The sequence below is a fragment of the Halorussus aquaticus genome (assembly GCF_024218795.1).
In the GTDB taxonomy this organism is placed as follows: domain Archaea; phylum Halobacteriota; class Halobacteria; order Halobacteriales; family Haladaptataceae; genus Halorussus; species Halorussus aquaticus.
This window is the reverse complement of the sequence record NZ_CP100400.1, coordinates 1665481-1721429: the sequence shown is the minus strand read 5'-3', so window position 1 is coordinate 1721429 and position 55949 is coordinate 1665481. Positions and strand designations below refer to the sequence as shown.

The 55949-nt window shown below is 65.5% G+C and carries 53 protein-coding genes (2 of these 53 only partly in view); 31 read left to right on the top strand and 22 right to left on the bottom strand.

The genetic code is table 11. The annotated features are described in order from the left end of the window. A protein-coding gene (locus NGM06_RS08830; RefSeq protein ID WP_254269917.1) for a hypothetical protein crosses the window boundary here: on the bottom strand, positions 1-154 show its 5' portion. Its footprint begins 836 nt before the window's first position; only the first 154 of its 990 coding nucleotides appear in the window; it begins with the start codon at positions 152-154; its stop codon lies off the left edge, out of view. A 317-nt stretch (positions 155-471) separates the two neighbouring features. Then, positions 472-2862, bottom strand: coding sequence for a phosphoenolpyruvate synthase (ppsA, locus tag NGM06_RS08825; protein ID WP_254269916.1), 2391 nt, complete (start codon positions 2860-2862; stop codon positions 472-474). A 327-nt stretch (positions 2863-3189) separates the two neighbouring features. Between ppsA and NGM06_RS08820 the strand changes: the two genes are divergently transcribed. Beyond that, positions 3190-3618: a hypothetical protein gene (locus NGM06_RS08820; RefSeq protein WP_254269915.1), complete on the top strand. Its 429-nt coding sequence runs from the start codon at positions 3190-3192 to the stop codon at positions 3616-3618. A gap of 60 nt (positions 3619-3678) precedes the next feature. Further along, entirely contained in the window at positions 3679-3855 is a 177-nt protein-coding gene (locus tag NGM06_RS08815; protein WP_254269914.1) for a hypothetical protein, read from the top strand. 181 nt (positions 3856-4036) lie between these two features. Here the strand turns inward: NGM06_RS08815 and NGM06_RS08810 are convergent, their stop codons facing one another. Beyond that, positions 4037-4948, bottom strand: coding sequence for a PhzF family phenazine biosynthesis protein (locus NGM06_RS08810; RefSeq protein WP_254269913.1), 912 nt, complete (start codon positions 4946-4948; stop codon positions 4037-4039). Between the two features lie 134 nt (positions 4949-5082). Here NGM06_RS08810 and NGM06_RS08805 point away from each other — a divergent pair, with 134 nt between their 5' ends. From NGM06_RS08805 to mtnP, 3 genes are all read left to right on the top strand, one after another. After that, the gene (locus NGM06_RS08805; RefSeq protein WP_254269912.1) at positions 5083-5796 is read left to right on the top strand and encodes a phosphoribosyltransferase; all 714 of its coding nucleotides are present in this window, start codon (positions 5083-5085) and stop codon (positions 5794-5796) included. 99 nt (positions 5797-5895) lie between these two features. Beyond that, positions 5896-6234 (top strand): DMT family transporter, encoded by a 339-nt coding sequence (locus NGM06_RS08800; protein ID WP_254269911.1) that lies wholly within the window; start codon positions 5896-5898, stop codon positions 6232-6234. Between the two features lie 113 nt (positions 6235-6347). Further along, complete coding sequence (gene mtnP, locus NGM06_RS08795) at positions 6348-7202, top strand: S-methyl-5'-thioadenosine phosphorylase (protein WP_254269910.1); 855 nt, start codon at positions 6348-6350, stop codon at positions 7200-7202. A gap of 82 nt (positions 7203-7284) precedes the next feature. Here mtnP and NGM06_RS08790 read toward each other — a convergent pair whose 3' ends face one another. From NGM06_RS08790 to NGM06_RS08780, 3 genes are read right to left on the bottom strand one after another with little or no spacing between them, the layout of a single operon-like run. Beyond that, positions 7285-8379 carry a segregation and condensation protein A gene (locus tag NGM06_RS08790; protein WP_254269909.1) on the bottom strand — a complete coding sequence of 365 codons (1095 nt, stop codon included), beginning with the start codon at positions 8377-8379 and terminating at the stop codon, positions 7285-7287. Then, entirely contained in the window at positions 8372-11956 is a 3585-nt protein-coding gene (smc, locus tag NGM06_RS08785) for a chromosome segregation protein SMC (RefSeq protein ID WP_254269908.1), read from the bottom strand. The genes NGM06_RS08790 and smc overlap by 8 nt, the downstream gene beginning before the upstream one ends. Before the next feature lie 24 nt (positions 11957-11980). After that, positions 11981-12274, bottom strand: coding sequence for a DUF7518 family protein (locus NGM06_RS08780; RefSeq protein ID WP_254269907.1), 294 nt, complete (start codon positions 12272-12274; stop codon positions 11981-11983). A gap of 143 nt (positions 12275-12417) precedes the next feature. On the opposite strand from NGM06_RS08780, the gene gatB reads away from it, so the two are divergent. Further along, complete coding sequence (gene gatB, locus NGM06_RS08775) at positions 12418-13905, top strand: Asp-tRNA(Asn)/Glu-tRNA(Gln) amidotransferase subunit GatB (protein ID WP_254269906.1); 1488 nt, start codon at positions 12418-12420, stop codon at positions 13903-13905. 143 nt (positions 13906-14048) lie between these two features. On the opposite strand, the gene NGM06_RS08770 is transcribed toward gatB, so the two are convergent. After that, the gene (locus tag NGM06_RS08770) at positions 14049-14618 is read right to left on the bottom strand and encodes a response regulator (RefSeq protein WP_254269905.1); all 570 of its coding nucleotides are present in this window, start codon (positions 14616-14618) and stop codon (positions 14049-14051) included. 588 nt (positions 14619-15206) lie between these two features. On the opposite strand from NGM06_RS08770, the gene NGM06_RS08765 reads away from it, so the two are divergent. Next, entirely contained in the window at positions 15207-15914 is a 708-nt protein-coding gene (locus tag NGM06_RS08765; protein ID WP_254269904.1) for a lytic transglycosylase domain-containing protein, read from the top strand. 148 nt (positions 15915-16062) lie between these two features. On the opposite strand, the gene NGM06_RS08760 is transcribed toward NGM06_RS08765, so the two are convergent. Beyond that, positions 16063-17460 (bottom strand): MATE family efflux transporter, encoded by a 1398-nt coding sequence (locus NGM06_RS08760; RefSeq protein WP_254269903.1) that lies wholly within the window; start codon positions 17458-17460, stop codon positions 16063-16065. A 367-nt stretch (positions 17461-17827) separates the two neighbouring features. On the opposite strand from NGM06_RS08760, the gene NGM06_RS08755 reads away from it, so the two are divergent. After that, the gene (locus NGM06_RS08755; protein ID WP_254269902.1) at positions 17828-20356 is read left to right on the top strand and encodes a DNA topoisomerase I; all 2529 of its coding nucleotides are present in this window, start codon (positions 17828-17830) and stop codon (positions 20354-20356) included. Positions 20357-20606: 250 nt separating this feature from the next. On the opposite strand, the gene NGM06_RS08750 is transcribed toward NGM06_RS08755, so the two are convergent. Beyond that, the gene (locus NGM06_RS08750; RefSeq protein ID WP_254269901.1) at positions 20607-24728 is read right to left on the bottom strand and encodes an Eco57I restriction-modification methylase domain-containing protein; all 4122 of its coding nucleotides are present in this window, start codon (positions 24726-24728) and stop codon (positions 20607-20609) included. A gap of 135 nt (positions 24729-24863) precedes the next feature. On the opposite strand from NGM06_RS08750, the gene NGM06_RS08745 reads away from it, so the two are divergent. From NGM06_RS08745 to aspS, 3 genes are all read left to right on the top strand, one after another. Continuing rightward, positions 24864-25586, top strand: coding sequence for a phosphoglycerol geranylgeranyltransferase (locus NGM06_RS08745; RefSeq protein WP_254269900.1), 723 nt, complete (start codon positions 24864-24866; stop codon positions 25584-25586). A 62-nt stretch (positions 25587-25648) separates the two neighbouring features. Then, positions 25649-25819 carry a hypothetical protein gene (locus NGM06_RS08740; protein ID WP_254269899.1) on the top strand — a complete coding sequence of 57 codons (171 nt, stop codon included), beginning with the start codon at positions 25649-25651 and terminating at the stop codon, positions 25817-25819. A 116-nt stretch (positions 25820-25935) separates the two neighbouring features. Beyond that, positions 25936-27237, top strand: coding sequence for an aspartate--tRNA(Asn) ligase (aspS, locus tag NGM06_RS08735; RefSeq protein ID WP_254269898.1), 1302 nt, complete (start codon positions 25936-25938; stop codon positions 27235-27237). Positions 27238-27312: 75 nt separating this feature from the next. Here aspS and NGM06_RS08730 read toward each other — a convergent pair whose 3' ends face one another. The 3 genes from NGM06_RS08730 to NGM06_RS08720 are packed head-to-tail and all read right to left on the bottom strand — an operon-like array spanning position 27313 to position 29057. Beyond that, entirely contained in the window at positions 27313-27852 is a 540-nt protein-coding gene (locus tag NGM06_RS08730) for a PIN domain-containing protein (RefSeq protein ID WP_254269897.1), read from the bottom strand. Then, positions 27849-28151 (bottom strand): UPF0175 family protein, encoded by a 303-nt coding sequence (locus NGM06_RS08725; RefSeq protein WP_254269896.1) that lies wholly within the window; start codon positions 28149-28151, stop codon positions 27849-27851. Before NGM06_RS08725 ends, NGM06_RS08730 begins: the two co-directional genes overlap by 4 nt. A 54-nt stretch (positions 28152-28205) precedes the next feature. After that, positions 28206-29057 carry a formate/nitrite transporter family protein gene (locus NGM06_RS08720; protein ID WP_254269895.1) on the bottom strand — a complete coding sequence of 284 codons (852 nt, stop codon included), beginning with the start codon at positions 29055-29057 and terminating at the stop codon, positions 28206-28208. 129 nt (positions 29058-29186) lie between these two features. Between NGM06_RS08720 and NGM06_RS08715 the strand changes: the two genes are divergently transcribed. The 3 genes from NGM06_RS08715 to NGM06_RS08705 all read left to right on the top strand — a co-directional run bounded on the left by NGM06_RS08715 (position 29187) and on the right by NGM06_RS08705 (position 33414). Then, positions 29187-30023 (top strand): pantoate kinase, encoded by an 837-nt coding sequence (locus NGM06_RS08715; RefSeq protein WP_254269894.1) that lies wholly within the window; start codon positions 29187-29189, stop codon positions 30021-30023. Positions 30024-30053: 30 nt separating this feature from the next. Continuing rightward, positions 30054-30797 (top strand): 4-phosphopantoate--beta-alanine ligase, encoded by a 744-nt coding sequence (locus NGM06_RS08710; RefSeq protein ID WP_254269893.1) that lies wholly within the window; start codon positions 30054-30056, stop codon positions 30795-30797. Positions 30798-30891: 94 nt separating this feature from the next. Beyond that, a complete protein-coding gene (locus NGM06_RS08705) occupies positions 30892-33414 on the top strand; it encodes an AAA family ATPase (protein WP_254269892.1) in 2523 nt (840 codons plus the stop codon). Positions 33415-33507: 93 nt separating this feature from the next. Here NGM06_RS08705 and NGM06_RS08700 read toward each other — a convergent pair whose 3' ends face one another. Beyond that, positions 33508-33702, bottom strand: coding sequence for a cold-shock protein (locus tag NGM06_RS08700; protein WP_135826496.1), 195 nt, complete (start codon positions 33700-33702; stop codon positions 33508-33510). 402 nt (positions 33703-34104) lie between these two features. Between NGM06_RS08700 and NGM06_RS08695 the strand changes: the two genes are divergently transcribed. Then, complete coding sequence (locus NGM06_RS08695; RefSeq protein WP_254269891.1) at positions 34105-35034, top strand: sulfide-dependent adenosine diphosphate thiazole synthase; 930 nt, start codon at positions 34105-34107, stop codon at positions 35032-35034. A gap of 154 nt (positions 35035-35188) precedes the next feature. On the opposite strand, the gene NGM06_RS08690 is transcribed toward NGM06_RS08695, so the two are convergent. Continuing rightward, entirely contained in the window at positions 35189-36754 is a 1566-nt protein-coding gene (locus tag NGM06_RS08690; RefSeq protein WP_254269890.1) for a SagB/ThcOx family dehydrogenase, read from the bottom strand. An 89-nt stretch (positions 36755-36843) separates the two neighbouring features. On the opposite strand from NGM06_RS08690, the gene NGM06_RS08685 reads away from it, so the two are divergent. After that, a complete protein-coding gene (locus NGM06_RS08685) occupies positions 36844-37635 on the top strand; it encodes a DUF7001 family protein (protein WP_254269889.1) in 792 nt (263 codons plus the stop codon). A gap of 266 nt (positions 37636-37901) precedes the next feature. Here NGM06_RS08685 and NGM06_RS08680 read toward each other — a convergent pair whose 3' ends face one another. Then, entirely contained in the window at positions 37902-38579 is a 678-nt protein-coding gene (locus tag NGM06_RS08680; protein ID WP_254269888.1) for a class I SAM-dependent methyltransferase, read from the bottom strand. Between the two features lie 104 nt (positions 38580-38683). Between NGM06_RS08680 and NGM06_RS08675 the strand changes: the two genes are divergently transcribed. Together NGM06_RS08675 and NGM06_RS08670 are read left to right on the top strand one after the other, a co-directional pair. Continuing rightward, positions 38684-38926: a DUF8593 domain-containing protein gene (locus tag NGM06_RS08675; RefSeq protein ID WP_254269887.1), complete on the top strand. Its 243-nt coding sequence runs from the start codon at positions 38684-38686 to the stop codon at positions 38924-38926. Between the two features lie 127 nt (positions 38927-39053). Further along, positions 39054-39299 carry a DUF8593 domain-containing protein gene (locus tag NGM06_RS08670; protein ID WP_254269886.1) on the top strand — a complete coding sequence of 82 codons (246 nt, stop codon included), beginning with the start codon at positions 39054-39056 and terminating at the stop codon, positions 39297-39299. A gap of 34 nt (positions 39300-39333) precedes the next feature. Here NGM06_RS08670 and NGM06_RS08665 read toward each other — a convergent pair whose 3' ends face one another. The 3 genes from NGM06_RS08665 to NGM06_RS08655 are packed head-to-tail and all read right to left on the bottom strand — an operon-like array spanning position 39334 to position 41602. Further along, on the bottom strand, positions 39334-40233 hold the full coding sequence (locus NGM06_RS08665) for a thiamine-phosphate synthase family protein (protein WP_254269885.1): 900 nt from the start codon (positions 40231-40233) through the stop codon (positions 39334-39336). Then, positions 40230-40835 (bottom strand): dCTP deaminase, encoded by a 606-nt coding sequence (gene dcd / locus NGM06_RS08660; protein ID WP_254269884.1) that lies wholly within the window; start codon positions 40833-40835, stop codon positions 40230-40232. The genes NGM06_RS08665 and dcd overlap by 4 nt, the downstream gene beginning before the upstream one ends. Before the next feature lie 41 nt (positions 40836-40876). Continuing rightward, positions 40877-41602, bottom strand: coding sequence for a Yip1 family protein (locus tag NGM06_RS08655; protein WP_254269883.1), 726 nt, complete (start codon positions 41600-41602; stop codon positions 40877-40879). A 101-nt stretch (positions 41603-41703) separates the two neighbouring features. Between NGM06_RS08655 and pth2 the strand changes: the two genes are divergently transcribed. The 11 genes from pth2 to NGM06_RS08600 all read left to right on the top strand — a co-directional run bounded on the left by pth2 (position 41704) and on the right by NGM06_RS08600 (position 48560). Continuing rightward, the gene (pth2, locus tag NGM06_RS08650) at positions 41704-42042 is read left to right on the top strand and encodes a peptidyl-tRNA hydrolase Pth2 (RefSeq protein ID WP_163522367.1); all 339 of its coding nucleotides are present in this window, start codon (positions 41704-41706) and stop codon (positions 42040-42042) included. Between the two features lie 588 nt (positions 42043-42630). Next, positions 42631-43968 carry a tRNA pseudouridine(13) synthase TruD gene (gene truD, locus NGM06_RS08645; RefSeq protein WP_254269882.1) on the top strand — a complete coding sequence of 446 codons (1338 nt, stop codon included), beginning with the start codon at positions 42631-42633 and terminating at the stop codon, positions 43966-43968. A gap of 87 nt (positions 43969-44055) precedes the next feature. Then, a complete protein-coding gene (locus NGM06_RS08640; protein ID WP_254269881.1) occupies positions 44056-44442 on the top strand; it encodes a zinc ribbon domain-containing protein in 387 nt (128 codons plus the stop codon). A 141-nt stretch (positions 44443-44583) separates the two neighbouring features. Beyond that, positions 44584-45318, top strand: a complete 735-nt coding sequence (locus NGM06_RS08635; protein WP_254269880.1) for a DUF2103 domain-containing protein — start codon at positions 44584-44586, stop codon at positions 45316-45318. A 200-nt stretch (positions 45319-45518) separates the two neighbouring features. Further along, a complete protein-coding gene (locus tag NGM06_RS08630; RefSeq protein ID WP_254269879.1) occupies positions 45519-45689 on the top strand; it encodes a DUF8015 family protein in 171 nt (56 codons plus the stop codon). A 75-nt stretch (positions 45690-45764) separates the two neighbouring features. Continuing rightward, complete coding sequence (locus NGM06_RS08625) at positions 45765-46046, top strand: 50S ribosomal protein L37ae (RefSeq protein WP_163522374.1); 282 nt, start codon at positions 45765-45767, stop codon at positions 46044-46046. Then, on the top strand, positions 46043-46177 hold the full coding sequence (locus tag NGM06_RS08620; protein WP_135827932.1) for a DNA-directed RNA polymerase subunit P: 135 nt from the start codon (positions 46043-46045) through the stop codon (positions 46175-46177). The genes NGM06_RS08625 and NGM06_RS08620 overlap by 4 nt, the downstream gene beginning before the upstream one ends. Positions 46178-46195: 18 nt before the next feature. Next, a complete protein-coding gene (locus NGM06_RS08615; protein WP_368410466.1) occupies positions 46196-46507 on the top strand; it encodes a KEOPS complex subunit Pcc1 in 312 nt (103 codons plus the stop codon). A gap of 152 nt (positions 46508-46659) precedes the next feature. Beyond that, complete coding sequence (locus NGM06_RS08610; RefSeq protein WP_254269878.1) at positions 46660-47055, top strand: prefoldin subunit beta; 396 nt, start codon at positions 46660-46662, stop codon at positions 47053-47055. Beyond that, on the top strand, positions 47056-47298 hold the full coding sequence (locus NGM06_RS08605) for a DUF3194 domain-containing protein (protein ID WP_163522377.1): 243 nt from the start codon (positions 47056-47058) through the stop codon (positions 47296-47298). 332 nt (positions 47299-47630) lie between these two features. Next, positions 47631-48560 (top strand): diacylglycerol/lipid kinase family protein, encoded by a 930-nt coding sequence (locus NGM06_RS08600; protein ID WP_254269877.1) that lies wholly within the window; start codon positions 47631-47633, stop codon positions 48558-48560. 66 nt (positions 48561-48626) lie between these two features. Here the strand turns inward: NGM06_RS08600 and NGM06_RS08595 are convergent, their stop codons facing one another. From NGM06_RS08595 to NGM06_RS08580, 4 genes are all read right to left on the bottom strand, one after another. Then, positions 48627-49121, bottom strand: coding sequence for a hypothetical protein (locus NGM06_RS08595; RefSeq protein ID WP_254269876.1), 495 nt, complete (start codon positions 49119-49121; stop codon positions 48627-48629). A 169-nt stretch (positions 49122-49290) separates the two neighbouring features. Continuing rightward, positions 49291-51216 (bottom strand): DUF2070 family protein, encoded by a 1926-nt coding sequence (locus NGM06_RS08590; RefSeq protein ID WP_254269875.1) that lies wholly within the window; start codon positions 51214-51216, stop codon positions 49291-49293. A gap of 105 nt (positions 51217-51321) precedes the next feature. After that, positions 51322-51648 carry a putative quinol monooxygenase gene (locus NGM06_RS08585; RefSeq protein ID WP_254269874.1) on the bottom strand — a complete coding sequence of 109 codons (327 nt, stop codon included), beginning with the start codon at positions 51646-51648 and terminating at the stop codon, positions 51322-51324. A gap of 75 nt (positions 51649-51723) precedes the next feature. Further along, entirely contained in the window at positions 51724-52272 is a 549-nt protein-coding gene (locus NGM06_RS08580; RefSeq protein ID WP_254269873.1) for a GMP synthase subunit A, read from the bottom strand. A 206-nt stretch (positions 52273-52478) separates the two neighbouring features. On the opposite strand from NGM06_RS08580, the gene NGM06_RS08575 reads away from it, so the two are divergent. Together NGM06_RS08575 and NGM06_RS08570 are read left to right on the top strand one after the other, a co-directional pair. Further along, on the top strand, positions 52479-53729 hold the full coding sequence (locus tag NGM06_RS08575; RefSeq protein WP_254269872.1) for an ABC transporter substrate-binding protein: 1251 nt from the start codon (positions 52479-52481) through the stop codon (positions 53727-53729). Then, positions 53722-55949 carry the 5' portion of a methyl-accepting chemotaxis protein gene (locus NGM06_RS08570; RefSeq protein ID WP_254269871.1) on the top strand. The gene runs 211 nt beyond the window's last position, so the window shows 2228 of its 2439 coding nt (coding positions 1-2228); the start codon lies at positions 53722-53724; its stop codon lies beyond the right edge, outside the window. The genes NGM06_RS08575 and NGM06_RS08570 overlap by 8 nt, the downstream gene beginning before the upstream one ends.

Here is a 55949-nt window from a genome sequence, read left to right as displayed (position 1 = left end):
CCGCGGCGAGCGTCGCGTTCGCCGCCACGGTCGCCGAGCGGTCTGCAGTCGTGGTACTCTCCGGGGCGGTCGTCGGTGTCGTCTGGTCGGTTCCGGCGCATCCGGCGACGAGGACCAGCGCGACGACGACGAGCGCGGCACGACGGGGAACCATTTCCCCGTACTCCGGCCGCGAAACTCATAAACTGACAGTATCGTGCCGTGTCGTTTTAGCGAGTAGCTGTGATTTATTCGCTCTAAGCAGGGCTTACTCGGGTTAGAATCGAGGGGCTAAGAATCCGAGCGCGGCGAATCGGAGGCGGACGGCGGGAGGAAGCGAGCGAGCGGAAGGATGGAAAGCGAAGGCGGGGACAGGAACGGGCGAAGGGGACAGAAATCGAGAGAAGAAACAGAAAGCGGGGGAAAGGGACGGAGACGAGAGGAGAGCGAAAGCGGAATAAAACCCGACAGCAGTGCCGACGCGTCTCCGCCTTACCGCACCGAGTCGAGCAGGAGTTTCTGCTCGACGCGCTTGACCTCGTGTTGCACGTCACGGACCGCGTCGATGTTGGCCGAGATGGACGAGACGCCCTCGTCCACGAGGTGCTGGACCATCTTGGGCTTCGACCCCGCCTGTCCGCAGATGGACGTGTCCACGTCGTGTTCGCGGCAGGTCTCGATGGTCTGGCTGATGAGTTGTAGGACCGAGGGGTGGAGTTCGTCGAACCGGTCTGCCACCTTCTCGTTGTTGCGGTCCACCGCCAGCGTGTACTGGGTGAGGTCGTTCGTCCCGAACGAGGCGAAGTCGATGCCCTGCTCGGCCATCTCCTCGACGCCCAGCGCCGAGGCGGGCGTCTCTATCATCACGCCCCACGTCCGCTTCTCGGGGTCGATGCCCGACTCCTCCATGAGATTGCGGGCCTGAATCACGTCCTCGGCGTCGTTGACCAGCGGCAGCATGAGTTCGACGTTGTCGTAGCCCATCTCGTAGAGGCGAGCGAACGCGTCGAGTTCGTGGGCGAACACGTCGGGTCGGTCGAGACTCCGGCGGATGCCCCGGTAGCCCAGCATCGGGTTGTGTTCGTCGGGTTCGTCCTCGCCGCCCTGCAACTGGCGGAACTCGTCGGTCGGGGCGTCGAGCGTCCGGACCCGCACGGGACGGGGGTAGAACTCGTCGGCCACGCCCCGGACGCCCTCTACGATTTCGTTGACGTACGCGTCCACGCCGTGGTCGTCGATGTACCGGGCGGGCGTCTTGTTCGTGGAGAGAATCATGTGTTCCATCCGGAGCAGGCCCACGCCGTCCGCGCCTGTCGCGGCGGCGCGCTCGGCGGCCTCCGGGATGGAGACGTTGACCTTCACCTCGGTCGCGGTCATCGGCTTGACCGGCGTCTTCGGGCGGGCCTCCTCGATGGGTTCGCGCTCCTCGGTGGTCTCCTTGCGGCCCTCCGTGATGGTGCCCTTGTCGCCGTCGATGGTGATGCGCTGGTCGTCGGTCAGCGTCGTGGTGGCGTCGGTACACCCGACGACCGCGGGGACGCCCAGTTCGCGGGAGACGATGGCGGCGTGACTGGTCATGCCGCCCTCGTCGGTGGCGATGCCCGCCGCGCGCTTCATCGCGGGCACCATGTCGGGCGTGGTCATCTCGGTGACGATGATGTCGCCCTCGCTCACCTTGTCGAGTTGGTCGAGTTGGGTGACGATGCGGACCGCTCCCGAGGCGATGCCGGGACTCGCGCCCAGACCCGAGACGAGGACGTCGCCCTCGCCCGCGCCGCTTCCGGCGTCGCTCTCCGCGCTCGCGGTCTCGACCGCACCGCTTCCGTCGGCGATACCCTCGGACTCCGACGCGCTGGCGTCAGTCGCGTCGGTCTGGATTTCGGTCTCGCCCTCGTCGATGGTGGTGATGGGTCTCGACTGGAGCATGAGGACCTCGCCGTCCACGATGGCCCACTCCACGTCCTGTGGCGTCCCGTAGTGGTCCTCGACGCGTTCGCCGAGTTCCACGAGTCGGGCGATGTCGGCCTCGTCGAGGACCTGTGCCTCGCGCTTGTCCTCGGCGACTTCGCGTTCGACGGTCTCGCCGGTCGCCTCGTCTTTCTCCATCATCGTCTTCTTGTCCGCGATGGTGAGTTCCTCCACCGCGCCGGTCTCGCGGTCCACGACGTAGTTGTCGGGCGAGACCGACCCCGAGACGACCGCCTCGCCGAGTCCCCACGCGGCCTCGATGATGATTCGGGGGTCGCCGGTCGAAGGGTGACTGGTGAACATCACGCCGGACTTCTCGGCGTCCACCATGCGCTGGACGACGACCGCGATGTCCACGACGGAGTGGTCGAACCCCTTCTCCTGTCGGTAGTAGATGGCGCGTTGGGTGAACAGCGACGCCCAGCAGCGCTTGACGCGGTCCACCAAGTCCTCGCGGGTGACGTTGAGGAACGTCTCCTGCTGGCCCGCGAAACTCGCGTCGGGGAGGTCTTCCGCGGTCGCGGACGACCGGACGGCGACGAAGTTCTCGCCAGCGCGGGACCCTGTCCCGCGTGCCTCCGAGTCGTCGGACTCGGAGACGCCACCGAGGTCGTCGTACGAGTCGAGAATCTCCCGTCGAATCTCCTCGGGCATCTCGGTCTCCAGAACGAGTTCCTTGGCCCGCGACTGGGCCTCGGCGAGCGCCGCGGAGTCCTCGGCGTCCACGTCCACGGCCTCGAACAGTTCCTCCGCGATGCCGGTGTCCTCGATAAACGAGCGGTAGGTGCCAGCCGAAACCACGAACCCCGAGGGAACCGGGAGGCCCGCGCCGGTGAGTTCCCCGAGCGACGCGCCCTTCCCGCCGACCAGTTCGAGGTCGTCCGCGGTGATTTCGTCCAGCCAGAGTACAGCCATTGGTGCATGTGGGAGAACAGGAAGGCGAATAAAGAATGTTCCGACCGGCTCACGCCGGAAATATTAACTCGGAATCGGGTTTATCCGCAACTCGTAAAATTTGCCGGACGGGAACGGTTCGGACGGCCCTCGGTCGCGGGACGGACGACGACGAGTCCGCGAGGCCGTCGAGTAGTCCGTGCTTTATCTGACCGTTATCGGCACCCAGATACGCCAGCGAAAGAGGGTCACTACCGGCGCACCGACCTGCCAGTCACTCGTCCGACGTTTTCGCTCTCCGACACGAAAACGGGTGAGTTTATATCCCCGCGTTCGTCTCACCCACCCATGGACGCGAGTCGTTCGCTTCGGTGGGCAGTGTACTACGTGGTCCTCGCCGGGGTCGCCACCCTCGTCGGTGGTGCGCTCGTCGGCGGAGGCGTCGTGCTGGGCATCGCAGAGGGATACAGTAAACTGGAGAGCGGCGCGGCGCTCTCCTCTGCGCTGACGACGGCCGCGCCCGGACTGGTGCTGGCGACTCTCGGCGTGGTCGTCTGGGCCGTCGGCAGCGTCACGGCCTTCGTGCGGGTGTTCACCGCCGCCGTCGAGGAGCAGATGCGCGAGCGCTTCGACAGCGAGAAGGTCAAGAGCGAGATTCTCTCGGTGCTGGACGACCGCCTCTCGGACGTGGAACACGACGTCTCGGAGATGCGCCGTCAGGTGTCGGAACTCAAGCGGGAGGACACCGCCGAGGAGTTCCAGTTCGGCGAACAGTGACGGGTTCCCGACTCAGAATCCCCCACGAGGAAATTCACTCGCACTAACAGCTATACGAGTATGGAGAATTCGGATACGTTCTCGTTTGCGATGATGGTCCTCGTTTGTAGCGTAGCGCTGTTCGTCTACGCCGACACCCAAGACGACGGGGTCAGACGGGCGGCCACGTTTGCAGTGGTGACGAGTACCGTCGTGATGGCAGGGTTCGGGTATCGAATCGGAAAGGACACTACGTGACTGCTATCGGAGAGCGCATCTGACCGCGGTCCACTTCGTGAGCGGGGACGCGTCACGCCACGAAGGCCACGGCGAGACCCGCGAGCGAACCGTCGCTCCACCGCAGGCCGGGCCTTGGTCCGAACACGGAACCCGTCCCCCATTTGCGCGTTTCCTCGACTACTCGGACCGACTTCGCCACCTACCCCGTCGCGTCGATGATGTCGTCGCCGTCGTCGCGGTCCGGAACCTGCAACTCGCCGTCGAGCGCGGTGGCCGCCCGCCCGCCGACGCGGACCTGTTCGGCCACGCGCACGCGGACGTGACCCGGACGGTCCACGAAGTGACCCTGCTCGAAGACCATCTCGTCGGGGAACTCGCCGTCGAACGCCTCGACCTCGCGCAGGTAGGCCCCGGTCGCGCCGCTCGCGGTGCCGGTCACGGGGTCCTCCGGCACTCCGGCGGCGGGCGCGAACATCCGGCCGTGGAGCGTCGAGTCCGCTTCGAGGGCGTCGAAGGAGAACGCGTAGATGCCGGTCGCGTCCACCTCGTCGCTGATTGCCTCGATTTCGCCGAAGTCGGGGTCCATCGCCGAGAGGTGTTCGAGGAAGTTCACCGGCACCACGAGGAAGGGGAGTCCCGTGGAGGCGACCGCCAGCGGGAAGTCCGCGCCCACGTCTTCGAGCGCGGCGTGGTCGATACCGAGCGCGTCGGCGATTCGCTCGTAGTCGAGGTCCACCTCGCGGATTTCGGGGCGGTCTTGGGTCATCCAGACGGTCCCGTCTTCCTCGACTTCGATGTCGAGGACGCCGACGTTGGTTTCGAGACTGTGCGTTCCGGGGTCGACGACGCCGTCTTCGAGCAGGTGGGCGTGGGAGGCGACGGTTGCGTGTCCGCAGAGGTCCACCTCCGTCGTGGGCGTGAAGTACCGGACCCGACGGTCGGCCTCGTCGCTCTCGCGGAAGAAGGCGGTCTCGCTCACCGCGAGTTCGTTGGCGATTGCCTGCATCTGGGCGTCGTCGAGTCCGTCGGCGTTCGGCACCACTCCGGCCGCGTTTCCGGCGAACGGTTCGGCGGTGAACGCGTCCACCTGCAGCGCGCGTAGCGTGTCCATGGTCGCCCCGAGGAGCGCGCGACTCTTAGTAATTGGTTCGTCGGAATCGGACCGCCGTCTCCGAGAACGACTCGCACGCCCTGAGACCCACCTGTAAACGGTTAAGTGTGCGGGAGTGCGAGTCCCGAGTTGGTATGAGCGAACTCCCCGACGAGTTCAAGTGCACGATTACGAACTGGGAGTACATCTACGGTCTCTGCCGCGACGTCAGCGACCAGGTGAAACGGGACTCCTTCGAACCGGACGTGGTGGTCGCGCTGGCCCGCGGCGGGTGGTTCGCGGGGCGGTGTATCTGTGACTTCCTCGGAATGGACGACCTGACGAGTCTCAAGATGGAACACTACGTGGGGACCGCCGAGAAGGCGGGCGAACCCGAGGTGCGCTATCCGATGCCCGAGGGGAGCGTCGCGGGCAAGGACGTCCTCATCATCGACGACATCGCCGACACCGGCGGGTCCATCGAGCGCGCCGAGGAGTACGTCTCCGAGCGCGACGCCGGTGAAATCCGGACGGCGACCCTCCAACTCCTCCAGACCAGCGAGTTCGAACCGGACTACATCGGGGAGCAACTCGACGAGTGGGCGTGGATAGTCTACCCGTGGAACTTCATCGAGGACATGATAGACATCACCTCGGGCGTGATGGACAAGGCCGACGGCGACGCCTTCACGACCGAGGAGATTCGCCACCTCCTCAGCGAGTACCACGACGTGGAGCGCATCGAGATGGAGATCGCCCAACCCGACCGCATGGAGGAAGTCCTGAACGAGATGACTCGCCGGGACGTTCTCGAAGCGGACGGGGACGCGTGGCGACTGGTCGAGAACGAGGACGGCGTGGGGGCCTGAAGAACGACGCTCTGTGTTCGGACTCTCCTCGTGACGGGTCGAACGCCGAACCCGTATTATTTCTGAACTTTTAACACGTTCGGGGAACGTCGTGAGTACATGCGAGAATACCTCTACCTCGGCGGCGCCATCGCGGCCGAGGTGACCGGCACCGCGGCGCTCAAGTTCTCGGACGGGTTCGCGAACGCCGTTCCGTCGCTCGTCGTCGTCCTCGGGTACGTCGGGTCCTTCTACCTGCTGAGTCTCACACTTCAGGAGTTACCGATAGGGCTGGTGTACGCGACGTGGTCGGCGGTCGGAATCGTGGCCGCGGCGCTCCTCGGCGTCGTCGTGTTCGACGAACCGGTCGACGTGGCGGGCGTCGTCGGGATGGCGCTCATCGTCGGCGGCGTCGTCGTTCTGAACCTCTTCTCCGACGCGTACAGTCCCGCTCACTGACGCCCGTCCGACGCCCTCGGACGGGGAGGTCGAAACGATCCCGACGCGAGAGGGACAGTCGGTCGTGACGTCGAAGGGTAGCCGTTTAGTGTCCGCCGACGCGAGTCTACCTCATGACGATTGGATTCATCGGCGGAAGTGGTATTTACGAGGCCCTGCCTCTCGAGAACACCCGCGAGGAAGAGATTTCGACCCCCTTCGGCGACCCGAGCGCGCCCGTCACCATCGGCGAGTTCGCGGGCGAGGAGGTCGCGTTCCTCCCGCGCCACGGCCCGGACCACCAGCACACGCCGACCAACGCCCCGTACAAGGCCAACATCTACGCCCTGAAGCAAGTCGGCGTCGAGCGCGTGCTGTCGAGCAACGCGGTCGGGAGTCTGCGCGAGGACCTGCCGCCCCAGACGCTCGTGGTGCCCGACCAGACGTTCGACCGGACCAAGCACCGCGACTCGACGTTCTTCGGCGACGGCATCGTGGTCCACATGCCCTTCGCGGACCCGTACTGCCCGCACATGGTCGAGCATCTGGCCGACTCGGCCGACGCCGCCACCGACGCCGACTCGGAGAAGGGCGGTACCTACGTCTGCATCGAGGGGCCGCAGTACTCGACCTGGGCCGAGAGCGAGTTCTACCGCGACCAAGGCTGGGACGTCATCGGCATGACGACGATTCCGGAGGCCAAACTGGCCCGCGAGGCCGAACTCTGCTACGCCACGGTCGCGGGCGTCACCGACTACGACGTGTGGAAGCAGGACAGCGAAGTCACGCTCGAAGAGGTGCTGAACAACGCCGCGGAGAACGAGGAGGCCATCAAGGAAGTCGTGGAACACGCCATCCGGAACATGCCCGACGAGCGCGAGTGCGACTGCGGGACGGCGTTAGAGGGCACCATCAACACGCCGACCGACGCGATTCCGGACGAGACCCGCGAGCGCGTCGAACCGTTCGTCGGCGGCTATCTGGACTGAACCGCATTCGTTCTGCTTCGACTGGCGACATCGAGGGCGAACGCTACCGAAGAACAGTCGAAAAGAGAGACGCCGACCGCCTTCAGTCCGCAATCGCGGGCGCTTCGGCTTCCTCGGCGGCGTCGGCGTCCTCGACCCAGAGGTCGCCGAACATGTCGTCCTGCTCCAGCGTGACGACGCCGCGGTGCGAGAGGAACAGGAGCGCGAGGAACGTCTGGATTCGCGACCCGCCGATACGCTCGATTTCGGCGTACAGCACCTCGTCACGCCCTTTCTCGTAGTGGACGCGGAGTTCCTCGCGTACCTCGTCGATGACCGCCTCGATGTCCTCCTCGTGGGCCGTGCCGGTCACGTCGTCGGCGGAAGGTTCCTCGTCCACCCGCATGTCGTCGTCCATCCGGTAGTCCAGCGTCTGGGTCCCGCGCTGGAACCCGGACGGCGAGTCGCTGGTGTCGTAGCTTCGGGAGTCCTTCCACCACGACCCGCGCTCGCGCTCCCGGAGTTCGTGGACGAGTTCGTCCAGCGTCTCGGGCGTCCCGCGGGCGGTCTTGCGGTCGAGGCGGCGCTCCATCTCGTCTTCGAGTTTCGACACCGGGTCGAACTCCGGGAACTCGCCGTCGGCGGGGTCCATCGGCGGTTCCGCGCCGGGTCCCCACTCGTCCCACGCCTCCTCCGGTTCGGGTTCGTCCTCGTCGTCGTCGGCCAGCATCGCGTCGCTCTTCATCCGGAGGAGGACGCTGGCGTAGAACAGCGCCCGGCCCGAGGTCCGGAGGTCGGCCTCGTCCAATCGGTCGAGGAACTTGTCGGTGACCGTCACGATGTCGATGTCCCACGGCTCGATTTCGCCGTCCTCGGCCAGTTGCACGAGGAGTTCGACGGGTTCGGCCTCCTCGTCGTCCGCGTCGGCGTCCACGTCGAGTTCGTCCGAGAGGATGTCGTCGGTCTCCTCGGCGTTCCCTTCGGAGGCGTCTGCCTCGGAGTCGGAAGTGTCGGTCTCGTCGTCGCCGACGAGACCCGACGCTTCGCCCTCTCGCTCGCGCTTCTCTTCTTCGTGGCCCGCGATGTTGAGGGAGAAGTCGTCGCTCGCGTCTTCCGAGGAGCCACGCTTCTCGCTGCTCGCGGGTCGCTGTGCTCCCCGCTCGCTTCCCCGAGGGTCCTCCGGACCCTCGCTAGTCATCGGCGGGCACCTCCTCGTCGCCGTCGTCGCCCAACTGGATGCCCGTCACGGTACTCACATTGTCGCCCTGCATCGTGACGCCGATGGCGCGCTCGGAGCGCTCCATCATCGCCGAGCGGTGCGAGACGACGACGAACTGGGCGTCGCCCGCGAGTTCGTCCACCATCTCGCCGACGCGCTCGGCGTTGGCGGCGTCGAGGAAGGCGTCCACCTCGTCCAGCGCGTAGAACGGCGCGGGGTTGTACCGCTGGATGGCGAAGATGAACGCGAGCGCGGTCAGACTCTTCTCGCCGCCCGACATCGCGTCGAGGCGCTGGATGGGCTTGTCGCCCGGTTGGGCCTTCATCGTCAGGCCGCCCTCGAAGGGGTCCTCGTCGTCTTCGAGGTGGAGCGTCCCGGTCCCGTTCGAGAGTCGCTCGAAGATGTCGGTGAACTGCTCGGCGATGGCCTCGTAGGCGTCCATGAACGTCGCCTTCTTCTGGTCCTCGTAGGAGTCGATGCGTTCGCGGATGCCCTCGCGCTCCTCCACGAGCACCGACTTGCGCTCCTCGATGTCGTCGAGGTCCGACTTCACGTCGTCGTACTCCTCGATGGCCAGCATGTTGACCGGTTCGAGTTCCTCCATCTGGCGTTCGAGGCGCTCGATGTTCTTCTCGACCTCCTTCAGGTCGGGAATCTCTTCGGCGTCGTACTCGCCGACCTGCTCGCGGAGTTGCTCGATGTCGGCTTCCAGACGTTCCTCGCTCCGCCGGAGGCTCTCGAGGCGGTTCTCGACCGTCTCGACCTCGGCCTTCTTGTCGTCGCGCTCCTGCTGGGCCTCCCGGAGGTCGGCCTTCACGTCCTCGCGCTCGTCTTTGAGGTCGGCGAGTTCGTCTTCGAGTTCGGCGACGGCGTCGCGCTTCTCTTCGAGCAGGGCCTCTTGGTCCTCGATTTCGCCTTCGAGGTCCGCGATCTTCTCCTCCTGTTCGGCCTTCCGGTTCTGGGCCTGCTCGATGTCGTCGTGGAGGTCCTCGATGGCGTCCTCGGCGTACTGCTTCTCCAACTGGAGTTCGTTGAGTTCGCCGTCCAACTCGTCGATTCGGTCCTCGTACGCCTCGATTTCGGCCTCGATGTCCTCGGCCTCGGCGGTGAGTTCCGGAATCCGGGAGTCGGCGAGTTCGGTCTCCAGTTCCGCGATGGCGTCCTCGATTTCGGCGATGGACTCCTCGTGGTCGTCTATCTCCGCTTCGAGTTCCTCCATCTGTTCGTTGACGGCCTCGCGCTCGGCCTCCATCGCCACGAGTTCGTCTTCGAGGTCGTCGATTCGCTGTTTCGCGTCTTCGAGTTCCGCCTCGGTGCGCTCCACGTCGGACTCGATGGACCGAACTTGGTCGGTGGCGTCGCTCTTCCGGTCGCGGGCGTCGTCGAGTCGGTCCTCGACGTCCCGCACGTCCTCGCGGATGGACTTTCGCTCGTCCTCCAACTCGTTGATGCGCTGGGCGACGCGTTCGAGTTGGCCCTTGCCCGACTTCGAGAACGAGTAGCGCGACCCGGACTTCGAACCGCCGGTCATCGCGCCGCTCTTCTCGACCAGTTCGCCGTCGAGGGTCACGAGTCGGTAGTCGCCCATCAGGTCGCGGGCGGTCTCCATGTCCTCGACGACCAGCGTGTCCCCGAGGACGTAGGCGAACACGCCCGAGTACTGCGAGTCGAAGTCCACGAGGTTGTACGCGAAGTCCACCACGCCCGGCACGCTCGGCGCGGAGGGCAGGTTCCGGTCGTGCATCTCGGTCAGCGGCAGGAACGTCGCACGCCCGGCGTTCCGTGACTTGAGGTACTCGATACAGCTCTGGCCGACGCCGTCGTCGTCCACCACGACGTGGGCCATCCGTCCACCGGCCGCCGTCTCGCAGGCGGTGGCGTACTCCCGATTGACGCCGCCCAACTGGCCGACCGTCCCGTGGACGCCGGGCTTCTCGGCGTTCAGAATCGTCGAGACCGCCCGGCCGTACGAGGAGTCGCCGCTCTGGTCGGCCTTGGCTTCGAGTTCGGCGTACTCCTGTTGTTTGGCCTGAATCTCGTCTTCGACCGAGTCGAGGTCGTCCTGCAGTTCGCGTTTCTCCTGCTTGAGGTCCTCGACCACGTCGTCTATCTGGGCGCGGTTGCGTTCGGCCTTGGCCAACTCGTCGTCGAGGTCTTCGAGTTTCGACTCCAGTTCCGGAATCGCCTCGCGGGCCTCGTCCAACTCCTGTTCCTTCTCGCTCTCCGCGTTGGACCGCCGCCGAGACTCGTCGATGAGGCGGTCTTTCTCGCGCTGGAGGTCGTTGCGCTCGCTCTTGTGGTCCTCCAACTCGTCTTTCTTCTCGGCGAGTTCGGCCTTCACTTCGTCGTACTCGGTGTCGATGGCCTCGATTTCGGCCTCGACCTCCTCGAGTTCGGCCTGCTTCTGCTGGACGTCGGCCTTGACCGAGGACTTCTCTATCTTGATGTCGCGGATGTCGGACTCGAACTCCTCGACGTCCTCCTGCTTGCGGTCGATTTCGACGAAGGCCTGTCGGCGGGTGTTCTCTGCGTCCTGAATCTTCTCCTCGGCCGACTCGATGGCGTCTTCGAGGCGCGAGATTTCGCCCTTGACCTCCTCGATTTCGCTCTTGATGCGGAGTTGCTCGTCCTCGCCCTTCCGCTCGATTTCGGCGTTGAGTTCCTCCAACTCGTCTTCGAGACGGATGACCGCTCCCTGCTTCTCGTCTAACTCCTGCTGGAGGTCGGCCAACTCGTCCTCGCGGTCCTCGATGTCCTCGCGAGTGTGCGCGAGGTCTTCTCGCTTCTCTTCGAGTTCCGCGGCCTTGAGGTGGCCCTCGTACTCCTGTTTCTCGTCGCGCAGGCCCTGATATTCGAGGGCGGTCTCGCGCTCGTCGGCCAACTGGTCGAGGCGGTCCTGTTTCTCCTCGATGCGGAGTTCGGCCTCCTCGATGCGGTCTTTGACCGTCTCCAGTTCCTCCAGCGCGTCCTCTTTCTTGGCGTCGAACTCCGCGACGCCCGCGATTTCGTCGATAATCTGGCGACGCTCGTACGGCGTCATGTTGATTATCTCGGTCACGTCGCCCTGCATGACGACGTTGTACCCCTCTGGCGTCACCCCGGCCTGCGCCAGCAGGTCCTGAATGTCCGAGAGGTTGACCGACCGGCCGTTGAGGTAGTAGTAGGAGTAGTAGTTGTCGTCGGTCTCCTTGACCCGTCGCTTGATGGTGATCTCGTCCACATCGTCGACGTTCTCCGACCCGGCGGCGTTGACGACCTGCGCCCGGTCCAAGACGCCGTCGCTGTTGTCCAGAATCACCTCAACGCTGGCCTCGCGTGCGCCGCTGGACTCCTCGTCGGCGTCGGCGTGGCCGGGATTGTAGATGAGGTCGGTCAGCTTCTCGGCGCGAATTCCTCGCGTCCGGGCTAACCCCAACGCGAACAGCACGCTGTCGATGATGTTGCTCTTCCCCGAACCGTTCGGACCCGAGACCGTGGTGAAATCCTCGTAGAACGGGATTTCGGTCGGTCGTCCGAAGCTCTTGAAGTTATCCAAGACGAGCTTTTTGATGTGCATGGTTGCTCGTACGTGGGGACCCTGTCACGCGACGATGATGTCGTCGCCCAACCCGGATTCTCCCCCCGTCTCGTCTTCATTCTGGGACTCTTCGCTTTTAGACTCGTCGTTTTCGTCGGTTCGAGCGTGCGAGTCGCCCGAGTTCGGCGTCTCCGCGTTCGTTGCGTCCGCGCTCGTCGCCGACGTCTCGGCCGACGTTTCGAGGGTTTCGAGTCGGTCGTGAACCTCCACCAACTCCTCGGTCAGTCCCTGTATCGTCGCTTCGAGTCGCTCGACCTTCGATTCGAGTTCCTCGACGCGCTCGTCTTGGTCGCTCATGTCCGTGATGGGCCACGGCAGGACCATAAACGTACGTCAGACGCATGTCGAAATGATTACCATACTGTCGGCGCAGACGTGCGTGGCTCGGGAGACGCCGTCGTTCGTTAGTCTTTAGCGGCCCGGCCCCAAACTGGCGGCCAATGACTGCACAGGCTGTCCAGCAATCGGACCTCGCGGTCGTCATCGGACTGGAGGTCCACGTGCAACTGGAGACGGACACGAAGATCTTCTGCGGCTGTTCGACCGACGTGGCCGACGCCGAACCGAACACGCACACCTGTCCGGTGTGTCTCGGTCTCCCCGGCGCGCTGCCGGTGCTGAACCGGGCGGCGGTCGAGTCCGCCGTCAGAGTCGGGAAGGCAATCGACGCCGACATCCCCGAGGAGACGACGTTCCACCGGAAGAACTACTTCTACCCGGACCTCCCGAAGGGATTCCAGATAACCCAGTACGACGCGCCCGTCTGTCAGAACGGCGAACTGGAGATCGAGGTCGAAGGCGAGCGCCGGACTGTCGGCGTCCGACGCGCCCACCTCGAAGAGGACCCGGGGAGCCTCCAGCACAAGGGCGGGAACATCGACACCGCCGACTACACGCTCGTCAACTACAACCGTGCGGGCGTCCCGCTGATGGAGATCGTCACCGAACCCGACTTCCGGGGCGCGGAGGAGGTCAGGGCGTTCCTAGCGAAACTCGAAGAGGTCCTCGAATATCTCGGCGTGTTCGACAGCCAGCGCGACGGGAGCCTCCGCATCGACGCCAACCTCAGCGTGGTCGAGGCCGACGAAATCGGCGACGACGGCGACGTCAGCGACGAGGCGCTCGAATCGGCCAACCGCACGGAAGTCAAGAACATCTCCAGTCACAAGGGCGCCGAGAAGGCGCTGTCCTACGAGGCCCAGCGCCAGAAGAACGCGGTCCAGCGCGGTCGAGAAGTCGAGCAGGAGACGCGCCACTGGGACGAGTCGCGGGGCATCACCGTCTCCATGCGCTCGAAGGAGGAGGAGAAAGACTACCGCTACTTCCGCGAGGCCGACCTGCCGCCGCTCCAAGTCAGTGACTGGAAGCGGGAACTCGACATCCCGGAGTTACCCGACGCTCGGCGCGAGCGGTTCGGCGAGGAGTACGGCCTGAGCGACGAGGCCGCCAGCAAACTCACGTCCACGCGGCAGGTCGCGGACTTCTACGAGGACGTTGCCAGCGAGTACGACCCGGACCTCGCCGCGACGTGGGTCGCGGACAACCTGCTGGGAGAACTCAACTACCGCGACATGGAGGTCACCGACGTCGCCGACCGCCTCGGCGAGTTCAAACGCCTCGTCGAACTCGTCGCGGCCGAGGAGATAACGACCAAGAACGCCGAGGAGACCGTCCTCCGCGAGATGCTCGACGAGGGCGACGACCCCGAGACGATAATCGAACGCGAAGGGTTAGGCAAGGCCGACGAGGGCGAAATCGAGGGTGCGGTCACGGCGGCCATCGAGGAGAACCCCGACGCCGTCGAGGACTACCACGCCGGAGAAGGCGGTGCGCTGAACTTCCTCGTCGGACAGGTCATGCAGCGAACCGGCGGGAGCGCCGACCCCGGGTCGGTGAACCAACTGCTCCGCGAACGACTGGACGAGTAGGCTAGCTGTCGGTGCGTCACCGATTTCGCCGCGGTTCGTTCGGTCCGCGAGAGGCGCACCGCGCTACCGCCTCGACCCATCGCGGCGAGTCTCAGGTCACGGACGGCGTTCGTCACGTTATCGGTTATAAACTCTCGCGTCGGTCACGTGGCTTCCCGAGTCGCTTCGAGGAGGAGGTTCTGGAACTCCTCGTGGTCGTCGAACGTGGCCGACTCGGTGAGTTCGCGCTCGACGTCGCGGAGTTCCGCTTCGAGTTCTCTGAACGCCTCGCTGTCCCGTAACTCCGCGCTCGGACGTGCGGCGGTCAACGCGGCGTATTTCGTGGCGAGCGTGTAGTATCGGTCGAGCGCGTCGGCGTACTCGGCCCGTTCGAGCAGTGACTCGACCGTGCTCCGAACCTTCTGGCCCGAGACGGGTTTCGTCACGTAGTCGTCGAACGGCATATCGACGATGTCGTAGTCCGGCGCGACGGCGGTAATCATCGCAACCCGGCACTCTGCCGTTCGCTCTCTGATCTCCGATAGAACCTCGTCGCCGCTCTTCCCGGGCATCCGCCTGTCGAGGAGGACGACCTCGATTTCGTCGCCCCGACGCTCGAATATCGCCATCGCTTCCGAACCGCCGTGCGCGACGAAGCAGTCGTACTCCGACAGCCACGTCTCGTAGACGTCCGTAATCGCCGGTTCGTCGTCGACTATCAACACGGTCGTCATCTGGTACCTCCATCGACGTTACCGAGTGACCGAACGAAGTCGGAGGACGCCACGGTTCCACCGAGTTCGAGCGACGGGTTTCGGAGGGCCGCGAAGTTCGATGAACCGTAGCAGAGAGTAGCTACGGTCAGACCCTCCGGAAACCGGCCCTTTGGTACCCGGCCGTATCGCCCAGTGATGTCTGCGAAGGTGAGTCCCACAATCGAGGCGAGAACGACGAAACTCGACACTGCCACGGCGACGATACTGACACCGATGGGGATCATTTAGTATTCGTCGGAAATCATAATGGGCGTGGTATAATCGTTTCCCTAGTTATCTGGTTTGATAACATGATAACCGTAACTTACCCGAACCGCGGTTAATTCAACCGTCGTGGTCGTAGCGTGCCGTCGAACGGGGTCGAACGAGGTTCTCCGAGGGCGCTCGCAGTATCGACCGCCTGCAGTCTCACACTAACTCCGAACGGTTGCGTAGGAGGGAGTGTCCGATGAAAACGTCGACCATTTTCAGGACTCAGTTCTACTTAAAATACACATCTATTGTAGTAAAATATATTGCGGCAGAGTCGTGTTGTGTCAACGCATCATGCCATCACGACGGAACCTGCTCAAGAAGGTCGGCGTAACAGGAGTAGCAGCACTGACGACGGCGGGACTGACTGGTTCGGCCGCTGGAGCACCCGGTTCCATCCCGTCGCACTACCTCGACGAGTACCAACAGACCGGCCAGCAGTACGGTATCGACTGGACGTATCTGGCGGGCGTCGGTTGGGTCGAGACCCAACACGGCCAGTACGAGGCTGGGTGTGACACCTCGTCGGCGGGCGCGAAAGGACCGATGCAGTTCATGCCCTCGACGTGGGACGCTTACGGCGTGGACGGCGACGGTAACGGTGTGGCCAACATCTGCGACTATCGGGACGCGATTCCGGCCGCAGCGAACTACCTCACGGCCTCGGGCGCGCCCGAGAACTGGGACGACGCGCTGTACGCCTACAACCACAGTTGGTCGTACGTCAGCGACGTGAAGAATGCCGCGGCGTACTACCGCGACGCCTACGGCGGTGGTGGCGGCGGCTTCAGCGAAGGTGACCGAGTCACGCCGACGACCGCGCTGAACACGCGGAAGCGACCCGGAACGGAATCGACGCGCGTCGCCACCGTCTCCGCCGGAGAGGTCGGCGAAATCGTGAACGGGCCGACCACCGAGGACGGCTACACGTGGTGGGGCATGCACTGGCTCGACCGCGACGTGTGGGGGTGGTCCGTCGAGCGATACCTCACGTCGGCGTAGACCGGCGGTTCGCCGCAGCAGACCCGATTCCGAATGCTGTCGTCAGAGCGCGTCCGCGACCTCGATGGTCGAGGACGCGCGACTCGACGACCGTTTCTCGGTGGAAAGTCCACAGCGCAACGCGGTCCACAGCCACGGCTTCGACTCGTTAATCGCCCGGTGTCGCCGCTCGCTCCGTCTCCACGACGCCCTCGCGCCAGCGTCCCAGACTGAACCACGCCGCGCCGAGGACGAACGACCCGGCCGCCGAGAACGACCACGCCCACCAGAGTCCGTCCACGCCCCACCCGAGTCCGGCGAGCGAGACGCCCGCAACCGGGAGCGTCCACCCGTAGGCCAGCACCACCGCGGCCGGAATCCGGAGGACCCACCGCGAGAGGAACGACAGTACCATCGCGGTCCGCGTGTCGCCCGCGCCGCGGAACCCGCCCTGCACGACCATCAGGCCACCGAAGAACGCGAGGAACGGCGCGATGATGCGGAGGAAGGTCACGCCCGCCGCGACGACCGCCCGGTCGGCGATGAACACCCGCATCGCCTCGTCGGGGAACGCGAACAGGAGCGCGCCGACGCCGAACAGCACCGCCATGGTCCCCGCAGTCCCCTTCCACGTCACCGCCGCGGCGCGGTCGGGCGTCCCCGCCCCGAGGTTCTGGCCGACGCCCGTCGCGGTGGCCTGTCCGACCGCGCCCGAGACGGTCCACGACACCGACATCAGGCGGAGACCGACGCCGTAGGCGGCGGTCGGAATCGGGCCGAACCGCGCGACCAGCGCCGCCATGGCCACCGCCGCGAAACTCCGAGCGAGTCCGTCGATGGTTCCCGGATAGCCCACGTCCACGAGTCGCTTCAGGACAGGCCAGTCGGGCCGGAGGTCTTCGAGGCGGAGTCGGACGCCCCAGTCGCCCTTCACGAGGATTGCGACGCCGATGGCCGCCGCGACGACCCGCGAGAGTAGCGTGGCGATGGCGGCCCCGCGGACGCCCCACTCGGGGAACGGCCCGTAGCCGAGGATGAGGAACGGGTCCAAGACGACGTTGGCCCCCGCCGAGAGGACCATCAGCCACATCGCAGTCCGCGTGTCGCCCGCGCCGCGCAGGACCGCCCGAAAGACGAAGAAGAGGAAGGTGAACGGGATGGAGACGAACAGCACTTCGACGTATTGGAGCGAGTAGGCGTACACCTGCCCCTCCGCCCCGACCAGCGAGAGTAAGGGGTGGCGAAAGGCGTAGCCGAACGTCGAGAGGACCAGCGCGACAGCGACGGTCAGCATCGTGGTCTGGGCGACCACGTTGTCGGCCTTCCGGTCGTCGCCCGCCCCGACGTGCTGGGAGACCAGCGCGACGGCGGCCGCGGTCAGGCCCATCGCCACCGAGACGAACATCCACGCGGTCGGGAACATCAGCGAGACGGCCGCGACCGCGTTCGGCCCGACGCGACCGACCCAGAACATGTCCGCGAGGTTGTAGAACGTCTGGAGCAGGTTCCCGGCGACCAGCGGCCACGCTAAGCTGGCGAGTTTCGGCGTGATGGCCCCGGTCGTCATATCGACGCGACTCTCCGCTGGATTCGACACGCTCTCGGCGGAACGTCGTGGCTGTGGGTCTTAAACGCATCTCTCGCGTACGGGGTTGCCGGATTCCCGAGCGCGGCCGTCACCCGAGATACCGTCTCCGCGCGTTCACTTCCCGGGACCGTGCATCCGCTTGTCGGGGTCCCGTCAGCGCGCACTCACACGCACGTCGCACGCGCCTTGCCCCACCGCCTTCCGGCGGTTTTGCCCGTCGAAAGCTTTACCAATTCACTTGTCCTAGCGGGGACACGATGAACGACGAGCGACTCCCGAGCGGCGCGGGACTCCCCCGAGAGCGACGCCCGCACGTCGGGCACTCCCCCGAAGTCGGAGGTGAGGCATGGAACTGATAATCACCGAGAAGGACAACGCGGCCAGACGCATCGCCGACATCCTGAGCGGCGAGTCGGCCGACGCCGAGCGCAAGAACGGCGTGAACGTCTACAAGTGGGGCGGCCGCCGGTGCATCGGCCTGTCGGGCCACGTCGTCGGCGTGGACTTCCCCGACGAGTACAACGACTGGCGCGACGTGGAACCGGTCGAACTCATCGACGCGCCCATCGAGAAGAAGGCCACGAAGGAGAACATCGTCTCCACCCTGCGCGTGCTGGCCCGGAAGGCCGACCGCGTGACCATCGCGACGGACTACGACCGCGAGGGCGAACTCATCGGTAAGGAGGCGTGGGAACTGGTTCGGGAGGTCAACGACGAGGTCCCCATCCAGCGCGTGCGGTTCTCCTCCATCACCGACAACGAGGTCACCGAGGCCTTCGAGAACCCCGACGAACTCGACTTCGACCTCGCGGCCGCGGGCGAGGCGCGACAGGAGATAGACCTCATCTGGGGCGCGGCGCTCACCCGGTTCCTCTCGCTGTCGGCCCGCCAACTGGGCGAGGACTTCATCTCGGTCGGCCGGGTCCAGTCGCCCACGCTGAAACTCATCGTGGACCGCGAGCGCGAAATCGAGGCGTTCGACCCCGAGGACTACTGGGAACTGTTCGCCGACCTGCTGAAGGACACCGACGACGAGACCGCGGAGTTCGAGGCCCAGTACTTCTACCGCGACGAGGACGGCAACGAGGCCGAACGCGTCTGGGACGAGGAGACCGCAGAGGCCGTCTTCGACGCGCTCGGTTCGGCCGCCGCGGCGACCGTCGAGCGAGTCAACCGACGCACTCGGACCGACGACCCGCCAGCGCCGTTCAACACCACGCAGTTCATCCGGGCCGCCGGGAGTCTGGGCTACTCGGCCCAACAGGCCATGAGCATCGCCGAGGACCTCTACACAGCGGGGTACATGACCTACCCCCGGACCGACAACACGGTCTACCCCGACGACCTCGACCCAGAGGAACTGCTCGATACGTTCTCGGCCAACTACCACTTCGGCGACGACGCCGAGGACCTGCTCGAACTGGACGACCTCGAACCCACCGAGGGCGACGAGGAGACCACCGACCACCCGCCGATTCACCCGACCGAGGACGTGCCGACGAAGGGCGAACTGAGCGACGACGAGTGGGAGATATACGAACTCGTCGTCCGGCGGTTCTTCGCCACCGTCGCCGAGTCCGCGACGTGGGAACACCTCAAGGTGGTCACGAGCGTCGAACCACGTTCGACGGAAAACGGCGTGGGCGACCACAAACTCAAGTCGAACGGCAAGCGCCTCGTGGAGGAGGGCTACCACGCGGTCTACCCCTACTACAACAGCTCCGAGAACTACGTGCCCGACGTGACCGAGGGCGACGAGCTAGCGATAACGGACGCCCGCATCGAAGACAAGCAGACCCAACCGCCCCGCCGCTACGGCCAGTCGCGGCTCATCGAGACCATGGAGAAGATGGGGGTCGGGACGAAGTCCACCCGCCACAACACCATCGAGAAGCTCTACGACCGGGGCTACGTCGAGGGCGACCCGCCCCGACCCACGCAACTGGCGAAGGCCGTGGTCACGGCCGCCGAGAAGTTCGCGGACCTCGTCGTCAGCGAGGAGATGACGCGGGAACTGGAGGAGGACATGACCGCCATCGCGGAGGGCGAGGCCGACCTGAGCGAGGTGGCCGACGAGTCCCGCGAGTACCTCCAGCAGGTGTTCGACGAACTGCGCGACTCCCGCGAGGAGGTCGGCGACCTGCTACAGGAGTCGCTGAAGGCCGACAAGAAACTCGGGCCCTGCCCCGAGTCGGACCACGAACTGCTGGTCCGCCAGAGCCGAAACGGGTCGTACTTCGTCGGCTGTGACGGCTACCCCGACTGCGAGTACACCCTGCCGCTCCCGAACACGGGCAAGCCCCTCATCCTCGACGAGGAGTGCGAGGACCACGACCTCCGGCACGTCAAGATGCTCGCCGGACGCCAGACGTTCGTCCACGGCTGTCCGCTCTGCAAGGCCGAGGAGGCCGAGGAGGAGGACGACGAGGTCATCGGGGTCTGTCCCGACTGCGGCGAGGAACACGACGGAGAACTGGCCATCAAGCACCTCCAGAACGGCTCCCGACTCGTCGGCTGTACCCGGTACCCCGACTGCGACTACTCGCTCCCGCTGCCGCGCCGGGGCGACATCGAAATCACCGACGAGCGCTGCGAGGAACACGACCTGCCGGAACTCGTCGTCCACAACGGCGACGAACCGTGGGAACTGGGCTGTCCCATCTGCAACTACCGGGAGTTTCAGGCCCGCGAGAGCGAGTCGGGCAGCGACCTCGAATCGCTCGACGGCATCGGCGAGAAGACCGCCGAGAAGCTCTCGGCGGCGGGTATCGAGAGCATCGAGGACCTGAAGGACGCCGAAGTCGAGACGGTGGCCTCGGAGGTGCAGGGCGTCAGTGAGGACCGGATTCGGGGCTGGCAGGCGAAAGCCGACTGAATAGAGACGTTTCGCTTCGTTCCGTGTCGTCGTTTTGCGTGCCACACCTGCTGCATCTGCGGTCGGCGCGCTGGCGCGCCTCCGCGGTGCGCCCTCGTGCGCGAGGGATGAGCATCGGAGGGAACGACCGAGAAGCGCAATCGGTTGAGGAGGCGCGTGGCTCGTGCTGTGCGGTGTCGGTGCGGTATTCATTGGCTCAAGCAACAGCCAGCGTCCGGATATCGGCGTTACAGAGAAAGATACCCGCCTGTCAGTCGCTCGTCGCGCTCTCCACGATTTCGATTTCTTCGTCGGTCAGACCGTACAGTTCGTAGACGATCTGGTCGATGAGGTAGTCGGTCTTCTGTATCTTCTCGTCCAGTTCCTCGGCGCGCTCCTTCGTCTCGATGTAGCTTTGCAGTCCGTCTTCCACGTCGGCCACCTCGGGGAGCGTGAGGCCTTTCAGACGGTCGATGAGCGAGTTCGTCTTGGTCGCGTTGTCGCGGAATCCGGCGAACCCGCCCGCCTCCTCGACGGCGACCGGGACAAACGCTTCGATGAGATCGGCCTCGGTCTCGGTGAGGTCGGTGATGCGGAGCGCGGGCAGGAACTCGGTCTCGGTGTAGCCGTACTGGTCGAGGTCGTGGCCGTCCTCGTCTTCGGGCTTGTAGCGCGCCGTGAGATTGATAGTGACGGTGCTGGGGTTCTCTCTTTCGACCGTCGCGCGTTCGATTTGGAGTTTCTCGCGGGTCTCGGTGGTCTCGTGGAGGATGGAGTCGGCGCTGTCCTTCGGGGGTTGGCTGAAGCCGATTTCGGGGAGGGGTTCGCCTTTGGTGTAGTTTCCGAGGTGGTCGAGGAGGGAGAGATTTAACCTATCACGTTTTTCTCGAGTCTCTATTGCGTCCTGGGCCAACTCAGACAATTCACCATCTTCAGTAACATGTTTGATTGGCACTTGTTCGACATGGACCGCTCTGAACTCTTGATAACCACCTCGGAGACCCGAAAGTTCAGCTTGCACCCAAAATCTTGTCAAATTGGAATTTAGAATGGCCAATAATTTATAATCCTCTGTAGGGATTGAATATAGCTTATCATTAATATGGTGGCCATCTGTGTCTAAAGCAAAGTTTGGTCCCTTAGAGATCACTGGATAAACTATCTTTGGTCCTTCTAACTCTTTGTAATAATCGCACGGTCTTAGTTCCCACCAACAGTCTCCCCTATCATGTCGGTTTTCTGCATCACTACGGAACTTCGATAGGTATTTTGCCAACTGGGTGTGTTCCGACTTAAACCAATCCCAAGCTTCTGCCTCTGTCTTCACGTCTGCTGCAGATTTAGTCCATCCTGAAGGAATGCGGATTAGATGCCTATCCTCGTAATCCACACGGTAACGATGAATGTCACGCCCTCTCAGGAGACTGAATACATGTTTATCATCCAGGTCCAGTTTCTGATATTCTTCTTTCTCAAGGATGAATGCTTCATTTAATCCTGTAAGGATTCCTCGGCGTAACGGTACGTCAATGTAATCTACTAACTGTTGCGCATCTTTTTCTATCTTATTGATGATTTTCGTGAGTTGTGGATTTTGAATCCGCCAACCATTATCCCCAAAGGATTTTTGTTTCACTTCATATCCTATATCGCTGATTTCTCTCCTAAGGTCTGCGAAATCTAAACTTGGGACCTTGCCAATAAGTGGCTTGTGCGTCTCAAGGGCTTCCTCTTTGTCGAAGATGAGGATGAGGGGATAGGCACTCACTTCTCGACCAAACACCGGTAAAGAATGGAAGTCAATCGCTCGGCGTATTTTCGTCTGCTTGGAAAGCTTGGATCGGAGTTTTTGACCGTACTCAGAGTGCATAAATTTGTTAGAAACGATAAAACCGAGTGATTTACTGTTACGGAGGACTTTATAACCAAGCTCTAAGAAGTATGTATAGAGGTCTGCAGCACTATGATAAGTGTCATATCGAGTCTGGAAGTAGGATTTGGCACTTTTTAGTTGCTCCTGCCGAACATACGGCGGATTCCCTAGCACAACATCGAACCCGGCATCCCCAGCCAAATCACCACTTTCACCGAAGAACACCTCGGGGAACTCCAGTTCCCAGTGGAAGAACTGCTCCGTCTCGGCCATCGCCTGCGCACTCTTGAACCAGTCGGTCTCGGCCACGTCCTCCCACGAGTCGTCCCGAAGCGCCTTCGCCATCTGCTCGTCGGCATCGTCTGGCACGTCGAGACCGAACTGGGAGGCGGTGTGGACAGACGCCATTTCGAGCAGATGCACGAACAAGGGGTCGCTTCGAATCTCCTCGTAGGTGCGCTCCATCTCCTTGATGTCAGACAACTCGTCGTTGTCGATGTCGAGGAGGTCCTGCATCAGGTCCATGACGTGTTCCAGTGCCTCCCGACGTGTCTGTTCCATCCAGTCCGAGAGCGTCGTCTGACCCGAGGGTCCACCCTCGTCGTCGGTGGAGAGGATTTCGCTGATGTCGCTTCCGACTAGCGAGTTTCCGGTCTTGAGGTGGTGGTCGAGGAACGCGAGCGGTTGGTCGGCCGCGAGAGTTTCGAGCCACATCGAGAGTTTCGCCAGTTCGACCGCCATGCCGTTCAGGTCTACGCCGTATATGCACTCCTTCGATATCCTGCGGCGGAACTCCTGCTCGTCGTAGGACTGTAATTCCTGCTCGCGCACTACTTCCATCACGCGCTCGGTGAGATAACCCGTCGCCTTCGTGAGGAAATGTCCGCTACCCATCGCAGGGTCGAGGATTTTCAACTCTTGCACGGACTGCCAGAAACGCATGAAGTACTGCCGGTCGCTCGGTTCCAGTCCGTCCGCCCGGAGTTCGTCTTTTATCTCCTCGATCAGCGGGTCGATGGTCTCTTCGACGATGTACGTGACCACGTAGTCCGGGGTGTAGTACGACCCCGTGGACTTGCGCTCGCCGTCGTCGTTGACGACGTAGAGGCCACCTGCTGGCACGCTTTCGACGGCATCGGCGACCGAAACCTCCGTCGCGGGTTTCCAGACTTGCCCGCCGTCTTCAGAGACGGCCGCGTACTGCTCAGGTGCGATGCGGAACTCGTGTTCTAACAGTCCCTCGTATATAGACCCGAGGTGGCGAGTATCGAGGTCGGCGTAATCTGCTAAGACGAATTCCCCGTCGTCGGTCTTTGTGGTCGAGATGCGGTAGATGACCTCTGCGAGGTACTCGTCGGCGACGCCGTGTTCGGTGAGGAAGTCGTGTTCGTCCGCGTCGAACAGTCCGCCGTTGTAGGCCGGGATGCCTAGGTCCTCTTTCCCCTGGTCGATGAGTCGGAAGAGGTCTTGGAGACGCTGCCAGATGGACGTCGAGTATTCGCTGTACGCGGAGTCGAACGTCTCTCCCTCCTGTATCGCGTCTCGAATCTCGACGCGCTTCTGGTCGAGGCTGAAGTTCTCCTCGTACTCCCGTTGTGCCTCGGGGTCGTCGGGGTTTATGAGGTGACGAGACTCGGCGTAGAGGATGAACATCAACCGATACAGCAGGACCAGCGACTGCTCCTTGAGTTCGTCTAGCGCCTCGTCGTCGTCGGGGTCGATACTCAGGTCGTTCGTCTCTAGGAAACCCTTGCCGAGTACCCGGAGCGCGGTGAAAACGTTGTCCTGGAGGTCTTCCCCTAGCTCTTGGGCCGCAGTCTCGCTCTCGTTCCAGACGGTGTCGAGGAACGTGTCTCCCGCAACGCTCTTGAACGCCTCCGGTCGGAAGAAGAGGTGGAAATATTTGAAATCCTCGACCGTTCCCGATTCGAGGAGTTCCGGAAGGTCGACCTCGTAGAACGTCTGGGTCTCGTAGTCCTTCGTTCCGTACAGTCGCCACTGCTTCCCGTTCGTCAGAATCCCCCACTGAATGTTCTCAGGTGTCCGTTCGAGATAGAATTTCACCTGATGAGAGGCGTCTCGATACTGGCGGTCTTCGCTGAAGCGTTTCGTGAAGTTCGCGTTCCACTGCTTCGCTTCGAGCAGGGCGCTGGCCTTCCCGAACGTCCCTCCGGGGTCGTCTTTCAGTTTCCGCTCGGCGGCCTCTCGATAGACCTCTTCGGACTCATATAACAGTCGGTCGACGTATCCACCGCCATCGGGCAGCGTCTGTTCCGGAATCGTTTCGTGCCCGAGAATTTCGAGGACTGGCTCAATCCATTTGTCTATTAGCGGGTCCTCCTTGTGACCTGCGACCAAAGTGTCCTCTTTCTTCCAGAGTTCTTGCAGTTGGTCGAACGCGGCTTCGACGCCTTCAGCATCCTCCCACTCGTCTAGTTCTTTTATTCGCTCCTTAAGATAATGGCCCGAGAATAGATTCGAATTACGATATGGATTTTGAGAGAGCGTTGATTGGCTCATCTGGATACTCGGAGGTCATGGAGACGACCGACATGAAAGTATTGGATACCCTGCTAAATCTACTTACAAACTGGTTCCGATCTTCTGCCTCTGGTTCCGAAGAGGTTTTAGCACGGAATACGGTTTACACGAATAATGACTACACCGTGGGCCGAATGGGACCACATCGTCAAGTTAGACCCCGACAAGACGCTCGCGGAGGGCGAAACCTTCGAGGACGTCTGCCGGACCGGTACCGACGCCCTCGAAATCGGCGGGACGCTCGACATGACCCAAGAGAAGATGCAGCGGGTCATCGACGCCTGCGCGAAGTACGACGTGCCGCTGTATCAGGAACCGAGCAACCCGGCGGTCGTCGTGGACCACGAGGCGCTGGACGGTTACCTCGTGCCCACCGTACTGAACGCCGGGGACATCGCGTGGGCGACCGGGTTCCACAAGGAGTGGGTCAAGACCAGCGACGTGAACTGGGACCGGACGACCACCGAGGCGTACGTCATCATGAACCCCGACGCCAGCGTCGCCGAACTCACCGACGCCGACTGCGACCAGTCGCCCGAGGACGTGGCCGCCTACGCCGAGGTCGCCGAGCAGATGTACGGCCAAGAGATAATCTACGTGGAGTACTCCGGCGTCTTCGGCGACCCCGACGTGGTCGAAGCGGCCGCGGACGCGCTGGAGGCGGCCACTCTGTTCTACGGCGGCGGCATCCACGACTACGACTCGGCGCGGACGATGGCCGAACACGCCGACGTGGTGGTCGTCGGGGACCTCGTCCACGACGAGGGCTGTGACGCCGTCCGCGAGACGGTCGAGGGAGCGAAGGACGCCAAGAAGACCGCCGCCGAATCGGTCTGAGCCGCTTATCTGGGGACACTGAGCCGACTGCGTATTCGCTGGGTGCTGGACGCCGTCGATAGTTGTTCTCGCTGCGTTTCGAGTCGTCGGGTGTCCAGCGGTCGGTCCGCCGGTCCAGCGACCGGTTCTCGGCGACTCCCCTCGTCGGTCTCCTACGGCCGACGGAGGTCGTCGGGGGATGGCTCGACCGGAACGGGAGGCGCGTCCGAATCAGCGTCGCGGACTGGCGATGAGTCGCATTTCCGAGACAGTTGCTAGCACGCTTCGGACAGGCCTTTTGCGGTCGGCGCGCCAGTTCCGTCCGGCTCGAATGACCGCGTTTAAGAACGCCCCGCGAGAACTCAGTGGTATGGAAGACCGAACGTACACCGCGGACGCCGAACCCGGCGACACGGTCACCGTGGCCGGGTGGGCGCACGAAATCCGCGACCTCGGTGGCATCGCATTCCTCATCGTCCGCGACACGACCGGCAAGATTCAGGTCAAGTTCGAGAAGGACGAGATGGACGACGACCTCGTGGACGCCGGCACGAACGTCAACCGCGAGAGCGTCGTGACGGTGACGGGCGACGTGGAAGAGGAAGAGCGCGCGCCCACCGGCGTCGAAATCGTCCCCGACTCCGTGGAGGTCATCGCCGAGGCCGACCCCGAACTCCCGCTCGACCCCTCGGGCAAGGTGGACGCCGACCTCTCGACGCGACTCGACAACCGCACCCTCGACCTCCGCAAGGAGGAGACCAAGGCAATCTTCGAGATTCGCGCCGAAGTCCTGCGGTCGGTCCGCGAGGCGTTCCGCGAACTGGGGAGCACCGAGATCAACACGCCGAAAATCGTCGCGACGGGCACGGAGGGCGGCACCGAACTCTTCCCCATCACCTACTTCGGGCAGGAAGCGTTCATGAACCAGTCGCCCCAGTTGTTCAAGCAACTGATGGTCGGGTCCGGACTGGAGCGCGTCTTCGAGATCGGCCCGATCTTCCGCGCCGAGGAACACAACACCCCGCGCCACCTCAACGAGGCGACCTCCATCGACTTCGAGAGCGCCTTCTTCGACCACCACGACGCGATGGACGCCTGCGAGACCGTCGTGAAAGCGGCCTACGAGGGCGTCGCCGAGAACTGTCAGGACGAACTCGAAGCGCTCGGCTACGAGGACTTCGAGGCTCCCGAGGGCGAGTTCCCGCGACTCTCCTACGAGGAGGCCATCGAGCGCATCAACGCCACCGGCGAACTCGACGAGCAACTCGTCTGGGGCGACGACCTGCCCACCGAGGGCGAGAAAGCGCTCGGCGACGACGTCGGCTCGCACTACTTCATCACCGACTGGCCCAGCGAGATCAAGCCGTTCTACATCAAGGACCACGACGACGACGAGCAACTCTCGACCGGGTTTGACCTGATGGCTCCGAGCATGGAACTCGTCTCGGGCGGTCAGCGTGAACACCGCTACGACCGACTCGTCGACGGCTTCGAACAGCAGGGTCTCGACCCCGACGCGTTCGAGTACTACACCAAGATGTTCAAGTACGGCATGCCGCCCCACGCCGGGTGGGGACTCGGCGGCGAGCGTCTCGTCATGACGATGCTCGGTCTGGAGAACATCCGCGAGGCCGTTCTCTTCCCCCGCGACCGCCAGCGTCTGAGCCCGTAGGCGAAGACGTTGGGAGCCAGCGAGACGAACAGCGTGAGTCTCGCGGGACCGCCAGCGTCTCTCGCCGTAAGCCGACTACTTCCTTTTCGCGGCGTCTTCGACCAGTTCGTACGCTTTTTCCCGGAGTTCGCCGGTCATATGTAAGCCGTGGCTATCGACGCGCCGAACTAGCTCTTTACCCTGTTCGGTGGTCATGTCACGTACTTCGACTGCGCGGACAATGACACCAACTGTTCCCGTAACGGTCGCACCAAGAGTATCAGCGATAGTTCGGACGCGTTTATCGTCAGAGATTACCAGAATCCGGTCGTCGTTTTGCCCAGTCCGGAGTACGCCTGCGATAATCCGAACATCGCCGTTAACGTCAGTCTCTCCGAGTAAATCTTTCGCCTTCCGTTCTCGCTCTGCTTCTTCATCGAGTAAATCGGCCCTTCCGCGGTTCAGCCCAACTGAGTCTCTGTCCAAGAACTCACTCACGTTAGTTTGGGCTGGTTCAGTCGAAACCTCGTCAAGAACCTCGCCCTCAATTATAATCTTACGGTCGAAAGTCTGCAACAGGTGCAGTTCTCCAATTTGTCCGAGGGAGATGAGGGTGGTTGCGTCAACGAGAATCATAGGTCCTGCACAGCATCGGCGTCAGCTTCCAGATCTCCGGGAGATAGCTGTGAAGTCAGATTCTGTTCACGCGCGATTTCGAACCATTCGCCCAGAGGTACGCCTGCAATTCGGGCCGCCTCGTTGACCGACACCTCGCCAGATTGGTATTGTTCAATTGCAATGCGAACGCGAATATCGTATAGACCCTCGTTGAGGGCTTTTCGGATTGTCGTACTCTTATCTTCGCCAAGAAGTTCTGCAACCTCCTCTAATGCTTCTTCCTCATCGTCGGGGATTCTCGCACTGATTGAAGGCACGTATACTTGGTACTACGTTGTAATCACTTATGAACTTACGGACGATTCACCGACTCATCCCGACTCCTGCTCGGCGGTCCCCTCGTCCACGTCCACGTCGATGTCCTCGGGGGAGGTCCCGCCGCGGATACCGTGGCCGTACTTGAGCAGGCCGACGAAGACGGAGCCGCCGATTACGTTGCCCACGGTGGACCACAGCAGGAAGTGCGCGAAGTCGAGGACGGTGATGCCCTGCCGGGCGAACATGCCGAGCATGACCTCGACGCTCCCCGCGATGGAGTGGGGCAGGTGGGCCAACCCGATGACCACCGCGACCAACCAGACGAAGAACGCCTGACTGATGGTGTTCTGTCCGGCGGCGACCAGCCACGTCATCAGCCCCATCAGCCACCCGGCGAGGACGGCCGCCAGCACGGTGGTGGACCACGAGTACTTCACCAGTCCGTGGGCGATTTCCCCGAAGGCCGACATCTCGACGGTCGTCAACTCCGGTCCGACCTGAACCGCGAGGAGCGAGAACAGCGCCCCGCCGACGAGGTTCGAGACGTAGATGACGCCCCACAGTCTGGCGAGTTTGCTCACGGACGCCTGTCCGTTGAGGACCGGCACGACGGCGAGCGACGTGTGTTCGGTGAACAGTTCCGACCGACCGAGGACGACGAAGATGAATCCGACGGCGTACGCGTTCGCCACCAGCAGTCCCGTCAGGGGGTCGGAGAACGCGCCGGAACTCATGGTGATGACGACCGCCATCAGGAAGGGACCGAAGCCGATGTCCAGTCCGGCCGACAGACCGGACAGCGCCAGTCCGACGTTCGAGCGCTGTAACTGGCTCAGTCCCTCCTCGATTTCCAGACCCAGAATCTCCTGATACGAGGTGGGCGACGGGTCGTTGTCGGAACTCATGTCCGGTGTGGGCGTACGACTACTCCGAGCGCGCGGAAGTGACTGATGGCCCGGCCGTCGCGTCGAACCGAACCGCCGCGACGAGCGCGGATTATAAAGGTTATACGGCCCGCCTCGAAACGTGAGAGTATGACCGACGACTCGTCGCGGGCGTTCGTGCCGGGCCACGTCACCGGCTTCTTCAGCGTCCACGACGCCGACGACCCCGAGCAGGCGGGGTCCAGAGGTGCAGGACTGACCCTCTCGGACGGCGTGACCGTCGAGGTCGAACCCGCCGCCGAGACGTCGATGCAGTTGAACGACGAACCCGCCGCCGTCGAAGCGGTGACGCGAGTCCTCTCGGCGCTCGACGTCGACGCGCGCGTGACCGCGACCACCGACCTCCCCGTCGGCGCTGGGTTCGGCGTCTCGGGAGCGACCGCGCTCGGAACCGCGCTGGCCGCCAACCGCGTCTTCGACTGCGGACGCTCGGAGAACGAACTGACGACCATCGCCCACGCCGCGGAGGTCGAGGCCGGGACCGGTCTCGGCGACGTGGTGGCCCAAGCCCGCGGCGGCGTCCCGATTCGACTCGACCCCGGCGCGCCCGAGTACAACCGCCTCGACGGCGTTCCCGAGCGAACGCGCGTCGAGTACCTGACGCTGGGCGAGCGCTCGACGTCGGCCGTGCTGTCGGGCGACACCGACCGACTCTCGAGGGTCGGCGTGGACAGACTGGTCGAACTCGTCGAGGAACCCACCCTGCCGACGCTGATGGCGGCCTCCCGCGAGTTCGCTCGGGAGGCCGACCTGCTCACGCCGGAGGTCGAGAGCGTCCTCGCCGACGTGCGCGAGGAGGGCGGCGAGGCCGCGATGGCGATGCTGGGCGAGACCGTGTTCGCGCTCGGCAACGGCCTGTCGCGTGCGGGCTACGACGCCGAGACCTGTGAGACCCACCCCGCCGGTGCGACGCTACAGATGGACTGATTTTTGGCGCGTCCCTGCGGAGTATCCGACATGACCGAGATTCCCGACGACCATCCGCGCGCCGAGTCGCTCCGGACCAGACACCGAATCGAGGCGGGCGTCGAGAAGGGCATCACCAGCAAACAGGGCCTCATCGCGCAGGGCCGGGGCGAGGCGTACGACTACCTGCTCGGCGAGGAGACGATTCCGAGCGCCGAGCGAGCGGAGCGCGCGGCCGCGGCCCGCCTCCTGCTGGCCGACCACGCGGTCCTCTCGGTCAACGGGAACGTCGCGGCGCTCGTGCCGGGGGAGATGGTGGAACTGGCGGACGCGGTCGGTGCCGACCTCGAAGTGAACCTGTTCAACCGGACCGAAGAGCGCATGGCGGCCATCGCCGACCACCTCCGGGACCACGGCGCGACCGACGTGAAGGGTCTCGCGGCCGACGCCCGGATTCCGGGACTCGACCACGAGCGCGCGAAGGTGGACGAGGACGGCATCCACGACGCCGACGTGGTTCTCGTTCCGCTGGAGGACGGCGACCGGGCCGAGGCGCTCTCGGAGATGGGCAAGACCGAAATCGTCGTGGACCTGAACCCGATGTCGCGGTCGGCCCGGGTCGCCGCCATCCCGATCATCGACAACATCGTCCGTGCCGTGCCGAACGTGACGGAGCACGCGAGAGAGTTGAAAGACGCCTCGCGCGAGGAGTTGGAAGCTATCGTCTCGGAGTTCGACCGCGAGGCGGCGCTGGAGGAGGCCGAACGGGCGATTCGGCAGGGCGACCTCGACTGAGACGGACGGGGTTGCTACATCTTTTTACTTCTCGAACACAACTACGTGACGATTACATGACGATTCGAAACGCACTCTTCGGGGGGATATCGCCGTGAGCGAGTACGAGGTCCGCTACATCGACCGCACGCTACCCGAACCCGAGTCCGTCCGCGACGCGCTCGCCGACGTGGACGAGGCCCTCACCGACCAGCGACTCCTCAGACTCTGTCGCCTCCTCTATCCCGCGGTCAGGGTCCGCGTCGCGTACCGGCCGTCCGGAGACCCCGAACCGGTGGCCGCACGTATCAACGTCCTGCTGGACGGACTCGACGCGGGCCACGAACCGGACCTCGCGGCGTTCGCCGAGAAGAGCGGGTCACCGATTCCCGTCTCGCTCGTCGGTCAGTACCGACTGGGGACTCACGCCGGTCCGGAGTCCGTGCTCCCGCTGGAGTTCGTGCGCTCGAAACGGACCGCCACGAGCGAACTGGCCGACGTCTTGCGCCAGACCGACGACGGTTCGGCCACCGAACTCCGGGAACGGTTCGGACTGCCCGCCGACTTCGACCCGTCGGGAACGGTCGAAATCGAGGATGCGACAAGACTCTACCTTCCGTTTTGGCTCGCACAGTTCGGCGGTAAGACCGCGAACAGCGAGCGCGTCGTCGCCTTCCGCGACGTCGGGTGGGTCGAGACCGACGACTCCGCCCGCGAGGAGACGTGGCTCTCGGACCACGTCGCTGGCGACCCGGCGTTACTCTCGCGAGTTCGGGAAGTAGCGCGCCTCGACGACCCGACGCCGTTCGAGGAACGCGCGCCGTCGGATACACGCGACGGGACGGAGAGTCGGCCCGACGACGAGACACGGGGGTCGGCCGACCCGTCCGCTCCTGTGAGTGGAGAGACAGACGCGGAACCACCGGAGGAGACGGACTCCGAGATAACAGTACCCGACGACGTAGAGTTGTCGGTCTCCTCGATTCTGGAGACCGACCCGGAGCGCGACTTCGCCGACGTGGGCGGCATGAGCGACCTGAAGGAGACGCTCAGAGAGTTGGTCCTAAAGCCGCTCGAAGAACCCGAAAAGTACGAGAAGTACGGACTGGGCGTCACCGACGGCGTGTTACTGTACGGTCCGCCGGGGTGCGGAAAGACCCACGTCGCCGGAGCGCTGGCGGGCGAACTCGACCGCCACTTCCTCTCGGTCTCGCCCAGCGACCTGACCAGCAAGTGGGTCGGCGAGGCGGCCGACAACGTCGCCGACGTGTTCGCGGTCGCTCGCGCCAACGCACCGTGTCTGGTGTTCATCGACGAGATAGACGCCGTGGCCAGCGACCGGAGCGGACGGATGACCAACACCGAACAGCAGATGGTCAACCAACTGCTCACGGAACTCGAGGGCGCGAGCGACGACGACGTGGTGGTGTTGGCCGCGACCAATCTCGTGGAGGACGTGGACGACGCGGTGTTGCGTTCGGGCCGGTTCGACGAACGCGTCGAAGTGACCCCGCCGGACGCCGAGGCGCGTGAGGCGATTCTCGAGGTCCACCTCGACGGGCGGCCCACGGCGTCGGAACTCTCGCTGACGGAAGCGGTCGAGCGGACCGCGGGCTACGCCGCCAGCGACCTCGAACTCGTCGCCGAACGCGCGGCGCGGGCCGCGCTCGCGGACGACGCCGACATCGGCGAGGCGCACCTGCTCTCGGCCGCCGACGAGGTGGAGACGAGCATCGCCGGATGGCTCGACCAGTACGACGTGGCGGCGGAGGGCGCGGCCGACGAGGAGGGCGTCCGGCGGCCCCCGGGCGTCTCGCTGGACGCGGAGCAACTCCTCGACGCGCCGCCGTCGCGGGACTTCGCGGCCGTCCCCGGGATGACGGAGACGACCACCGCGCTCCGGGAGCGCGTCCTCGACCAACTCGAAAATCCCGAGCAGTACGAGGACTACGGCGTCGATTCACCGGACGGCGTCTTACTGTACGGCCCGCCGGAGTGCGGGAAGACCTACCTGAGCCGGGCTATCGCGGGCGAACTCGGCTGGCCGTACCTTCGCGTGACGCCACCGGCGTTGGCCGTCGAGTGGGACGGGACGCCCGAGGAGAACGTCGGGGACGCGTTCGAGGTGGCGCGAGCGAACGCGCCCTGCGTGCTGTTCGTGGACGACCTCGACGCGCTCACGCCCGGCGGCCGAGGCGCGAGCGACCGGGGACTCTCCCACCGCCTCGCTGCCGAACTGGACGCGACACCGTCGGAGGTGTTCGTCGTCGGAACGACCCACCTCGTCGAGGACGTCGCCGATTCGGTGTTGCACGCGGGCTGTTTCGCCGAACGCGTCGAGGTTCCGCTCCCGGACGAGGAGACCCGCGAGGCAGTCCTGCGCGAGGCGCTGGACGACCGCCTCCTCGGCGACGTGGACTGGGACGTCGTGCTCGAAGCGTCGACGGGCGACAACGTCAGCGACCTCCGGTCGGTCGCCCAGAGCGCTGCGCGGGCGGCGCTCCGGGAGGGCGAGGCGGTGACGACCGACCACCTCGTCGAGGCGCTCGACGCGGTCGGCCAGAGCGTCGCCGACTGGAGCGAACGAAATCGGTACGCCGACAGCGAGTACGGGTCGGACCTGCGGACCGTCTTCTGAACGCGACCGGACGGTGGCTTCGACTCGTCGGTATCGTGAGTATTCGCAAAAATCGCAGTGCCGTGTGTCGCGTAGCGCGACGTGTTTTCCGACTTACGCCCGGACGACGTTCGTCGCGCGGGGGCCCTTGGGGGCGTCTTCGATGTCGAATTCGATGTCAGTTCCCTCTTCGAGGTCGGGACCGCCAACGTCCTCCATGTGGAAGAACACGTCGTCGTCCGCGTCGTCGGTAGAGATGAAACCGTAGCCGCCTGTGTCGTTGAAGAAATCAACAGTTCCGTTTGCCATTGCAACTATAGAGAGGCCGGACTCACGGATAACGCTTCCGAGAGCCGGGATATCACGGGTCTCGGGTGGGTTTTGGGCCAGTTTCGATTGCGAGGGTCGGGTTGTAGTCCACGTTCGGTTCCGAGACGATACGACGCTGTAGCTAGCTACTGCCGTCACCTACGAGTTACCGCAACCGCACAGCACCGCCCTCAGCCCTCCCCAGCCTCCTCCCTCACTGCGTTCGGTCACCCCTCGCACGGGAACGGTGCGACACGAAGTCGCGCCGGAAGACAAACCGCGACTTCCGAACCCTCGGTCGCTTCTCTCCCGAGGACGCCAGCGCGCGCCGAGTTGACGGTGTCACCGTCTCGCACTCAATTCGGAACCTCTTTCAACCACGGTGTAATACCACTTGGTTGTATGAGCGAATTCGACCAGTTCAGCGACGTCGGCGAGGCGGAAGTCACCCGCGCCATCGGACAGGAGTGGACCGAGGAGTTCATGGACTTCTCGGACAGCGACGTCATCGTCGTCGGCGGCGGTCCGTCGGGACTGACGGCCGCCAAGGAGCTATCGGAACGCGGCGTCCAGACGATGGTCGTCGAGAAGAACAACTACCTCGGCGGCGGGTTCTGGCTCGGCGGCTTCCTGATGAACAAGGTGACGGTCCGGGACCCGGCCCAGCAGGTGCTCGACGAACTCGACGTGGACTACAAGCCGTCGCAGGACTCCGAGGGTCTCTACGTCGCCAACGGACCCGAGGCCTGTTCCGGTCTCATCAAGGCGGCCTGCGACGCGGGCGCGAAGATGCAGAACATGACGGAGTTCACCGACATCGTAATTCGGGAGGACCACCGCGTCGGCGGCATCGTGATGAACTGGACGCCGGTCCACGCGCTCCCCCGCGAGATCACCTGCGTGGACCCCATCGCCGTCGAGGCCGACCTCGTCATCGACGCGACGGGACACGACGCCATGGCCGTCTCGAAACTCGACGAGCGCGGCGTCCTCGACGCCCCCGGCATCGGCGACGCGAAGGAGAACGCGACGGGCATGGACCAGACCGGCGACGACTCCTACGGCGCGCCCGGCCACGACTCGCCCGGCCACGACTCGATGTGGGTCGGCAAATCGGAGGACGCCGTGGTCGAACACACCGGTCTCGTCCACGACGGTCTCGTCGCGACCGGGATGGCGACCGCGACGACCTACGGCCTGCCGCGGATGGGACCGACCTTCGGTGCGATGCTCATCTCGGGCAAGCGCGCCGCCCAGTGCGCCATCGACGAACTCGGCGTGGACGCCGACCCAGTCGATATGACCACCCGGACCGCGTCGGCTGACGACTAGCCACTTTTTACGAGGTGGGGTTTCCTCGATCGCTGCGGGAACCCCATCCCACAAAGACTCGGAGAAAAACCTCCCGGACGCGAGCGAAGCGAACGTCCGGCGAACCGTGCGCCTCCGGCGGGCGGATGCTTCGACGGACCAGTTGGTCGAGATTCTACTCCGCGACGCCCATCGCGAACATCGTCGTCGGGGTCTGGCTCTCGGCGCGCGGCGAGAGGAACTCGGTCACCTCGTCGTCGAAGAACGTCAGGCCCGTCCCGCCGAGCGGACGATGAGCGTAGGTCGCCAGATAGAGTCGCCCGAGTACGACGCCCGCCTCCAGTTGCGCCAGACGGTATCCCCGGTCGCCCAGTTCCTCGACCACCGCATCGACGTCCGTCATGCAGTAGACGTTGACGTGGGCGTCACCGGCCCACTCCTGACCGAGCGCCAGTCGGGTCTGGTCCCGACTCGTCGCGTCGCCGAGTCGCTCCAGCGCCTCCTCCTCGGGGTGGAACTGGTAGCTCCCGTCCGGCACCTCCTCGACGTCCGTCGCGAGAACGTACACGTCGTTGAACCGGAGGCCCGACGCGTCGCCCGCGTTCCAGTCGCCCGGAACGCCCCGCGTGGCCCGGTCGAGGACGGTCCCTAGCTTTCGTCGGCTCAGCGGTTCGTCGGCGAACTCCCGGCAGGAGCGACGGCGTCGGATGGCGTTCCACAGCGGCCGCGCCACCTCCGTCTCGTAATCGACCGGGGCGAGCGGGACGCGCTCGCCGTCGCCCGGCGAGACGCTCCCGACCGAACCGGCCTCGCGAACGCGGTCGCGCCACGCCGCCGCCGACTCGCCGTCGGAGAGGGTGCTTCCCGCCCACGCTTCGTACGGGAGGTCGTGCGAGCGGTCGTGAGCGGGGTGCGCGACGGTCTCGGGTTCGACTGGTTCGACCGGCGGCGATTCGTTCGCGGACGGGCCGCCGTCCGGCGCGCCCCGCCCGACCGAGACGAGTTCGAGCGGGGCTTCGGTCTCGGGGGCGACCCCGAGCAGGTCGGCGACCGAACGGTCGTCGAACCCCGTCACGACCGACGCGGGCAGGTCGAAGGCGTGGGCGGTCCCGAGCAGGTTGGCGACCACGGTCCCCGAGTCCCAGAACGCGTGGCGGTAGGTCCGCTCGCGGTACTTCCACGCGTTGCGCCACCACTCGGAGGTGACCGCGACGGTGACCGGCGCGTCCGCGACGCCCGCGCCGGGACCGGCCGCGTCCGCGAGCGCTCCCCGGTAATCCCCTTCGCGGAGAACGTCCAGCGAGAACGTCGTGGGGTCGAAGTGGTAGACGCCAGCGTCGAGACCGTCGAGGTCGGCGCAGACCACGTAAGCGTCGATGTGGTGGAGATTGCCGGTACAGGACGCCGCCCGGTAGTACGTCGGGTGGGCGACCTCGTCGGCCGGATGGGCGCTCTCGGCTTTGATGCCCGCGGCGTAGTAACAGAGCGAGGCCACGGTCACGGCGTCCACGGGGTCACGTGCGGTCTGTTCGGTCCCGGCGAGCGGGTCGGCGTCGGCCTCCGCGACGACCGACAGCGCCGGGAGGACTGGCGCGCGGACTCCCGGAAGCGACTCGCGCGGTCGGTCGCGGAGGGACTTGAAGGGCCGTGGCATCGTCTCGAAGTCGAGTTCCAAGTCGGGGTTCGGGAAGTCGCTCGTGGCGTGTTTCGTGCGTTCGTGGTACTCGGGAGCGCGGACCATGTGGCGATAGTTACTTCCAACCGACACTTAGGAGTTGCCGTGGTTCGGGGAACCGCAACACGTTTCTCCCGGTGGTACAACCCACGAATATGGTTGAGACGGTGATTCTCTACCGCGCGCCGACCGCCGTCGCGGACGCCGACGCGATCGCCAGTTGGCTCCGCGACCGACTCCCCCGAGGAGACGACGGCGACCCCGAAGTCCGAGTCCGCGACCGCTTTCTGGACGTCCGTCGGAACGACGGCGACGCCGAGACGCTTGCCGAGCGGTTCGCCGAGGCCCGGGTCCTCTCGCCGCACGAGCGCGAGACCGGCAACGCGATGCTGGGCATCGTCCGGTACGAGGAGCGGGCGCTCGACCACCCCGAGCGAGAGGGCGGCGTCCTCTACGACGGCGTGGCGGTCCAGCGCGCACTGAACGACGCGATTCCCGAGGACGAGCGGAGCCTCGACCACCTCCACGTCTCCCTGCTGGACCGCGCGGTCGGCACGTGGGGCGACCACGACGGCCGGTGGCACAAGCGCGTGAACGTCCTCGGGCAACCCGCGCTCGTCTCGGTGCCGGGTCTCTACGAAGCGCCCGCCAAGCCCGAGGAGTATTACGAGGAGAAGCAGAAACACGCGCTGCTCTCGGGCGACGCCCCGCCGCGCGAGGTGCTGGAGAACGAGGTCGACGGCGAGTTTCTGGTCGAAGACGACCCGCGGACGACCGAGGCGCTGAAGGGCTACGTCCTGCAGGCGGTCCACTGCTGGCGGACCGGCGAGGCGTTCTGCGAGGAGTCGGGGTGTCGGCTCTCGAACCCCCACCGACAACCGGGCGTGGTGGCGGCCCAACTCCGCGACCCCGAGTTCTGTGAGACGCACGCCGAGTTGTACGGATAATCGTCACCAGTCACCCGCGCCAACCGACCGCGGCGAGTTCCCGCTGGCGAGCGTTTCGCAAGCGGGCGCGGCCTCTGACAGACCGGGCTGTCTGATAGCCCCGGTTTACACCGGTGGCTGGCTAGCGTCGAACCGGCGACGTCGTGACTTCGGCAGTCAGTATCCGTCGTCCGGGGCTGGTATCCCCGACCACTACCCCAAACTGGACTTCTCCTGCGGTGCGCAATCGGCGCGGTCGAATCCGAGAGATGGACGGTGAGCGACGGCTATCCGATTCGTCCGCCGGTGATTCGGACCACGCCGAGCGCGTGTTCGGTGTGCGTCGTCTCGTCGGCGCGCTCCCGGAGCGCACGGCGGGCCGCCGCCACCCGTTCGTCGAGGACGGTCCACGGCGCGGCCTCGTACGCCTCGACACCGCTCGGCGACGAGGCGACGACGAGTCCCCGGAACGCCCGGTTCACGGGCCACCCGAACCACCGCGGCGTCTGGGCGGCGTCGAGCAACGCGAGACGGCCGCCCGGCGCGAGCAGGTCGGCCCACCGATTCACGGCCGCCTCGGGGTCGGCCAGCATCCCCACGACGAACGTGGCGAGGACGGCGTCCGGGGCCTCGCGGAACTCGACGTCGGTGGCGTCGGCCCGCACGCAGTGGACGTTCCGCCAGCCCTCGCGCTCGATTCGGTCGCGGGCGCGAGCGAGCATCCCCTGCGTGAAGTCCACGCCGACGACCCGACCCTCGGGACCGACGCGCTCGCGGAGGTGCGGGAAGTTCGCGCCCGTACCACACCCCATCTCGACCACGGTGTCGCCGGGGTCGAGCGCGAGCGCGTCCGCGGCCCGGGCGCGGAGTCGCCCGAGTCCGGGCGTCGCGCGTGCGAGCAAATCGTAGAAGTCGGCCCACCGCCCGTAGAACTGCTGCGCCGCCGTCGTCGCGTCTGTCGCCATGGCTACTCCCTACCACCTCCGGCGACAAAACGGTGAGGCCGCCAATCGGAAGCGAATCGGACGGCCGGTGGCGTGAAGGACCGCCGCGTCGTACCGCCGTCGTCATGACAGTCGCGCTCACCGAGGACGAGGTGGACAAGCGCGTCGTGGACCGCGACGGAACCGAGATGGGGACGGTCGTGGACGTACACCACGGCGCGGCACACGTCACCGCCGACGAGGAGACCGTCGAGGAGATGCAGACTCGCCTCCCGCAGGGAAGCATCGACGAGACCACCTACGCGGTCCACGACGAGAGCGTCGCCGAGATTACCGACGAGGAAATCGTGCTGGACGTCTCGGAGTGAGTCCCGGACGGGACTCCCGAGACAGTGGCGGGAGCATTCTCCGCGTCCGTACTGCCGCAGTTCGTCACGTCAACCGCTCGCGTCCGGGGGCCGCAGTCGTCTTCACCGGGTACGTCGAACGCAGGATATGGAGTTCACCGAAGAAGACGAAAGCGCGTCCGTGTTCGACGCCGACCGCGAGAAGATAGGCGTCGTCACCGAAGTGCGGGACGGGACCGCCTACGTCGAACCCGAACCCAGTCTGACCGAGGAACTGAAGGCCAAACTCGACTGGGGGAGCCACGAGGCCGACGAGGACGCCTACGCGCTCCGGGCCGACTGGATAGACGAGAGAGACGACGAGATTCTGCTGCGGACCCGGCCCCGAGAGTAGCGAGAACCGGATTTTCGAGCGGTCCGTCCGCGACTCAGAGCAGACTCCGGGCCATCTCCGCGACCGCCTCGGCGTCGTCGCCGAGAAGGTAGACGATGGGTTCGATGCCGTAGCCGCCGGTGTGGTAGAGGACGGTCGCGTCCGGGTGTTCGCCGAGGACCGCGCCGAGCACCGCGTCCAAATCGTCGTACTCCGCGTCGAACTCGGCCGCCTCGTGACCGTCCGCTTCGAGCGCCGCGACGATGTCCGGGTCGTAGCGGACGTTGAGCGCCGCCCGCGCGTCGCTTCCGTTCCGGCGGGCCGCGAGCAGTAGCGAGGCGACGTGTTCGCTCACGCCGAACTCGGGTTCCGAGGGGACGGTCGTCTGACCTTTCACGTCGAAGATGCGGCCGGGGACGCCCGCCACGTCGTCGATGCCGTCGGCGTCGGGCGTACACTCACAGAGGTTCGACCCGACCGCCGGGATGAGCGACGCGAACCCGCTGGCGCTCTCGACGATGGTCAGGCCCCGGCGGAGCGACGACCGGACGCGCTCGGTCACCCGGAGTTCGCCCTCCGGGTCGTGAACGTCGAAGTCGCCGCCGTGGCCCGCGAGTTCGGGCATCTCCGCCTCGTGAATCTCCGCGACGAGGTCGCGCTTCTCCAGTCGCCGAATCAGAATCTCGATTTCGACCAGCGCCTCGACCCGACTCATCGTGTCCTCGGCCAGTCCCTCGCCGACCCGGGCGACGAGGTTCCGGACGCGCTCGTCCGCGAGGATGCGCTCGTTGCGCTCGACCTCGCCGTTGGCGTACTTCGACACCGCGCTCTGACTGATGCCGAGCAGGTCCGCGACCTCGCTCTGAGTCAGGCCCCGGTCGCGCAGGTCCTCGGCCAGCATCGAGCGGACGGTGGGGAGGAACTCCTCGACCACTATCTCCTCCGCGAACCTCATCTGTGTTCACCCGACTTCTGGTCGCCGCCGAACTCCTCGTCGCCGCCGATCTTCGAGGCCTGCGGTCCCGACTGGTCCTGATACTTCGACCCGCGGTCGGCCCCGTACGGGCGGTCCGACGCGCTCTTGAGTTCGGTGAAGATGAGTTGGGAGATGCGGGTCCCGGGCGTGAGCGCAACCGGGGCGGTGCCCAGGTTCGAGAGTTCGAGGGTTATCTGGCCGCAGTACCCCGGGTCCACGACGCCCGCGGTGGCGTGGATGACGACCGCGAGGCGGCCGAACGACGACCGCCCCTCGACGTGGGCCAACAGGTCCGGCGGAATCTCGACGCGTTCGCGGGTCGTCCCCAGCACGAAGTCGCCCGGGTGGAGGATGAACTCGTCGCCCTCGTCCACGTGGGTCTCGGTGACGTACTCCGAGACCTCCTGTTCGCTGTCCGGGTGGATGCAAGGGATGTTGGTGCGCTGGAACTCCAGAAACTCGCGGCCGAGTCGCAGGTCCACGCTCGCGGGTTGAATCTGGAGGTCGGGGTCGTCCAGCGGTTCGACCACGAGGTCGCCAGCCTCCATTCGGTCGAGGATGTCGGCGTCCGAGAGTATCATACTCGGGAGTTAGCCCCGAGGTGCCTAAATGAACCGGTCTGTTAGAACGCGCTCAGCAGGAACCCGACGAACGCGACGCCGCCGCCCGCGACCGCCGCCCCGCCGGTCGAGAGGTCGCGGGCGCGTTTCAGTCCGAACGTCCAGACGTACCCCTGCCAGCACGCCCCGGCCAGCGAGAGGGCCACGGTGTCGCCCCGGACGCGCTGGCTCAGCGACCGTATCTGGGACGCCAGCATCTCGGGGTCCGACGCCGCGAGGTCGATGCCGCCGAGCGCGGCGTACATGAAGCCGAACCCGACGACCGCCTGCACCGCGCTCGGCAGCATGCCCCACCCGGCGACCGCGAGGGTGTCGAGGAACGACCCCCGTCCGCCCATCAGCGCGGAGGCGACGTGGAGACCGAGCGCGACCAGCGGCCACCCGAGGAGGACGCCGACGAACACCAGCGGGAGGCGCTCGGTGAACGCGCTCCACAGCAGGTCGCCGACGACCACGGTCTTCTGCTCCGGTTCGTCACAGCCTTGCTGCACCATCTCCTCGGCCTCGGTGCCCGCCTCGTTCTCGCAGACCCAGTCGGGCGGGCGCTGCTCGTTGGGTATCTCGGCCGTGGCGGTGAGTCGCTGTGCGAGCGTCCACCCGAACGCGCCGACGACTGCCGTGGAGACCAGCGCGACGACGAGGACGACCGCCGCGGCGCGAGCGAGGTTCAGGTTCGGCGCGCGCTCGGCGAAGAACTCGTCCGGACGGAAGAGCGGAGTGGGGACCATGCGAGAACGCCCGGAGCGCGACCCGATATTTCTGTCGTTACGGTGTCGTTTTCCGGGCGGGAGTAGCCACCGATTTATTCCCGCGGGCCGTCCGAGGAGCCATGAAGCAGACCATCGTCGCCCGCGCCGACCTCGGCATGGGCCAAGGGAAACTCGCCGCGCAAGTCGCCCACGCCTCGCTGTCGGCCTACGAGGACACCGGGACGAAGACTCGAAAGCGATGGAAGGGCGAAGGCCAGAAGAAGGTCGTCGTGAAGGGGAACGGCGAGGACGAACTCTTCGAACTCGCCGAGAAGGCCCGGGCGGAGGGCCTGCCTCACGCCGTCGTCCGCGACGCGGGCCACACCCAACTCGACCCCGGCACGGTCACGGCGCTGGCGGTCGGCCCGGCCGACGACGACCTCGTGGACAAGGTGACGGGCCACCTCTCGCTGTACTAGATTCTCGTAGCGTACGGTCGTCAGTTCGGTGTGTCGTAGATAGCGGATACCCGCGGCGTGAAGGTGGTTTAGAAAGCCCCCGCGTGCTCGCAGTCGCTCGCCGACATATCCTCGGCTCACTGACGTTCGCCTCGGATAGGGGTCGCCGAGACGACCACGGGCCGGAGGCCTGCGAGCACGCGGCCCCTTTCAGTCCACCCCGTGTGGTCCGGTGAATCAGTCGTCGCTCGGGGGATGGTTCACTACTGGCGCGTGCAGGCGCGGCCTTCGTGCCGCGCCAAACCGCGCGAGGGACGAGGACCGCAGCGAAGCGAGGACCGCAGGCGGTTGGGGAGGTTCGAGGTCTGCGGTCACGTTGCGGTGGGCTGGATAAAGGGGCCGCCCGGTCGCGCAACGTTTAGTCGTCTCAGCGACCCCTATCCGGAGAGAACGGAGTGAGCGGAGGATATGTCGCTGAGCGACCGCGACCGGGTGGGGGCTTTCGGGGACACGGAAGGCGTCTCGTCCGTCTAGAAACCATCACTCCGTCCGACGCTTACTCGTCGCAGGAAGTCAGATACAAGCGCCCCGACCACCAAGCACGGTCGAATGCGCGAGGCGTACCCAGTCGAGCGGGCGGTCGGCATCGAACACTTCGTCAGCGAGAGCGACGGCACCGGCGGCCGTCTCCGGGCGTCGCCGGAGGATTTCCGGGTTCGGGAGGTCGAGCGGTTCGACACCGAACCGGCCGACGCCGACCCCGCGGCGTACCCCCACCTCGTGGTCCGGGCGACCCTCCGGGAGTGGGACACCAACGACTTCGCCAAGCGCCTCTCGGACGCGCTGGGAATCAGCCGCGAGCGCGTCTCGTGGGCCGGAACCAAGGACAAGTACGCCGTCACGACCCAGTTGTTCACCCTCCGGAAGGTGGACCCGTCGGACCTCGCGGACGTGTCCATCTACGAGGCAGACATCGAGGTGCTGGGCCGGGCGGGACGCGGACTGGAGTTCGGCGATCTCGCGGGCAACGAGTTCGAAATCGCGGTCCGGGACGCCGAGAACCCGGACAACGCCGAGCCGGTGCGCGACGAACTGGTCGAGTGGTCGGGGAGTCCGCTCGGGGTTCCGAACTTCTTCGGCCAGCAGCGGTTCGGCAGTCGGCGGCCCGTCACCCACGACGTGGGTCTCCACGTCGTCCGCGGCGAGTGGGAGGAGGCGGTCCGCGCCTACGTCGCCAACCCCTACGAGACCGAACCCGAGGGGAGTCAGCGCGCCCGCCGGGAGGCCGCCGACGCCTTCGAGGAGCGCGACTGGCAGGCCGCGCTCGACGCCGTCCCCGCGCGGCTCGGCTTCGAGCGCGCGATGGCCAATCAGTTGGTCGAGTCCGGCGGCGACCGCCCCGAGGACTTCCGGGCGGCGCTCGAAGCCGTGCCCTCGAACCTCCAGCGCCTGTTCGTCAACGCCGCCCAGTCGTACGCCTACAACGAGATACTGAGCGAGCGACTGGAGCGAGGGCTTCCGTTCGACCGGCCGGTCGCGGGCGACGTGGCCTGCTTCGCCGAGGAGGTGGACGGCGTGACCCTGCCGGACCCCGACCGCGAACAGCGAGTCACCGAGCGCCGCGTCGAGACGGTCACGCGCCACTGCGAGCGCGGCCGGGCATTCGTGACCGCTCCGCTCGTGGGGACCGAGACCGAACTCGCCGACGGGGAACCCGGCGAAATCGAGCGCGAGGTGCTGGACGAGTTGGACCTCGAACCCGCGGACTTCGACCTCCCCGGGGAGTTCCACTCGACCGGGACGCGGCGGGCGATTCTGGTCCGGACCGACCTCGAAATCGACCGCGAGGACGAGGACGCGGTGGGCTTCGACTTCACGCTCCCGAAGGGGTCGTACGCCACGGTGGTGCTCCGGGAGTTCATGAAGAACGACCCCGCCGAGGAGTAGCGCAGCGGTTCTCCGACACGAGACGGGCGACTTTCCGTCGGCCGAGGCCTCAAACCATATCCCCGAAGCCGTCGTACCCGATTGGAGATGAGCTACGCCAACAGGAGCGAGCGCCTCCAGCGACGGATAGACGACGCCATCGCCGACGGGTGGCGAATCGAGTCCGAGACGCCCGAGCGCGTCGTCCTCGTCAAGCGCAACCTCGGGAGCCTCGGCGTCCACTTGATTCTGGCAATCCTGACGGGATGGTGGTCGTTCGGCCTCGTCAACCTCGTCTACGGCGGGTACAAGTATCTCAACGACTCCCGGCGGCAGGTCCTCCGCGAGGGCACGGCCTGCCCCGAGTGCGGTGCGTCGGTCGCACCGGACGCGAGTTACTGTCAGAACTGCGGTACCGAACTCCCCGCGACCGGCGTCGAGACCACGGGAGCGACCGCGTCGGTGACGGAGACGGACACCACAGAGCGAGAGTAGACGACGGAGAACTGACGATTGGGCGACCGATCGAACCGGCAACCGCGAGACGGTCCCGTGGAGTGACGACCGTCACCGGGAGACGCGAATCTGCCGGTCGAAAGCACGGAGATTAAACCCGCACCCGAGTTAGGTCCGACCATGGAGTGTCGGCACTGCGGCTCCGCCCTCGAACGACCGGGCGACTACTGTCTGGTCTGTCGGGCACCGAACGCCGACGCCGTGGTGCTGGAACTCGCCCGCGACCGCGCGACGCTGACGATGCTCGACGACGAGGAGGTCGTCGGCGAGACGCACGTGACGACCACGCCGGAGGACGGCGGCGAGGAGGGCGTGGTCGAACTCCGCAACTTCGCGGGCCGGGTCGCCGACGAGGTCCGGCGCAAGCGCCCCGAGGAGGTGTACGCCGCGGGCGACCGAGACGTCCTCCGGGCGACCCGCGACCAACTCCACTACTCGTTCTATCGCGTGAGCAACGGGACCGACGACGACGAGAGTCCCGTCGAGACCGTCCTCGCGCGCCGGGGCGACCGCGCGCTGGAGGTCGTCGAGACCGCTCCGGCCGAGAAGTTGGGCGGGAGTCACTCGACGCTCATCGGCAACCGGGCGGGTCGGACCGCCATCCAGACCGTCGCGGGCCACCCGCACGTCAAGAAGATCATCCCCGGTCCCATCGACGCGGGCGGGTCGGGCAGTCGAACCGGGGTGCGCGCGAAGGCGACCCGCGCCGACGAGAACGGGAACGTCCGCCTGCTCCTGCGTGACGGGTCGTCCGTGCAGGAGAACCGGGTCGTCACTACCGCGATGGACCGCGAGCGCGGCGAGCAGGTGCGCGCCGACCTCAACGACGCGCTCGCCGAGGCCGACCTGCAGTAGGCCGACGGTGTCTGCAACAGGTCGAGACCGACCGGCAGTAGGCCGAGGCGACGCGGGAGTCCTCGGTGCAATCGCCGCGGCCGGTACTTTTGTCCCGGACTTTTCCGTTCCGAGTCTCGGGTCCGACCAACGACGCGACTCGACGGGGCCGATTCGAAGCCCCAAGCTTCTTGACCCTCGTAATTATATCTAATTACGCAATGGTCAGCCACTACGACGCGGTCCTCGCGTTGATACCGCTGCTCTCCGGGGGAGGGTTTCTGGTGGGCCAACTCACCGGGTTGCCGGGCGCTATCGCCGGGATGGTGGTCTCGCTCGCGGTCATCGGTCACGAGTTGTTCAACCCGCCGTGGCGCGACGACGAGGAGTGACAGACGGTCGCGTCCTCGCGCGACCGGCCCGAACTCAAAGGCTTTATCAGCGCCCCGGAGTAAATTCGCAGTACTATGGCCGACCGAACCAAGAGTCGAACCGGCAGTGCCGGTCGATTCGGGGCGCGATACGGGCGTGTCGCCCGCAAGCGCGTCGCCGAGATAGAGAGCGACATGAACGACGACCACACCTGCCCCGAGTGCGGTACCGACGACGTGGACCGGCAGGGAACTGGAATCTGGCAGTGCGGCAAGTGCGGCTACAAGTACGCCGGTGGCACCTACCGTCCCGAGACGCCCGCCGGTCGGACGGTCAAACGCTCCATCCGGGCCGCTCTCGGCGAAGACGAAGAATGAGCTACAAGTGTTCGCGGTGTAAGCGCGACGTGGAACTCGACGAGTACGGCGGCGTTCGGTGTCCCTACTGCGGCCACCGCGTCCTCCTGAAAGAGCGGAGCCGCGACGTGAAGGAAGTCGGCGTGCGGTAACTGCCGTCTCACTATTCTATGGGCGACCCAATCGTAGGCAGAGACGACCGACCCCGAGACGCGCCGCCGTCGAGCGACGGGTCTCGCCGACCGCACGACGCGACGCTCAGATTCGAGTACGAGTCGCCTGCGCGTGCCCGCGCAGTGGCCCGCGCTGTCGCGCAGGAGGTCGGCGAAATCGACGGCGACCGCTCGGCCGCGACCGTGGAACGCGACGCCGAGTCGGTCGTCGTCCGCGTCGTCGCCGACGACCTCGTGGCGCTGCGCGCGGGGTGCAACACGTGGGGGTCGCTGGTCGAAGTCGCCGAGCGAACGTCCGGACTGGCGTAGGTCGAGTGTCGCCCCTCGCGGCCCGAACTGCAGTCCGCGTTCGTGAGTCGGGCGGTCCGTCTCCACGCCCAGCGGCGACGCGACCGAACCGCGGCGAGGCGGACGAGAACCGAAAGCGGGGGTTTTTCTGTCCGGGCCGCATCTCCGTAGGTATGCAGGGTAATCTGCCACCGGAAGCGCAGGAGAAGCTCGAAGAGCTGCAGGACCTTCAGGAGACCGCACAGCAGGTCGCCGTCCAGAAGAACCAGGCCGAGACGCAACTGACCGAGGCCCAGAACGCTCTCGACGAACTCGAAGACATCGACGAGGACACCACGATGTACCGAGAGGTCGGTGAACTGTTCGTCAAGACCGACTTCGACGAGGCTCAGGACGACCTCGAAGAGAAGGTCGACAGTCTCGAAATCCGCGTCGAGACCCTCGAGAAGCAGGAAGAGCGCGTTCAGGAGCAGTTCGAGAGCCTCCAGTCGGAGCTTCAGGACATGCTCGGTGGCGGCCCCGGCGGTCCCCAGGGTCCGGGCATGGGCGGCGGTCCCGGCGGCGCATAGATGCCGAGTGACGACGAAGTCGTCCAGACGGCCGCCGAAGCCGCCGAAGGCCTGATATTATCTCGGCTTTCGAACTCGGCGGTCAAGGACCTCGACGTGACCGTCTCGTTCGAGGACGGTGTCCTCGACGTGGACGTGTACCTCAACGCGCCGGACGCGGCCGACGAGGAGAAAATCGCCGAGGACGCCGCACTCGCGGCCCGGTCGGCCGTGGACGAGTTGTTCGCCGAAGACGAGGACTGACTTCGTTCTCACCGACTCGCAGTTCTACGCAGTGACCCTCCCCCGATAGTGGGAGGTGCGACGGCCGTCGGCTATCGGTCGCCGCGTCAGACACCACAAGACATATCATCGGTGCCCGAATTGCGATGAAACACCGCGGGTAGGGGTACCTTGCGGTGTTCTTTCGACGCCAACTCCGGAGTCGAATCGCCCGACAGGACTCCGCCGAGCGACCGACGAACGCGCCGCGTTTCGCGCGTCGCAGAACCGAGATGCTGGCCTCGGGCGGCGGCCGACCGTACGCCCGAGTCTCCGGCCCCGGACATTTAGGCGACTGGCGCGTACGTAGGGATATGGTCCGCCAATCGGAGGACGGGCAGAGGGGGTCGCGCCGACTGATTCTGAATCCGACGAGCGGCGGCGGCACGGACGCCGAGCGCGTCCGGCGACTCGCCGACGAGCGGGAGTTCTCAGTCGTGCAGACGGAACGCGCGGGCGACGGCATCGACCTCGCCGAGCAGGCCGCCGCCGACGGCGTCGAGGTACTCGCGGTCTGCGGCGGCGACGGGACACTCCACGAGGTCGTACAGGGATTGGACCGGGCCGAGGCCCTCGACGCGGTGACGCTGTGCGTCGTGCCCGCCGGGACCGAGAACTTCCTCGCTCGGAACCTCGGCATCGAGTCGCTCGAAGCCGGGTTCGAGGTGGCCGACCGCGGCGAGACCCGGCGACTCGACCTTGGCGTGGCGGGCGACGAACCGTTCGTGCTGTCGGCCATCGCTGGCCTGCCCGCCGACGCGAGCGCCGCGGCGACCCACGAGCGCAAGGAAAGCCTCGGTCCGGTCGCGTTCGTCGTGTCGGGCATCGAGGAGGCGCTGGAGTTCGACGGTCTCCGGGCGGAGATAGACGCCGTGGGCGACGACGGAACCGAGACCGAGTGGTCGGGCGAGGCCGAGGCCATCCTCGTCGGCAACGTCCGGAAGTTCGCCGGGGAGGGCGGGCAGGCCGACGCCGAGGACGGACTGCTGGAGGTGACCGTCATCGAACAGCTACGCGCCCGCGAGGCGGTCGTGGAGTACCTCGAACAGCGCGTCCTCGAACGCGACACCCCGCACGTCACCGAACTGCACGCCGGACGACTCGTCTTCGAGAGCCTCGACGGAGAACCGGTCACCTTCAGTCTCGACGGCGAGATTCGGGAGTTCGAGCGCGTGACGCTCTCGGTTCGCCCGGGCGCGCTCAGGGTGAAGGTCGGCGAGGGGTACGAGCCGAATCCGGAGTAGCGTCGCGGCCGTGGCCCGCCCGACTCTCGACCCGACCGAATCCGTGACGGGGCGTCCCAGGGAGCGCTACGCTTGCGACGACGGCGGTGTCACCCCGTCGCCTTCCTCTCCGGGCGTTCGCAATCTCCACGCCGCGATACCGGCACCCACGAGCAGTAGTCCGCCACCGGCGACCAGAAACGGCTCTGCACCGAGGATGATCACCACAGTCTCTCCCTCGTAGCTGGGAGCCGGAGGCGAGAACTCTCGATAGAGCGGTCTGCTCCGCGACTGGAACCAGTGGAACACCGCTCGGAGCGGGTAGAACAGGACGATACTGCCCATCGCGACCGGAACGCTCGCCAGCCGTTTCCACCGAGCCGCGCCGACGGTACCGACGACGCCGACGGCCCCCAACTGAACGAGCAGCACTTCTTCGTGATTCAGGTCTCCGCCCCACCCGGACGTGATGGTCCCCTCGTACCCCGGCGCAATGTGGACCAATCCCTGATACACGCCGATTACGACGGCCAAACACCCCGTAACGGCCATCGCCACCGGAACGATTCGACGAGTTTTCATGGATGGAACTGTCGTAACTAACTGTTAAATATTGTTCCACGTTCGTACCGACCGGCGCAACGCTCCGAGTTACAGTACAGGCGGTCCGCCCCTCGTATCACCATCCTGAATCGCACCAGTCCTATCGACGGGGAAACGGTTTCGACGAAGAGTCAGAACCGAATCCGACTCACGACGCCGCGATGAAGAAGATGAGCAGACTGATGGCCATCGCAGCCATGACGACGGTCGCCGCCAGCGCCGCGCCCATCGAGATGACCGCGTTCGCGTGGCTGGCGAGCGTCTCGGTGCGGTCGTTGCCGAACACCGTCACCTCCGCGCGCTCGCTGGCCATGCCCGCCTCGACCGATTCGAGGTCGTCGGCCGCCTCGCCGACGAGGCGGTCCACGACCGCGACGAGGTCGTCGGCGTCGATGGCCTCGCCGACCTGATTCGAGGCCTCGACCTGATTCACGATGTGGGTGTCGGTGGTCATCACCTCGGCCACGTCGGCGGCGGGAATCGCCGCGCCGTCGGCCGCCACCGCCTCCGCGTCGCCGGTCGCCGTCTCGCCAGTGAGTCGGTCCACGATGCGGTCGCGCAGGCCGGGTTCCATGTTGTTGCCGTCCACGAGGACGTACGCGGTGCGGTGGTCGCCGATTTCGAGGAGCGAGACGCGAACGCCGAGCGGACCGATGCCGTCCAGCGGTTCCCAGTCGGTCTCGTCCCACGCGACGCCCAGTCTGATGGGTGCCTGCTCGGCGTCGGCGAGTCGGTCGCCCGCATCGCCCGCCGCCTGCATCATGTCGAACGAGCGCTCGCTCCCGGGGTAGACGTGGCCGAGGTCCGGTCCCTCCAGTCCGTTGTTGCAGTTGTGAGCGTCCACGAGCATCACGTCCTCCACGCCCGCCGACCGGGCCTCCGCCGCGGCCGAGAGACCGACCGCGTACTCCACGTCGTCGGCGAACTCCGGCGAGTAGGTCGCCACCAGCAGGGCGTCGTCGCCGAACGCCTGTCCGACTATCTTGGCGTCGCCCTCTTGGACGCGGACCGACGACGTCGCCGTCTCGTGGTACTCGATGTTGTCGAAGGCGTCGTTCGCGGTCTCGATGAGTTCGTCCACCTCGTTCTCGGTGACGAGGTTGAAGTCGTGGCCCGCGGTGGCATGCGGTGGGAAGGCGACGCCCTCGGCCGACTCGGCGACGCGCCGAGGGAGGTTGCCGCCGCCGATTTCGCCCATCGGACCGGGGTGTATCATCGGCAGGACGAACCGGGCCTTCTCCGACCCGTCCTCGCGGCGGAACGCGAGGACCGAGACGGGCACTACCGCCTCCTCGCCGATGTCCTGGAAGAAGCCTTCGAGTTCGTTCGTTCCCTCCGCGATGTGGCCGATGAACCCGCGGATGAAGTCGAGGACGCTCACGCCGAGACTCCGCTTCCACGGGCGGTCGATGAACTGGACGAACGCCCAGACCGCGAAGCCGTAGATGAGACACATCACCGCGAGCAGGGCGAAGTCCTGAGCCTCGATGACGTTCAGCGCCCGCGGCGCTTCCTCGACGCGGTTGAAGAACACCTCGACGACCGGGCCGCCGCCGACGTGGAGGTACTTCATCGTCCCGCTGTAGATGAAGAACAGCAGGGCGGCCGTGCCGGTTTGAAGGCTGGCGGGGACCGCGGCCACGACGACCGACCGGCCCGAGACAGCCATCACGACCAGCAGGCGTAGCGCGAACACCGAGGCCAGACCGACGATGAGCGTGTCGAAGACGAACTGCTGGCCGAGGCTCGCCGACAGGGCGGCGACCGCTCCCGCGCCCGCCATGATGGCGACGATGATGCCCTCGCAGGTCAGGGCCAGCAGCGACGACCGGTTGTAGGTCAACTGACCGCCCAGACGGCGGTCCACCGGCGTCGTCAGCAGACTCGCCACGACGGTCGGCACTCCGATGAAGAACACGCCCTGCCACGCGTCCTCCAGCACGAATCCCGCGTCGAACGCGCCGACGCCCGCGACGGCGGCGATGAGGAGCGCGAACGTCACGCTAGCGTACCACCGCGGCGCGCGGAAGATGTACCGCGAGAGACTAGCGAGGTCGCCCTGCGTCGCTGTCATACTCGGGAGTTTCGTCGCCGAAGGATAAAAGGTACTACTCCCGGACGACGGGAGACGGCCGTCCGGCGATTCGCTCGCGTTGGTCCGGGCGTCCGCGTTCCCGACTCAGTCGTCGGCGCCCGCGTTCGGGTCGAAGGCCTCGTCCACGACGAACTGCGTGACGTCGAGGTCCTCGACGCCGCCGTCGAGGAACTCCGGAAGCGCCGCGGCCCACTCGCGGTAGTGGTCGGTCCGTTGGTGGGCGTCGAGCGCCGCCTCGTCCTCGTACCGCTCGAAGAACCGCACCACGTTCGGATCGGAGACGTCCGTCGTCGCCGCGTAGTCGAGGACGCCGTCCTCGGCCCGCGTGCCTTCGGCGAGTTCTCGAACGCGTTCGAGCGCCTCCTCGCGTCGGTTCGGGTCGATAGGGACCACAGCGTGAACGACTATCATCGCTGTTCGTGTCACGTACGAGAGACAAAAGTATTGCGTCGGCGGTCGGAGACGGCGCGGGAATCGGTACGCGGCTTACTCGCAGACGGCGCGGAAGTTCTCGAACACTTCCTCGCCCTCCTCGGTGTGGGCCACCTCGGGGTGCCACTGGACGCCGTAGAGGTCCCGGTCGGCGTCGGCCATCGCTTCGACGCCGCACACGTCGCTGGTCGCGGTTCTGGTGAACCCGTCCGGCACGTCCTTGACCTCGTCGGCGTGACTGGCCCAGACGCGGGTCTCGGGCGCGAGCGACCCGACGAGCGGGTCCTCGTCGTCCAGAATTTCGACCGTCACGTCGGCGTAGCCGCCGTACTCGCCCTCGCCGACTCGGCCGTCCAGTTCGTCGGCGATTATCTGCATGCCGAGACAGATGCCCAGAACCGGCACGCCGAGTTCGAGGTAGTCGGCGCAGTTGCCGATGTCGTCGATGTCGGGGCCGCCCGAGAGGACGAGTCCGTCGGCGTCGATGTCCTCCGGCGGCGTCGTGTTGTCGATGATTTCGGTCTCGACGCCCATGTCGCGCAGTGCCCGGTGTTCGAGGTGCGTGAACTGCCCGTGGTTGTCCACCACGACGATACGAGTCATTGACGAATCGTAGTTAACAGCCCTACTAAAGGAGTTCGAAGACGCGAAGTCTTCCGGCGGGTGCCGACCGATGCTCTCCAGACTGACAGATACGATATCAAATATATGCTTCGGGACCTTTATTCTACCAGTCAGTTATTCGTTTCCTAATTATTTAGCTGCCGGACCGGAATATATATAACTGTAATTTTTAAAGTAGGTCAGCAATGCACTCGAACTACTCCCGGCGGTCCTACCTCGCGCGAAGCGGCGTCGCTCTCGCCGGGGTCGGGTCGCTCTCCGGTTGCCTCGGAACGCTCCGGGGCGGCCGAGGAACCGTCACGTTCGGATCTATCCTCCCGACTTCGATGGACGGACTGCTCGGAGAACTCGGGACGGCGCACACCAAGGCCGTCGAACAGGCCGTCGCAGACGTTCGAGAGGCGGGCGGACCGCTGGATAGCGACGTCGAACTGCGTACGCACGACAGCAAGGTGGACGGCGAGACGGCGGTGGGCGGGTGCGAGAAACTCGTCTCGGCGGGTGCCGTCGGATTCGTCGGCGCGCTGGTGAGCGACGTGTCGCTCGTCCTCGCGGACTTCGTGAGCGAGAACGACATCGTGCAGGTGAGTCCGTCCAGCACGACGCCGACGCTGGCCGCTCGCGGCTACAACGACGACGTCAAGTTCGCGGGTCGGACCGCGCCCAACGACATCCAGCAGGCGTTCGTGATGGCGAAGGCGCTCAACGACGACAAACACGTCGGGGCCGACGACGTGGCGATTCTCTATCTCAACAACGCGTTCGGGAACAGTCTGGCCCAAGAAGTCGCCGCCGCGTTCGACGGAAAGGTGACCGACCAAGTCACCTTCGAGGCCGGGAAAGACTCGTACGACGACACCATCGCGCAGGTCACCGGTGACGACCCGGACGCCATCGCGGTCGTGAGTTCGCCCGGGAGTACGAAGGGCGTCCTCCAGCGGGGCGTCGAGAGCGGTTACGAGGGCGACTGGGTGCTGAGCGCGGGACTCATCCCGGAGGCCCCGCCGCGATACTTCGAGGGACTGTACGGGGCGACGATGGCGTCCCAGCGCTCGACCGGTGCCCAGAAGTTGGCCCAGAAACTCGGCGACATCGCACCGCTCCCGCCGTACACGCAGCACGCCTACGACGCGCTGTTCCTGCAGGCGCTCGCGGTCGAACGCGCGGGCGAGGCGACGCCGAAGGCGGTCGCAAAGAACCTCCGGGCGGTGTCTGGCGGCCGCGGCCACACGGTCACGGTCGGCGAGTTCGGCCGGGCGAAGCAACTGCTCGACGCCGGACGCGAGATCAACTACGAGGGCGCGTCGAGCAGCGTGGACCTGAACGAGAACCTCGAACCGCTCAATCCGTACGTCATCCAGCGGGTGCGAGGCGGGACGGTCAGGGAACTCGAACTCGTGAAGACGTCGTTCTTCGAGGAGGCCACCGATGAGTAAGAGCGGCGTGCGCGGCCGACTCGGGAGCGCAGTTAGCTGGCTCGAACGACGGTTGCCGAAGCGGATTCGGGGGAGCTACGCGGCCAAGTTCAACGTCGTGTTGCTCCTCGTGGTCGTTCTGGTCGGTTCCATCGGGGCGTTCATCCACTTCGACACCCAGCGCATCGTGGAGGACGACACCGAGGCCGAGATAACCGGCATCGCCCACGAGGAGGCCGACGCCGTGCGCAGTTGGGTGGAGAAGAAGAAATCGACGACCGGATTCATCGCGGCGTCGGTCGATTCCAGCGACGAGGAGGCCGTCGGAACCCTGCTGGAGCAACGACTCGTCCAACTCCCCGGCGACGTGCAGTCGATTCACTACCTCGACCCGTCGAGCGGCACGGTCATCGAGAGTACCGACGACCAGAAGGTCGGGAAGACCATCACCGACGGCCAGACCCCGTGGGCCGGAAATCTCAGTGACGTGTCGGACGGGACCGTCAGCGTGTCCGCGCCGTACGAGGGGAAGTCCGGACCGGTCGTGGCGTTCGTCACCCCCGTCGGCGACGCCCGCGCGCTCGTTCTCACCGCGTCGCTACAGAAGCGGTCGCTCGGGTTCAACTCGCCAATCGCGACCGGGGACGTCAAAGTGGTCAACTCCGAGGGCACCATCGTCCTCGACAACCGCAACGCGAACCTGCTGGACCAGTACAGCGCCGACGGGAAGCTGCCCGACGCGGTGGCGGCCGGGTTCGAGGGGAGTACCACCTTCCGGACCGTCTCGGCCCAGACCGGGATGGCCGACGGCGAGTACGTGATGGCCACGACGCCGGTCGTCGGGACCGACTGGGTCCTCACGTACCACGTCCCGAAACAGCAGGCCTACGCGCTCCAGACGCAGGTGACGCGTAACATCGGCGGGCTGTTGGTCGTGATGCTCGTCGGACTGGGACTGGTCGCGGTCACTATCGGCCGACGGACCGCGACGTCCCTCGACATGCTCGCGGCGAAGGCCGACGCCATCGCGCACGGCGAACTCGACGTCGAACTCCCCGACTCGGACCGCGACGACGAGATGGGGTCGCTGTTCGACTCGTTCATCGCGATGCGGGCGTACCTGAACACGGTGGCCGACCAAGCGGGCGCGCTCGCCGACCAGAACTTCGACGACCCGGTCCTCGACGAGGACGTGCCGGGGACGTTCGGCGAGGCGCTCGACCGGATGGGCGAGGACCTCGAAACGATGGTCACCGACATCGAACGCGCCCGCGACGAGGCCGAGGGCGCGAAACAGGAGGCCGAGGCGCTCAGCGAGTCGCTGGTCCGGAAGGCCAACGAGTTCGGCGACGTGATGGAGACGGCCGCCGACGGCGACCTCACCCAGCGGATGGACACCGACGGCGAGAGCGAGGCGATGGACCAGATAGCCGTCGAGTTCAACGAGATGATGGCCGAACTCGAAACCACCGTGGAGGACGTCCGCGACTTCGCCGAGAATGTGGCCAGCGCGAGCGAGGAGGTCACCGCCCGGACCGCGGACATCGAGGACACCAGCCAGCAGGTCAGCGAGGCCAGCCAACAGCTATCTGAGGGGGCGCGCGAACAGCAGGAGAGCCTCGACACCACGTCCAGCGAGATAAGCACCCTCTCGGCGACCATCGAGGAGGTCGCCGCCTCGGCCAACGAGGTCACGGAGGCGGCCGAGAGTACGCAATCGCTCGGCGAGGACGGCCGCGAGGCCGCCCGAGAGGCCATCGAGACGATGAACAGAATCGAGTCCGAGACCGAGGACACCGTCGAACAGATAGACGGTCTCCAGTCCGAGATGGAGCAGATAGGCGAGATAGTGGACCTCATCCGCGACATCGCCGACCAGACCAACCTGCTCGCGCTCAACGCCAACATCGAGGCGGCGGCCGCCGACGGGTCGAGCGACGGGTTCGAGGTCGTCGCCAACGAGATAAAGGCGCTCGCCCAGGAGTCCAAGGACGCCGTCGAGGACATCGAGGACCAGATAGCGGAGATTCGGGGCGAGACCGACGAGGCGGTCGCCGACATCCGGGAGACCCAGAGTCAGGTCTCGTCCGGCGTCGAGACGGTCAACGAGGCCCAGCAGTCTCTCGAATCCATCGTCGAGAACGTCGAGGAGACGGCGGTCGGCATCCAGCAGATAAACTCCGCCACCGACGAGCAGGCCGCCTCGACCGAGGAAGTCGTGAGCATGATGGACGAGGTGAC

What these genes read in the sequence shown, in the direction of transcription:
- NGM06_RS08590 (WP_254269875.1), bottom strand. Translation starts at nt 51,216, where the DNA reads ATGACAGCGACGCAGGGCGACCTCGCTAGTCTCTCGCGGTACATCTTC.
- truD (WP_254269882.1), top strand. Translation starts at nt 42,631, where the DNA reads ATGCGCGAGGCGTACCCAGTCGAGCGGGCGGTCGGCATCGAACACTTC.
- NGM06_RS08815 (WP_254269914.1), top strand. Translation starts at nt 3,679, where the DNA reads ATGGAGAATTCGGATACGTTCTCGTTTGCGATGATGGTCCTCGTTTGT.
- NGM06_RS08595 (WP_254269876.1), bottom strand. Translation starts at nt 49,121, where the DNA reads ATGAAAACTCGTCGAATCGTTCCGGTGGCGATGGCCGTTACGGGGTGT.
- NGM06_RS08585 (WP_254269874.1), bottom strand. Translation starts at nt 51,648, where the DNA reads ATGATAGTCGTTCACGCTGTGGTCCCTATCGACCCGAACCGACGCGAG.
- NGM06_RS08690 (WP_254269890.1), bottom strand. Translation starts at nt 36,754, where the DNA reads ATGGTCCGCGCTCCCGAGTACCACGAACGCACGAAACACGCCACGAGC.
- NGM06_RS08750 (WP_254269901.1), bottom strand. Translation starts at nt 24,728, where the DNA reads ATGAGCCAATCAACGCTCTCTCAAAATCCATATCGTAATTCGAATCTA.
- NGM06_RS08675 (WP_254269887.1), top strand. Translation starts at nt 38,684, where the DNA reads ATGACAGTCGCGCTCACCGAGGACGAGGTGGACAAGCGCGTCGTGGAC.
- NGM06_RS08745 (WP_254269900.1), top strand. Translation starts at nt 24,864, where the DNA reads ATGACTACACCGTGGGCCGAATGGGACCACATCGTCAAGTTAGACCCC.
- NGM06_RS08600 (WP_254269877.1), top strand. Translation starts at nt 47,631, where the DNA reads ATGGTCCGCCAATCGGAGGACGGGCAGAGGGGGTCGCGCCGACTGATT.
- NGM06_RS08605 (WP_163522377.1), top strand. Translation starts at nt 47,056, where the DNA reads ATGCCGAGTGACGACGAAGTCGTCCAGACGGCCGCCGAAGCCGCCGAA.
- NGM06_RS08630 (WP_254269879.1), top strand. Translation starts at nt 45,519, where the DNA reads ATGGTCAGCCACTACGACGCGGTCCTCGCGTTGATACCGCTGCTCTCC.
- NGM06_RS08755 (WP_254269902.1), top strand. Translation starts at nt 17,828, where the DNA reads ATGGAACTGATAATCACCGAGAAGGACAACGCGGCCAGACGCATCGCC.
- gatB (WP_254269906.1), top strand. Translation starts at nt 12,418, where the DNA reads ATGACTGCACAGGCTGTCCAGCAATCGGACCTCGCGGTCGTCATCGGA.
- NGM06_RS08760 (WP_254269903.1), bottom strand. Translation starts at nt 17,460, where the DNA reads ATGACGACCGGGGCCATCACGCCGAAACTCGCCAGCTTAGCGTGGCCG.
- aspS (WP_254269898.1), top strand. Translation starts at nt 25,936, where the DNA reads ATGGAAGACCGAACGTACACCGCGGACGCCGAACCCGGCGACACGGTC.
- NGM06_RS08625 (WP_163522374.1), top strand. Translation starts at nt 45,765, where the DNA reads ATGGCCGACCGAACCAAGAGTCGAACCGGCAGTGCCGGTCGATTCGGG.
- NGM06_RS08640 (WP_254269881.1), top strand. Translation starts at nt 44,056, where the DNA reads ATGAGCTACGCCAACAGGAGCGAGCGCCTCCAGCGACGGATAGACGAC.
- smc (WP_254269908.1), bottom strand. Translation starts at nt 11,956, where the DNA reads ATGCACATCAAAAAGCTCGTCTTGGATAACTTCAAGAGCTTCGGACGA.
- dcd (WP_254269884.1), bottom strand. Translation starts at nt 40,835, where the DNA reads ATGATACTCTCGGACGCCGACATCCTCGACCGAATGGAGGCTGGCGAC.
- NGM06_RS08695 (WP_254269891.1), top strand. Translation starts at nt 34,105, where the DNA reads ATGAGCGAATTCGACCAGTTCAGCGACGTCGGCGAGGCGGAAGTCACC.
- NGM06_RS08790 (WP_254269909.1), bottom strand. Translation starts at nt 8,379, where the DNA reads ATGACTAGCGAGGGTCCGGAGGACCCTCGGGGAAGCGAGCGGGGAGCA.
- NGM06_RS08685 (WP_254269889.1), top strand. Translation starts at nt 36,844, where the DNA reads ATGGTTGAGACGGTGATTCTCTACCGCGCGCCGACCGCCGTCGCGGAC.
- NGM06_RS08580 (WP_254269873.1), bottom strand. Translation starts at nt 52,272, where the DNA reads ATGACTCGTATCGTCGTGGTGGACAACCACGGGCAGTTCACGCACCTC.
- NGM06_RS08700 (WP_135826496.1), bottom strand. Translation starts at nt 33,702, where the DNA reads ATGGCAAACGGAACTGTTGATTTCTTCAACGACACAGGCGGCTACGGT.
- NGM06_RS08780 (WP_254269907.1), bottom strand. Translation starts at nt 12,274, where the DNA reads ATGAGCGACCAAGACGAGCGCGTCGAGGAACTCGAATCGAAGGTCGAG.
- NGM06_RS08635 (WP_254269880.1), top strand. Translation starts at nt 44,584, where the DNA reads ATGGAGTGTCGGCACTGCGGCTCCGCCCTCGAACGACCGGGCGACTAC.
- NGM06_RS08665 (WP_254269885.1), bottom strand. Translation starts at nt 40,233, where the DNA reads ATGAGGTTCGCGGAGGAGATAGTGGTCGAGGAGTTCCTCCCCACCGTC.
- NGM06_RS08820 (WP_254269915.1), top strand. Translation starts at nt 3,190, where the DNA reads ATGGACGCGAGTCGTTCGCTTCGGTGGGCAGTGTACTACGTGGTCCTC.
- ppsA (WP_254269916.1), bottom strand. Translation starts at nt 2,862, where the DNA reads ATGGCTGTACTCTGGCTGGACGAAATCACCGCGGACGACCTCGAACTG.
- mtnP (WP_254269910.1), top strand. Translation starts at nt 6,348, where the DNA reads ATGACGATTGGATTCATCGGCGGAAGTGGTATTTACGAGGCCCTGCCT.
- NGM06_RS08680 (WP_254269888.1), bottom strand. Translation starts at nt 38,579, where the DNA reads ATGGCGACAGACGCGACGACGGCGGCGCAGCAGTTCTACGGGCGGTGG.
- pth2 (WP_163522367.1), top strand. Translation starts at nt 41,704, where the DNA reads ATGAAGCAGACCATCGTCGCCCGCGCCGACCTCGGCATGGGCCAAGGG.
- NGM06_RS08670 (WP_254269886.1), top strand. Translation starts at nt 39,054, where the DNA reads ATGGAGTTCACCGAAGAAGACGAAAGCGCGTCCGTGTTCGACGCCGAC.
- NGM06_RS08720 (WP_254269895.1), bottom strand. Translation starts at nt 29,057, where the DNA reads ATGAGTTCCGACAACGACCCGTCGCCCACCTCGTATCAGGAGATTCTG.
- NGM06_RS08800 (WP_254269911.1), top strand. Translation starts at nt 5,896, where the DNA reads ATGCGAGAATACCTCTACCTCGGCGGCGCCATCGCGGCCGAGGTGACC.
- NGM06_RS08810 (WP_254269913.1), bottom strand. Translation starts at nt 4,948, where the DNA reads ATGGACACGCTACGCGCGCTGCAGGTGGACGCGTTCACCGCCGAACCG.
- NGM06_RS08765 (WP_254269904.1), top strand. Translation starts at nt 15,207, where the DNA reads ATGCCATCACGACGGAACCTGCTCAAGAAGGTCGGCGTAACAGGAGTA.
- NGM06_RS08730 (WP_254269897.1), bottom strand. Translation starts at nt 27,852, where the DNA reads ATGATTCTCGTTGACGCAACCACCCTCATCTCCCTCGGACAAATTGGA.
- NGM06_RS08805 (WP_254269912.1), top strand. Translation starts at nt 5,083, where the DNA reads ATGAGCGAACTCCCCGACGAGTTCAAGTGCACGATTACGAACTGGGAG.
- NGM06_RS08575 (WP_254269872.1), top strand. Translation starts at nt 52,479, where the DNA reads ATGCACTCGAACTACTCCCGGCGGTCCTACCTCGCGCGAAGCGGCGTC.
- NGM06_RS08710 (WP_254269893.1), top strand. Translation starts at nt 30,054, where the DNA reads ATGACCGAGATTCCCGACGACCATCCGCGCGCCGAGTCGCTCCGGACC.
- NGM06_RS08655 (WP_254269883.1), bottom strand. Translation starts at nt 41,602, where the DNA reads ATGGTCCCCACTCCGCTCTTCCGTCCGGACGAGTTCTTCGCCGAGCGC.
- NGM06_RS08615 (WP_368410466.1), top strand. Translation starts at nt 46,196, where the DNA reads ATGGGCGACCCAATCGTAGGCAGAGACGACCGACCCCGAGACGCGCCG.
- NGM06_RS08770 (WP_254269905.1), bottom strand. Translation starts at nt 14,618, where the DNA reads ATGACGACCGTGTTGATAGTCGACGACGAACCGGCGATTACGGACGTC.
- NGM06_RS08610 (WP_254269878.1), top strand. Translation starts at nt 46,660, where the DNA reads ATGCAGGGTAATCTGCCACCGGAAGCGCAGGAGAAGCTCGAAGAGCTG.
- NGM06_RS08715 (WP_254269894.1), top strand. Translation starts at nt 29,187, where the DNA reads ATGACCGACGACTCGTCGCGGGCGTTCGTGCCGGGCCACGTCACCGGC.
- NGM06_RS08620 (WP_135827932.1), top strand. Translation starts at nt 46,043, where the DNA reads ATGAGCTACAAGTGTTCGCGGTGTAAGCGCGACGTGGAACTCGACGAG.